Source organism: Oceanobacillus sp. FSL K6-0127 (genome assembly GCF_037983385.1).
In the GTDB taxonomy this organism is placed as follows: Bacteria; Bacillota; Bacilli; order Bacillales; family Amphibacillaceae; genus Oceanobacillus; species Oceanobacillus profundus.
Genome location: NZ_CP150287.1, coordinates 3,460,287 through 3,517,957 on the forward strand (window position 1 = coordinate 3,460,287; position 57,671 = coordinate 3,517,957).

Consider the following 57,671-nt stretch of genomic DNA (forward strand, 5'->3'; position numbering starts at 1 on the left):
CATAATGCATCATTATGCTCTTGATAGAAGTTAGAGATTTCAAGATGATAGGATGAGGTTTCTGGATTGTTAATCGAGCCACCTGCAAGAAATGCACCACGCAAATAAGATCTTCGACAGCATTCGCTTTCCAAATATTTCTTTGAAATTGTACGTACGACCTTATAAGGTTCATGGATAATATCTAAGTCTTCCAAAAAAGGTTCGACATCATTTTTCATTCGTACGATGTATACATTATTTTTTTTCAATTTCATTTTTTTACGAACCAGCAGTTCAACTGGCAGTGAGTAATTCTGCTTAATTAAAGTATATATTCTCCTTGCAATAGCTGCATTCTCTGTTTGTACATCAAGTGAATAACCATACCTTGATAATGAAACCGCTCCATTCATTCGAATTAAAGCCGCTAGCTCTGCAACTTGGCAACATTCTTCAACTTCTATCGTTGTCAATTCCTTTTTAATTTCCGAAGCAAAGGACATGATAGCCCCCCTTACCATTCCTCATATATATGAGTTATTCTTTTTGTAGTGGTGTTGTTCAAAAAGCACGGTTCTCCTTTTTGAACAAGTACTTATAAGATTGAATATAATAGCTTTGCAATTTTCGTATTATCATGCCTCACAGTAGCTTGTGAATGATCAATGATATCTCCTTCAATAATTTCAAGACCCATATCGATCAATCGTTCCGTGTCATAAATAACTGGTACTGCATTTTCTTCTGCATAAACTGCCTGAATCGACTTTTCAATTGGTTCATTATGTACGACTATTGCATCAATACACCCTTCTCCAATATGATCGGTAATTGCTCGCACATGATCAGAAGCAGCATATCCAGTTGTTTCACCGAATTGAGTCATGACATTACAAACATATACAACTTTTGCTTTCGTAGTCTTGAGAGATTCTTTTACCTGGGGAATGATCAAGTTAGGCATAATACTTGTATATAGACTCCCTGGTGAGATGACGACTAAATCCGCCGCGTCAATCGCTCTAACTGCATTCGGGAGTGGCTTAATTGGTTGTGGGCTTAAAAAAACACGTTTGATTCGTTTATTCAAAAGCGGAATATTTGATTCCCCAGAGACTATTGTTCCATCCACCATTTCTGCATGTAATGACATGTTGTCATTAGATATTGGATAAATCTTTCCTTTCACATTTAAAACGCGTGATATTTCTTTTATCCCTGTATTAAAATTACCTGTCACAGATGTCATTGCTGCAAGCAGAAGATTGCCTAATGAATGACCAGACAGACCATTCCCCTCTGCGAATCGATGTTGAAATAGTTCGAGAAGCATTGGTTCTGCGTCTGATAATGCGGCAATTACATTTCGAATATCACCTGGTGCTGGCATTGCCATTTCATTTCTTAACCGGCCACTACTGCCGCCATCATCAGCAACTGTTACGAGTGCAGTAAGCTCTATTGGCAAATCTTTTAGTCCTCTTAACAATACTGGCATGCCTGTTCCACCACCAATAGCAACAACTCGAGGGAATTTTTGATTATTCATTTTAATGTCCCTTTCTTTTATCAATATCCCGGTGGCTGACATGCGTAATATAGCCGGTTGAGAGCTCTTTTGCAAAAAACTCAGCTAATGCTACAGAACGATGCTGCCCTCCAGTACAACCAATTGCTACAACAAGCTGGGATTTCCCCTCTTTTTTGTATTGCGGAAGCATGAATTTTAACAGGTCTAGTACTTTATCATTAAATTTCTGTGTGTCCGACCATTTGAACACATATGAAGCTACATCTTGGTTCAATCCTGTTAGTGGTTGCAGGTTAGCAACATAATGAGGATTTGGTAAAAACCGTACATCAAACACTAAGTCCGCATCAATTGGAAGACCATACTTAAACCCAAAAGATAGGAAATGCACAGAAAAAATTTCTTGCTTTTCTTCCGAGTAGACTTTTAGAATTTTCTCACGAAGATTTCTTGGCTTTAAATTCGTTGTATCTATAATCCGCTGTGCCCGGCCACGAAGCTCATCCAAAATTTCACGTTCTTTTGTTATACCATTTAACGGAAGTCCTCCTGTGGCTAGTGGGTGTGATCGTCTCGTTTCCTTATATCGTGAAACAAGCGCTTCATCCTTTGCATCCAAAAATAGGATATGCTCATTTAGCCATTCCTCTTGCCCAAGAACATCTAATGCTTCAAATAACGAATCGAAAAATTCACGGCCTCTTAAATCCATTACTAATGCTACTTTACGAATATTGTTCGTGGAATCCTTCATGAGATCTAAAAACTTAGGCAACAATGCTGGTGGAAGGTTATCTACACAATAGTATCCTAAGTCTTCGAAACTTTGTATTGCTACTGTTTTACCAGCTCCAGACATACCTGTAATAATAACCATGTTTGTTTCCTGTTCGATATTCATTAAGTATCTCTCCTTCTTATACATAAAAGGATGTTTGGGTCTGCTAATTCCTTTTGTATTCCATCTATAACTAAGATATGCTGAGGCCAATATCTTACATTCATGATTAACTAACTATTATTTAAGTACTTACTTTCATTATACTATGAACGAAACCTTTCCAACAAGGATAGAAAAAAAGAGTATTTTTGACAAATATGGACAAACTTACACTCAAAAAAAAACACAGGTGATATACACCTGTGCAATAAACTAATTTATCTATTAAAAGGGGGTCAATTAGTTATTTATAGTGTACCCCATTTATGTTGCGAACGTATTACAACACCATTAAGAAGCAGTTACTAATAGTAAATTTTTTTACACATATATTATTTATTTGCTGTTTTCAACTTTTCTGCAAGGTCTTCAACATATTTAATCGCGGCTTCTGCTGCAATACTTCCATCACCAGTAGCTGTCACAATTTGTCGAAGTGTTTTTTCACGAATATCCCCCGCCGCAAAAATTCCCGGAAGCTTTGTTTCCATATTTTCATTCGTTGGAATATAGCCTTCACCATTTGTAATACCAAGTGATTTAAACGGCTCACTAAGTGGAACCATCCCAATATATACAAACACGCCGTCAGCCGCAAATTCCGATACTTCACCAGTGTTTTTATTTTCCAAGGTTACACTGCTTACTTTCCCTTCAGGACCATTAATTGTATTCACAACAGTATCCCAAATGAAATCAATTTTGTCATTATCGAATGCGCGTTCTTGAATAATTCTTTGAGCACGAAGCTCATCACGACGGTGTATAATCGTTACTTTATCAGCAAATCGAGTCAAGTAAATTCCTTCTTCAACTGCTGAGTCTCCTCCGCCAATTACGGCAATATTTTTCTGTTTAAAGAAAGCCCCATCACATACAGCACAATAAGACACACCGCGTCCTCCAAGTTCTTCTTCACCTTGGATACCTAATTTCTTGTATTGTGCTCCAGTTGCAATAATAATAGCTCGCGTTTGAAACTCTTTGTTACTAGTGACAATTGTTTTATAATCGCCATGGTCAATGACCTCTTTAATATCGCCATAAGCATATTCAGCACCGAATTTTTTGGCGTGCTCAAACATCTTATTCGATAAATCTGGCCCTAAAATATGATCATAACCGGGATAGTTTTCCACATCTTCTGTGTTCGCCATTTGTCCACCAGGGATACCACGCTCTAGCATTAACGTATCTAAATTTGCACGAGAAGCATAAACGGCAGCAGTCATTCCCGCTGGTCCAGCTCCTGCGATAATCACATCATACATTCGTTCTTCGGACATTAAAATCGCCCCTTCAATTCATATATATTTTTATCATATTCAGTGTATAAAATCCTGCAACGTCCGTCTATCTTTCTGCTCAAGGAGTCACTACTTAACTCCATGGTCCGTCTTCTTTTGAAAGCGTGGGATGCTTTTTGCAGCCTTCTTCCCACAGTGCTAGTGCTTTGCTTGGGTCTCCAGTTTGATATGCGGATACACTGTACCATTTATAATAAGACAGATGGTTTTTCACCTTTTCTTTCGTTAACGTACGAAAACGAGAGAAAGCTTCTTCATGATTTCCAGTTCTTGAAAATGTTACTGCGATTCGCAGCTTCTGCTGTTCATGAATGGGATATATATTTTTTAATACATGTATATGTTTTTCATAATTCTGTTTCTCATTCATTTCATAATAAAATAAAGCTAGATTAATGTGACTGTACAATGCATTCGGATCCTCATTTAACATATCTAACTCAAGCTGTACGGCTTCCTGTTGCTTACCAGTAAAAAACAATGCATGTGTATAATCATGCTGTGCCATTGTGTATTCTGGAAAAAGGATTTTCATCTCTTCAAGAAGAGGCATTGCTTTATCCCATTCCTTATTTTCCATATGATAAAACACTGTTTCCTGTAAAATTAACAGTTCATCTTCATCCTCAAAAAACCAGTCTTCATCTTCTTCATCGTCGTCGATATCAAGCACTTCAATTAAACTTTTTGCTTCCTCGCTAAAATCTCCATCTGGTTCTTTTTCCAAATAAGAGTTAGCATACTTTTTGGCATCATTTAAAAGTCCAAGATGTGCATAATTGTTCGCTATTAAATAATAACAATCAATATAGTCGCTGGATTGTAATACATTGGTAAGTAGTTGGTTCGCTGTATGATAAGCACCAGTTTCCGTATATATAATCGACATTTGACATTTATATAATGGTTCATTAGGATTTTGCTCAATCGCTTTATTCAGCCATTTTATCGCTACATCAAACTTTCTTTTTTGAAAAGCTTCTACACCTTTCGTAAAATAAAATTCACTTTCAGGGATAAAAGGGATGATCTTATTTGATTTCATTTCCTTATTCTTCTTCACGTGCATAGGTCTCCCCCTAAATTCGCAACATCCGACAAAATTATACCATAGATTGAGGGCTATTCCTATAAGATTGGAAGAAATCTGGAACTATATTCTCCGTTTTAAGAAAAATGTCGAATAAAACGTTGTTCTACTAACTGAAATGTCTAGGCATCAAGAAGAAAATCGCAAACTTTCTGTTAGTGACGTACGAAGCTGAGGGAAGTCCCGCTCCGGCTTTAGTGCTTTGTGAACGTGACTGCTAGCGTACCTTAAGTTATCCACAGCATTTAAATTTTATCATTTCCTATAATAAAAAAAGCCAACCAAGGTTGACTTTTTAATGATTATTGTACTGCTGTCACAGCTTCCGTGATCGCATCATCCAATTCTTTCGTATAGTCCGATTTTTGCTCTGCATTCCATGTAAAAGCTTTCGCCATATAGTCAATTACTGGTTGCTTGTGTAATTTAGCCCAATCGATATCAAAAAATAATGCCCCTGTACGTCTTACAAAAAAGTCTATCGGTTTGTAGGTCATTTCGTAATCCATTGCATAGATCAATTCCGCAAACACGATTGGATCGATACCCTCTTGCTCTGCCACTTCAATGTTGTTTTGATAGGTTTGAAAAAGAATATCTACATTGGATCCGTACCTCGCTATCAGCTTTTCAACTGCTTCCTTTTCAATTTCCAATTCCAATCCTTCCTCTAACTTATTCTTTTTAAATTGTTGGAATCCGCTTGATCCCCCTACATCTCCACCGGATATCGGAAGATGTTTCGTTTCACAAGCAGAGTAAAGCACATCATTTTCATTTTTAAATTGATCCGCAAGCAAATCCACAGCTTCTTTTGCCATTTTTCGATAACCTGTCAGTTTACCGCCCGCCATTGAAATTAATCCAGTTTCAGAAATAAATATTTCGTCCTTACGTGATATTTCACTTGGACTGTTCGCCCCTTCTTCTGCAATAAGCGGTCTGAGTCCTGCCCAGCTCGATTCAATTTGATCAGCCTTTATTTTCATAGATGGGAACATATATTCAATTGCATCTAGCAAATATTCCCGATCCGCTACTGTTACAAGCGGATGAGCAATTGTTCCACTGTATGTCGTATCAGTTGTACCAACATATGTCTTCTTATCACGTGGGATTGCAAAAATCATTCGACCGTCTGGAGCATCAAAATAAATAGCATTTTGCAGCGGAAAGTCCTGCTGCGAAAAGACGAGATGGACTCCTTTTGTTAAATGTAATGACTTTCCTTGCTTTGATCCATCCATTTCTCGAACTTCATCGACCCATGGACCCGCAGCACTAATTATTTTTTTAGCGAAAATTTTATACATTTTTCGATTTAATTGATCTTCCACTACAACACCGACTACTTTTGATTGCTCATAAATAAAATCAGTGACCTTTGCATAGTTTACTGCCTGTGCTCCGTGTTCAACTGCCTTTTTCATTACTTCCATCGTCAGTCTTGCGTCATCTGTTTTATATTCCACATAATAGCCGGCCCCTTTTAATCCTTCCTTTTTTAAAAGAGGTTCTTTCTGTAATGCCTGCTCTTGGTTTAACATTTTTCTTCGTTCCGTTTTTTTAACACTTGCTAGAAAATCATACACTCTTAATCCTATATTACTTGTGAACGGACCAAGCGTACTCCCTTTATGGAATGGGAGAAGCATCCACTCTGGTGTTGTCACATGCGGGCCATTTTCATACACTATTGCACGCTCTTTCCCTACATCTGCAACCATTTTTATTTCAAACTGCTGCAAATAGCGCAATCCACCATGGACAAGTTTCGTTGATCGGCTTGAAGTTCCAGCAGCAAAGTCCTGCATTTCCACTAAACCGGTTTTCATTCCCCTAGTAACTGCATCGAGAGCAATTCCAGCACCCGTAATACCACCACCAATTACAAGAACATCTAACGCTTCATTTTCTAATTTATTCAACGTAGCATCTCTTTTAAAACTTGAAAATAATGTCATGTTTACACGCTCCCTTAAAACTTCTGTTATTCTAGCTAGCTATACCCGTTTAACTCATCAATCATGTGATAAAGTGAAACTTCATTTAGTGGAATTCCTTCCACCCCTACTAAATGTTAGCACCATAATAGAGACCAGCAGGCCCTTGAACGGAATCAGGAATTTACGAGCAGTTTATAACACCTACACAATCTTTTGTTCTGTCACGCATAGATGTGGGGTACTTCAGCCCGTTAATGTGTGAAAAAATAAAAAAACCGCAAACATACTAATGCATCCATGCACTAGTCGTCTGCGGTTCTCCATTTCTCCGTCCAATACGTATTAACTTAATTACATCATAGCATATTCAAGCTGCCATGTACAGTAATTAGCTGTCTTTCTTAAAAAAAGTTAAAACGCTTTCTCGACAGCATCATAAACCTCTTTCAAACTTTTCCCCATTCCCGATTCCACAGCTCCCACATAGGATCCTTCTACCAATGGAGCTTCTGATAGTATTATCTCAATAGATTCTGCCATTTCAATCGCTATTTCAGCATTCATTTTTGCACTTCCGATATCATAAAAAAGCAATACACCCTTTCCATAATCAGCACGATGGATAGATTCCATAATCTTTTCAATGCTTGTTCCAATTTCATTTTCTTCTGTACCACCAGCAGTTTCAATTGGAACATCTGTGATCACTTGGGAAATAAGCTCCTTCAAGCCTTCAGCTATTTTGGAACTATGAGAGATTAACACAATACCAACACGTTCCATCTTAACCTTCCCCCTTGATTACTTCTGACAATGCTTCAAATATATAAAACGAAGATGCCGCACCAGGATCAATATGTCCAATCGATTTCTCTTTGAAATAAGACGCTCTTCCTTTCGTAGCCGTTATTTCTTTTGTTTGCTCCATTGCCTTTTTAGCGGTTTGAGCAACCTCGTCTGCTTGAACAATAGTCGTACCTTTAAAATAATCCACTACCGGAGACCATACATCAACCATTGTCTTTTCCCCTGTTGCTGCTTTACCGCGCTGTATAATGCCAGCAAGTGCGTCTTCCATTCCCTTTGTAAATGCATCCTGACTAATTGGATCTATTCCTTTCACTCTCATTGAAAAGCGTAGGAAAGCAGTACCAAACAACGGTCCGGAAGCCCCGCCGACTTTTGACATTAACGTCATTGCTGTATCCTTTAATACATCAGAAACTGTATCGTACGGTTTCGATTTCACTTGATTTACTACTTCTTGGAATCCTCGTGACATATTAATGCCATGGTCGCTATCTCCGATTGCTTGGTCTAAAGCTGTTAAATAATCTTTATTTTGCTGTATTTTTTCATTTGATTTTTCGAGCCACTGAATTGTATCCTCTACTTGAAGTTCCACCATATACCTCCTAATTACGAAATGCTGGTGCTTCTGATTTTGCATTTAGCAGTTCTTTTAATTCATCATCCAATTTCAATAACGTAACAGAGCAACCTGTCATCTCGAGTGCTGTCATATATTCACCAACAAAGGTTTTATAAATCTGTATACCCTTTTCAGTCAAAAGCTGGTTAACTTTTTTATTAATAATGTATAATTCCATTTCTGGAGTAGCTCCCAACCCATTAACCATAATTGCTACTTCCTCATTATTATTTAAATTCATATCCGCTAAAATCTTTTCTGTTAATTCTGAGGCGATTTCATCCGCTGTCGTTATCGGTTTTCTTTCAATTCCAGCTTCACCGTGAATTCCGATTCCAATTTCCATTTCATCTTCCGCAAGTTGGAAGCTCGGTTTACCCGCTGCCGGCACTGTACATGGTGTTAAAGCCATTCCAATCGAACGGATATTGCCTGCTGCTTTCTCAGCTACGGTTTTGACTTCTTCCAGTGTTGCACCATGCTCTGCCTTGGCGCCGACAATTTTATGAACTAAAACAGTTCCAGCAATCCCCCTTCTCCCTATAGTAAATGAACTATCTTCCACTGCCACATCATCATTGACAATGACCTTGTCCACTTGAATCCCATCAGCTTCAGCTAATTCCATTGCCATTTCAAAATTAAGTACATCTCCTGTGTAGTTCTTAATAATTAGGAATACACCGTTTCCACCATCAACAGCTTTTATAGCTTCATATATTTGATCCGGTGTAGGCGATGTAAATACTTCGCCAAGTACAGCAGCATCTAGCATTCCTTTTCCTACATAACCAGCATGGGCTGGTTCATGCCCACTGCCTCCTCCACTAACTAAACCTACTTTACCTTGTACTGGAGCTTCACTCCTCGTAATGGCAGTAGTTCCCGAAATTTGTTTTAATTCATTTGGATAAGCGGCAATCATCCCCTCTATCATGTCTTGCACTACCTGGTTCGGATCATTTATAATTTTTTTCATGTTTTCCTTACCTCCTCGTCCATGCATCTTAATTAATGGAGTATAAAGAGACCAGATTCCATGATAAGAACTGATCTCTTTATTCACTACCCTACCTATTATTTAAACGATCTCGTTGCTTCTACTGCCTTTTTCCAGCCAATGTACAGATCTTCTCTTCTTTCTTCATCCATGTTATTTTCAAACGTGCGATCATTTAACCATTGCTCTTTGATTTCATCCTTGTCTTTCCAGTATCCAACAGCCAGACCTGCAAGATAAGCCGCTCCTAAAGCCGTTGTTTCTTGGACAACAGGACGCTCTACAGAAACACCGAGCATATCACTTTGAAATTGCATTAAGAAATCATTTTTGACTGCCCCGCCATCAACCCGTAATGTTTTTAAATCAATATCAGAATCTGCTATCATAGCATCAAGCACATCCTTTGTTTGATATGCAAGTGATTCCAATGTTGCTCGAATAAAATGTTCTTTTGTCGTACCACGTGTAAGACCAAAAACTGCACCTCTCGCATCGCTGTCCCAATAAGGTGTGCCTAGTCCTACAAACGCTGGAACCATATAAACACCGTCTGTTGAGTCAACTCTTGTTGCAAATGCTTCACTATCCGGGCTTGATTCAATCAACTTCAGCCCGTCGCGAAGCCATTGAATAGCAGAACCAGCAACAAAAATACTACCTTCTAAGGCATACTCTACTTTACCATCAACACCCCAGGCTAAGGTTGTCAACAATCCATGCTCAGATTTTACAGCTTTTTCTCCAGTATTCATTAACATAAAACAACCAGTTCCATACGTATTTTTCGCCATTCCTTTATCAAAGCATGCCTGACCGAATAGCGCTGCCTGCTGATCACCAGCAATACCTGCAATTGGCACCTCCTGTCCAAAGAAATGATACCCAACCGTTGTAGCATAAACTTCTGATGACTCGTGGACTTCAGGAAGCATTGATTTAGGTACTGTCAAAATCTCCAGTAATTCATCATCCCATTTGAGATCATAAATATTGAATAATAATGTTCTGGATGCATTGGAGTAATCTGTAATATGCGCTTTACCACCTGAAAGCTTATACACTAGCCAACTATCAATTGTTCCAAATAATAGATTGCCAGCTTCTGCTTGTTCTCTTGCTCCTTCCACATTATCCAAAATCCATTTCACCTTAGTTCCAGAAAAATAAGGATCAATTAATAACCCTGTTTTATCTCGAATTAATTCCTCATGCCCTTGTTCTTTCAATTCTCTGCAGATAGCCTCTGTTTGACGTGATTGCCACACAATCGCCTTATAGATAGGTTTACCTGTCGTTTTGTCCCATACCACCGCTGTTTCCCGTTGGTTCGTAATCCCAATACCTGCAACTTGTTCTGGATTGATATCGGCTTTTCGCAATACATCAGCTATACATGCAAGCACTGATGTCCAAATCTCATTTGCATCATGTTCAACCCAGCCAGGCTTTGGAAAGAACTGCTCAAATTCCCTTTGAGCAGTTTCCACAATTTCTCCTTTTTGATTAAATAGAATCGCCCGCGAACTTGTTGTACCTTGATCTAATGATAAAATAAATTCTCCAGTCATTTTATATCCCCCTATACTATTTTTTTATTTAATTCATCTTCAGCTGAGTCATTTTTCTTCAATTCTATATTAGTTGCCCCAATTATAAGTATGACAACAAAACCACTCATTATCCAGAATAGTGCTGAAAAATTTCCAAGAAATATCGCTTGATAAAATACTGCACCATACACACCGCCAAGAATTGGTCCTGCTACAGGAATCCATGCATATCCCCAGTCTGAACTACCTTTTCCAGGTATCGGAAGAAGTGCATGTGCAATTCTCGGTCCAAGGTCACGAGCTGGATTAATCGCATAACCAGTTGCTCCACCTAAAGACATCCCAATCGCGACAATCAATGCTCCAACAATCAATGGATTTAATCCTTCCGTAAATTCATTGGCACCGATAAACATAAGACCAAGTAATAAAACAAACGTACCAATCATCTCACTTAGTAAATTGGAAAAAGGACTTCTGACTGCTGGATCTGTTGCAAATACAGCTAGCTTTGCACCTTGGTCTTTTGTTTCTCTCCAATGTGGCAGGTAATTCAGAAATACGATTACTCCGCCAATAAAGGCGCCAATCATTTGAGCGCTTACATACATCGGAACCTTTGCCCAAGGAAATTCTCCAGCAGCAGCAAAGCCAATCGTCACTGCAGGATTTATATGTGCACCTGTAAAGTTTCCAACTGCATATACCCCCATTGCAACAGCTAGCCCCCAACCAATAGTGATGAGTACCCACCCAGTTCCTTCAGCTTTTGATTTTTTTAAAACAACTCCTCCTACAACTCCGCCACCAAAGATAATCAGGATCATGGTACCAATCAGTTCAGCGACAAACTCAGACATAAGAACACCCCTTTTTATGTTTTTAATCTCATAGACAGGTTAATTCAGCGCACTAAAAAAACCCACACTTCAATAAACATACTTTTCTTTTAGAAAGGTACGATTGAAATGTAGGTCTCCTAGTCTCCACCACATCATTAACTTGTCTTCTTATATTAACCGATATTGGAAGCGTTGTCAACAGGATTATTTATGTTATAAAAATAAATAAGCTCATACCATTCGTTAATTCAACATTACTAGTTGAAATAAACTGTTAACTAATCTGCAATTATGGTTTGTGCGTGTAGAATGATGACTCCCGCGGGAACAACACTGTCTGAAGATCCCGGAAAGTGGTTTACTCGAGGAGGGCTGACGCCGTGCCCTGAGGTGTGCAACCGCCCGAAGCGCTCCCGGACGGTAAGATTTATTCATACCACAATAGGTAGTCCGTAGGTTATATCTTGTATAATGGTTCTAATAAAAACCAGCTTTATTTTTAAAATTGTCAAGCGAACATTTTAACTATAACCTCAAATCGATTTAGATAAACACTGCTATTTGTTCCAGAGGCTTGTTTTCGAAGTTGATACCGCAATTGCCCCCGCATCGAAAGCCGCTTGGACTTCCTCTTTTGTTGTAATCAAGCCTCCAGCAATAACTGGTAGCTTTGTTTGTTCATATATCTGATGAATGACACTTGGCATCAATCCTGGTAATACTTCAATACAATCTGGCTGAAATCGACTGATAAGCTTTAAGTTTTGATCCAGAGCCAAACTATCCAACAAAAACATGCGCTGAATCGCTAACAGCTTCTGTTTCTTTGCAAGCTGAATAATATTGCCCCTCGTCGATAGAACACCATCTGGCTTCACTTCTCGAATTAAGAACTCCATGCCATACTCATCCGATTTTAAGCCTTGTATCAAATCAAAATGAACCAATACCTGTTTATTTGCTCGCTTTGCGTAAGCAACAAGGCTCTTTAATTGAGCAAGTCGCGACTCGAGAATAACGATGGAATCTTGGTTCGTTTCTAGCGCTTTATCAAAATCTTTCATTTTTCGAACTGCCGGTAATATTCCCGTTGGTACATTCAAAATTGTCACCTGCTTTACCATTCATCTTGATTTCGGTTTTCCAATTCTTCTTTGGTATAAATTAACCGCATCGGATTTCCACCAACAAACGCTCCAGCAGGAACATCCTTATGCACAAGTGTCCCTGCCGAAATGATTGCATGATCACCAATCGCGACCCCTGGAAGAATCGTCGAATTGGCGCCGATCATTACTTCATCACCAATTTTCACGTCACCAATTCGATATTCTTTTATTAGATATTCATGTGCTAAAATCGTTGTATTATAGCCAATGATACTATTACGACCAACTGAAATTCTCTCTGGAAACATAATATCAGGCATAACCATTAACGCAAAGGAGGTCTGTTTCCCAACCTCCATTTTTAAAAACGTACGATAAAGCCAATTCTTCATGCTTAAAAATGGCGTGTATCTTGCAAGCTGAATAATAATGAAATTTTTAACAACCTTCCAAAATGGAACTGTCTTGTAGATTTGCCATAATGAATTTGAACTTTCTACTTTAAATCGTTCCGTTTTACGCATCGCTTACACTCCTACAATTTTTAGCAAATCGGTCATCTCGTCTAGCATATAGGTTGGTTCATATGTTATAAGCCTTTCTTTACCCTTAGCAGACCAAGCCACACCTGCTGTCATAACACCCGCATTTTTTCCCGATTCAATATCATGATGGTTATCCCCTACCATCAATGTTGTGTTTGCACTAGCTCCTAATGCTTCCATTGCTTTAAGCACTGGTTCTGGATGTGGCTTCGGGTTTGTAACATCGTCGAAAGTAATTACCGTTTTAAAAAAGCGATCTAAACCAGTCAATTTTAATCCCATATGCACGCCTTTGGACATTTTCGTCGATACAACACCAAGTTGGATCTTCTGCTTGTGTAATTGCTCTATTGTCTCCAACACTTGTGGAAATGCTGTTACATAATTATCATGTTCGGCCAAATTATGCTTTCTATAGGTTGTCAGCATACTGTCTGCTTTTATTGGATCGATCATTTGGAACGTTTCAATTAAAGGTGGACCGTTAAATTCCAGTATCTCCTCATGCGTAAATGTTAAATTATATTGCTCAAAAGTATGTAGGAAGGATGCATTAATTAACGCATTTGTATCAATTAATGTACCATCCAGATCAAAGAGTATTGTATGAATGTTCATGTGGTGTTTCCTTTCTATTCTTACTTTCTTTACTGTTCCAAATATAAGCGACAATCATTGTAAGAACAATTGCAGTTGTTAAGCGTATAACTAGGAGTGGCCAAACGGGTATGCCAAGAGGGATAAATACAAGCGTGTCCTCTACAACCGCATGACAAGAAACAAGGAAAATGAGCGCCAAATACATATCTTTTTTTGATACTCCATCCTCTTTTACTGCTTGAATCATTAACCCAGCACCAAAAGCTAATCCAACTGTAAGACCAGCAATCATTGTCATGGATGTGTTTTTGTTCATCCCTAGCAATTTCATAAATGGAGCAAGCATGTTAGACATTGCTGTAAGCAAGCCTTTCTCACGCATCACTTGGATAATAATCATTAATGGAATCACAATCAATGCTAACTGAAGTATAGCTAATAGTGCTGTTTGCATTCCATGCAACGCAATTTCAACCCAACCATTCAATACAACCTCAGATGATGAGACAAACCCATATTGCGCTAATTCTGCTCCACCATTCCATACAAGGTTAATAACAAATGCTGAAGCGAGTGCAAGACCTAGTCGCAGCCCTACTATTAACCACCAATTAACACCGACCTTCGTCGCCACAGCAGATTCGACAAATAAATTATGAGAAAAGGAAAGCATCATAGCCATTATAAATACTTCTTTTACTGTAAAATCAAATGAAATAATCGCTGCTATCCCAGCATATAAATTTAATGTATTTCCAAGCACTAAAGGAACTGCAGCTTCTCCTGGGAGACCAATCATTCCCATTGCCGGGGTTAATAATTGGATAACCCACGGCAAAACAGGTGTAAACTGCAGAATTGTAACTATTAATGTAATTGGAAATATCACCTTTCCCAGGGTCCACGTTGTTTTCAAGCCTTGTTGTAAACCCCGGTTTAACATTCCGGTCATTCTGTAACCCTCTCTTTCAAAATGGTGGAACTGTGTTATTTTTTCTTCTTTTTACGCGGCTTTTTCTTATGGGTATTCTTTTTGTCTGCAATTGGAACATCAAGATATCGAACCGTTGTTGTCTTGCGACGATAAATAATTAAAATAATCGATGCAACGATAATTACGATCGATATTGCCTGAGCTGTACGAAGTTCCCCGAAAACATATAAACTGTCTGTTCGCAGTCCTTCGATAAAGAACCTGCCGATCGAATAAAGAATTGCATAACTCAAGAAAATTTCACCACGTAATGGATTATATTTTCGCATTAAAATTAGAATCGTAAACACAACTATATTCCAAAATGATTCATATAGAAATGTCGGATGATACATAACTCCATTAATCGTCATCTGATTCATAATAAAGTCAGGTAAGTATTGGTGAAAGCTTTCATATGTAGCTTGGGAAATTGGTCCTCCATGTGCTTCCTGATTCATAAAGTTTCCCCAGCGGCCAATTGCCTGAGCAAGAATTAAGCTTGGAGCGATAATATCAGCTAACTGCCAAAAAGATATATTCCTTACTCTTGAGAATACAATTGCTGTTAACACGCCACCAATAATCGCACCATGGATAGCAATGCCACCTTCCCAAATGGCAAACACCTTCCACCATGGACCATTTACATAGTTCTCCCACTCAAATGTAACATAGTAGATTCTTGCAAAAATAATTGCGATTGGGACCGCAAACACGATGAAATCAATTATTAAATCCTTCTGTAATCCAAGACGATTTGCTTCTTTGGTTGCCAAATAAACTCCTAATATTGCACCAAAAGCGATAATAATTCCATACCAATAGATCGTAAATGGGCCTAATTCAAGAAATACCCTATCTAAGGGAACTGCTGTCAAAATCAACTCAATTCACTCCTATTCACCGAGATTTTTTTCGTTTTCAATCATCATCGTTAACCGCTCTGAAAATTCCTCAGCAGCATTTACGCCCATCCGCTTCAAACGAAAATTCATTGCTGCTACCTCGATAATTACAGCAAGATTTCGTCCTGGTCGAACAGGTATTGTTGCCTTCGGTAAATGGACATCCATGATTTTCATTGTATCCTCATCGAGACCGAGACGATCATATTGCTTCTTTTCATCCCAGTTTTCTAGGTTAATTACCATCGAGATCCTTTTATTGCTACGTACAGAACCAGCTCAGAAAAGGGTCATCACATTAATAATCCCTAATCCACGAATCTCAAGTAAGTGCTCAATAAGTGGTGGTGCGTTCCCAACTAAGCTCTCATAGTCTTCCTGGTGAATTTCTACATTATCATCTGCTACAAGACGATGTCCCCGCTTAATAAGCTCTAATGCGGTTTCACTTTTCCCTACCCCACTCTGTCCAATAATGAGAACACCGACACCATAAATATCGATTAACACACCATGGATTGCTGTTGAAGGGGCAAATTTTTCTTCTAAATAATTCGTAAGTCTGCTTATAACTCGAGTTGTTTTTCGCGGCGAGTGTAAAATCGGCACACCTGCTTTATTTGCTTCTTCCATTAACACTTGCGGGACAGTCATCCCTCTTGTAACAACAATTCCAGGAGTAATATCCGTGCATAGATTTTCTGCTCGGCTCCTTTTCTCATCATCCGATAATTCCAGAAAATACGTCATTTCAGTTTTTCCTATCAATTGTAGACGTTCCTTCGGATAGTATCTGAAATAACCTGTCATCTCTATACCAGGTCGAGATATATCACTTGTAATAATCTCTCTATTAATTCCATCCTCACCTGCTACAAGTGTTAGGTTAAAGTTGTCTAATAAGTCACTTGTACGAACAATCGCTGCCATAATCTAATGCTCCTCCAATCATTTGGACGCTAACTGATATACATTTTAGCATATGAAACGAAAAAAACGTAGGCTGAGACCTACGTTTTTATCTATTTAACGAATCTTTTACTAAACTATTTAATAGCATATTTAGCAATGAAATAATAATTGATGCTATCATTGCTGTTCCGAATCCTTCAATTACAAAAGAAGCCCCCATTAATGACTGCGTGATCATTAAGGTAATTGCATTTATGACAACCAAGAACAATCCAAATGTAATGATCGTGATTGGCAATGTTAAAATGATTAATAACGGCTTTATGAACACATTTAATATAGATAAAATGAAACTTGCAATTAACGCTGTTCCAAAACCATCTAATTGAAACGATTGAAATAACTCGGCAACAGCAATTAAAGCAACAGCATTAAGTATAAGAGATATAATCCAGCGTTTAAACATTAATAAATCTCCACATCTTTCGGTACAATCATCATAGCAACAAGATATGCCACTGCAAATGTCATAAAGCTTGGAATTAGTAACAATATAAAGGCTAACCTCAGAATTGTTGCATCAACATTAAAGTAGTCACCAATTCCACCAAGTACACCGCCAACCATGCGATTAGAAGTGGAGCGATATAATTTCTTCATAAATTATCATCCTTCCATATATAATCTTTACCCATTCCCATTCACCATCTAACATATATACGGTGCAGAAAGGAAAAAGGTTTCTTTTCTGCAGTTTAAACGCAATATTACCATTTATTTGTTGTTCATTTTGAAAACACCCTGCTATATATATATGCAAGGGTGTTTGTCTTCACGTTATTATTATTTACTTCGTTCCATCACTTTAAACGAAACCATCATTTCATATGTGCTGTAAATCTCTAATTAGTGAAATCCCAGCGATAAAAATGCTCTTTACTAAATCTTTTTTTAATATCTTCTTGTACTTCACTTTCTAAACTATCTACATGTTTAAACTGACCAAGAACTCCTGCTGCTTGCGAATCATGGCAAAAAATAGCTTCCATTTTTTTATCAAAGTAATTCGTAATATCATTGATTATATCAGGATTTCCAAGTACGTCCATATAGTTATTCGAGATTGCCTGAGCCCAGACTTCTGGTCGTTCAGACGGATCCATTAACTGTACAGCTTCAATTGCTGCAGCACCTAGTGCGTTATGATCTGGATGTACTGCATAATCAGGATAATGGGTAATCACGAGTGTTGGCTTGAGTTCCTCAAGAAGCTGTTTTAAATGTAATGCTACTTCTCTTCTATCCTCAAATTCCAGAGTTTTATCACGGTAACCAAGCATTTTGACTTCCATATCCAATACGCGGCAAGCATTAAGCAGCTCAACTTTTCGTATTTCGGGCAATGTTTCGCGATTCGCAAATGGTGGATTGCCCATGTTCCTTCCCATTTCTCCTAATGTACCACAGAGATAGGTTACTGGTACTCCCTGTTCTCGAAATTTTAAAATCGTTCCAGCCGCTCCAAACGATTCATCATCTGGATGCGGATAAATGACTACCACATGCTTTTCCATATTTATTCACCTGATTCCAATTATTATTTTTCATGCGTTAGTGTTGTTGATACTTGATCAAAAGATATAGGCTGCGAACTAACTTCTCTGCATTTTTCTACAAGAGTGTGCAATAATCGCCGCCCGGGATCGCTTCGGGCGGATGCGCACCTTAGGGCACGGCCTCAGCCTCTCCGGAAGAAAACCACTCCCTACGAGTCTTCAGACACGTGCTGTTCCAGCAGGAGTCACCGTCTCCGCTCACCCGGACTGGTCTGAGCAACGTTACTGTTTGATGAACTATTTTAGCAATAGACAGTGAGCCGATTCTAGTGGAGGAAATACACGTAGACTCCTGTGGTGTACGTGGCCAGAGTGAGACTCTGAAAAACGGGGTTCGAGGAGGCTCACTCTGGCCACGGAAAGCGAAGTGTATTTCCGGAGCGGGTTTACGCTCTTACCATAATTGCCCATTACATCGCAATTTCCTTCAACTACGAAGTTTAATAGCTAAAAGGCGTTTCACTGATTTGTAAGGAAACCATTAATCTACCTTCACGATCATGGCCGGCAAGTAATAGTTTCGTATCTTCATGCATGGTCCAATCAGTTAAACCTTCTGCATAAATCCAACCCGTATCCATTTTTAACCCGGCACGATACACACTTCCATCTCCAACAATCTTCGCTTGCTCAAATGTTACTTGCGCATTACGCATATATACACCTACATTATAGGCTGCTTTATTTATATGGTTTGCATACGCTCCATTCGTTGTCTCCAAATGAACATAAACTTTTTTATTTATAAACTGAGTTAGAATATGCTGTACATTATCAATCTCTATCGGCTTCATTATACAATCCTCCAATTCTCTATTACTACTGTACCGAAACCTTGATAACGCGTCAAATAGGGAGCCTGGAAGTCCGGATTTCAAGTAAAAAAATCACCCTATAGGGTAGACATTTTTTATGTATCTACTCTATTGGGTGCAGTTTTTTATTTCGTGCTTATTTTTTCTTTTTCCTCAAGCATGGCTTCCATTCGATTTCGATCACGTTCAAGGACCGTCTTCAAATATTTCCCTGTATAGGATATGTCCGCTTTGTCAGCAATTTCCTCTGGAGTCCCAGTTGCAATAACCTGTCCTCCGCGTGCTCCTCCCTCTGGACCAAGGTCAATTATATGGTCGGCAGTTTTTATGACATCCAGGTTATGCTCGATAATTAAAACAGAATCGCCATTTTCCACTAACCGTTGTAATACTACTAGGAGCCGCTTAATATCATCAGCATGTAACCCTGTTGTCGGTTCGTCCAGAATGTACATTGACTTTCCGTTTGAACGTTTATGAAGCTCACTTGCCAATTTGACTCGTTGCGCCTCTCCGCCTGACAGTGTTGTTGCCGGTTGTCCTAATGTAACATACCCTAAACCAACATCATAAATTGTTTCGAGCTTTCGCTTAATTTTTGGTATCGGTGCAAAAAATTCCACTGCTTCTTCGACCCGCATTTCAAGCACATCTGCTATACTTTTTCCTTTATATTTCACTTCCAACGTTTCACGGTTATATCGCTTTCCATGACACACCTCACATGGGACATAGACATCAGGAAGGAAGTGCATCTCAATTTTAATAATTCCATCACCGCGACATGCCTCACAGCGCCCGCCCTTCACATTAAAACTAAAACGGCCTTTTTTATAACCGCGAACCTTTGCCTCATTCGTTTGCGCATAAACATCCCGGATATCATCAAATACACCCGTATATGTTGCCGGATTTGAACGTGGCGTCCGTCCAATTGGCGATTGATCAATATCGATCACTTTATCAATATGCTCGATTCCTTTTATTTTACGATGTTTTCCAGGCTTATGTTTTGCTGCTTTATAAAGTGACTTTGATAGTGACTTATAGATAATTTCGTTAACAAGTGTACTTTTCCCCGATCCAGATACTCCTGTAACAACCGTCATTAATCCAATTGGTACACTGGCAGAAACATTCTTTAAGTTATTTTCTGTTGCTCCGATCACTTCAATCTTCCGCTTATCGGCTTTTCGACGTTCCATTGGTAATGGAATAAAATCTTTTCCGGATAAGTACCTGCCAGTTAGAGAATCTGGGTTTTTCATGACATTTTCTGGTGTGTTGCTTGCAACAATTTCACCACCATGCTCACCAGCACCCGGGCCAATATCAATCAGCCAATCTGCTGCAAGCATTGTATCCTCATCATGCTCAACAACTATCAGTGTATTATCCAAATCTCGCATTCTTTGCAACGTTTCAATTAAGCGATCATTATCTCGTTGATGCAGCCCAATCGATGGTTCGTCCAGGACATAGAGCACACCAGTAAGTGCTGAGCCAATCTGTGTTGCAAGTCGAATTCGTTGTGCTTCTCCACCAGAAAGTGTTCCAGCAGTACGAGAAAGAGTTAAATAATCCAAACCAACATTATTTAAAAACTCCAGTCTGTTATCAATCTCTTTTAAAATCATTTTTGCTATTTGCTGTTCCTTTTCAGTAAGGTCAATTTTTTTAAAGAATTTCATCGCTTCTACAATAGAAAACTTCGTAACCTCACTCACATGTAAACCATTAATCAAAACAGCTAACGCTTCTTGCTTAAGTCGGTGTCCTTTACATGTTGGACAGTTTTTTTGAGTCATGTATTTTTCGAGTGTTTCTCGAATAAAGTCAGAAGAAGTTTCTTTATAACGGCGCGCTACATTTTTCAACACTCCTTCAAAAAGAATATCCGTATCACGAATATTACCAAACTCATTTTTATAATAAAAATGGATTTTTTCTTTTCCACTACCATTTAAAATCTTATCCATTTTATCTTCTGGAATATCTTTAACCGGTATATCCATGTCAATATCGTAATGCGTACATACACTCTTCAATAGCTGCGGATAGTACTGTGAACTAATTGGCTCCCATGGTGCAATTGCGTTTTCATTTAACGTTTTATCCCAATCAGGTATGACTAAATCCAGATCAACCTCTAATTTTGTTCCTAATCCGTCACAGCTTGTACATGCACCAAACGGACTGTTAAAAGAAAACAGACGCGGCTCTAATTCTCCAATAGAAAAACCGCATATCGGGCATGCATGAAGCTCACTGAAAACAAGCTCCTCCCCATCGATAATATCAACAATAATTCTTCCTTCACCTAATCGAAGTGCAGCTTCAATGGAATCACTTAATCGTCCAGCTATACCTTCTTTTACCACAACCCGATCAATAACGACCTCAATCGAATGCTTTTTGTTTTTTTCAAGTTTGATTTCGTCTGTTACTTCTCGCATCTCTTTATCAACGCGAATTCGGACGTAACCTTCCTGCTTTAGCTTCTCTAATAATTTAACATGCTCCCCTTTTCGTCCAGAAACGACTGGAGCAAGGATTTGCAGCTTTGTTCGTTCTGGATATTCCAAAATCCGATCGACCATTTGCTGGACGGTTTGGGAACTAATTTCAATCCCATGCTTTGGACAGGTTGGTCTTCCAATTCTTGCATATAACAACCGCAAATAATCATATATTTCTGTGACCGTTCCTACGGTTGACCTTGGATTATTGCTCGTTGTTTTCTGATCAATGGAAATAGCTGGCGATAGTCCTTCAATCGAATCCACATCCGGTTTGTCCATCTGACCAAGAAATTGTCTAGCATATGCAGAAAGTGATTCCACATATCGTCTCTGTCCTTCTGCATAAATGGTGTCAAATGCTAAGGAAGACTTACCCGAACCAGATAAACCCGTTAAGACAACGAGCTTATTTTTGGGGATTTCGATATCAACGTTTTTTAAATTATGTGCACGAGCACCTTGAATTTTAATAGTTTTATTAAGCATGAACTGCTCATCCTTCCGCTTTAAGTTCAAAAATCACATCACGAAGCTCGGCTGCTTTTTCGAAATCGAGTGCCTTGGCAGCTTCTCTCATTTCTTTTTCCATTTGCTCGAGTACCTTCGATTTCTCTTTCTTCGTTAATTTCGTTAAGCCTTTTGTCGTTGATTCGTATTTTTCTTGGTCTTCTGCGGCAATTGTCGCTTTGATGACATCACGCACTTCTTTACGAATCGTTTTCGGTACGATGTTATGTTCTTTATTATATGCAATTTGTATGGTCCGCCTACGATTCGTTTCATCCATTGCAACTTGCATCGAATTTGTTATTTTGTCAGCATACATGATTACATGACCATTTTCATTACGTGCAGCCCTGCCCATTGTTTGAATTAAGGAGCGTTCTGATCTTAAGAAACCTTCTTTATCAGCATCAAGGATTGCCACAAGTGAAACCTCTGGAATATCCAACCCTTCACGTAATAAGTTGATCCCTATAAGTACATCATACTTTCCTACACGAAGATCTCGAATAACTTCAATACGTTCTAGCGTTTTAATCTCTGAATGTAAGTATGCCACTTTCATCCCAATCTCTTTCAGATAATCGGTAAGATCCTCTGACATTTTCTTTGTCAGTGTTGTTACGAGAACACGTTCGTTTCGCTCTGTACGTTTGTTAATCTCTTCGATTAAATCATCAATTTGACCTTCAATAGGCTTCACTTCAATTTCTGGGTCAAGCAAACCAGTTGGTCGAATAATTTGTTCTGTCATCACTGGATTATGCTCCAATTCATATGGACCAGGTGTTGCCGATACATAAACAAGTTGTTTTGTTTTCCCTTCAAACTCTTCAAATTTCAGTGGGCGGTTATCCAAAGCAGATGGAAGTCTGAATCCATGATCAACAAGGACTTGTTTTCTTGCTTGGTCACCATTATACATTCCCCGGATTTGCGGCAACGTTACGTGGGACTCATCGATGATGACAAGAAAGTCTTCTGGAAAGAAATCGAGCAATGTATATGGCGTTGCTCCGGCTTCACGTAATGTTAAATGACGCGAGTAATTTTCAATTCCAGAACAAAATCCCATTTCTCGCATCATTTCTAAATCATAATTTGTTCGTTGCTCTAAACGTTGTGCTTCAAGAAGTTTATTATTGTCACGCAACTCTTTTAGACGATCTTCTAATTCTTTTTCAATATTTTTAATCGCAATCTTCATTTTTTCTTCACCAGTTACGAAGTGGGAAGCCGGAAAGATTGCTACATGCTCTCGATCACCGATAATTTCACCCGTGAGCGCATCAACCTCACGAATCCGGTCAATTTCATCTCCGAAAAATTCTACTCGAATACAATGCTCTTCTCTGGAAGCTGGGATAATCTCAACCGAATCTCCTCGCACTCGGAATGTTCCACGTTGAAAGTCTATATCGTTACGCGCATATTGAATATCTACTAAATCACGAAGCAACTGGTCACGATCCTTCTCCATTCCCATTCGCAATGAAAGTACCTGGTTACGATATTCTTCCGGATTACCTAATCCATATATACAGGACACACTTGCAACAACTAGCACATCATTTCTTTCAAATAGAGCAGAGGTTGCAGAGTGACGTAATTTATCGATCTCATCATTAATACTTGCATCTTTTTCAATGAACGTATCTGTCGAGGGCACATATGCTTCTGGCTGGTAATAGTCATAATAGCTAACAAAATACTCGACCGCATTGTTTGGAAAAAACTCTTTAAATTCACTGTATAATTGTCCAGCTAATGTTTTATTATGTGCAATTACAAGCGTCGGGCGATTTATTTCTGTGACAACATTGGACATCGTAAATGTTTTTCCCGTTCCTGTTGCTCCAAGTAATGTTTGATGTCGTTGTCCGGAAAGAACCTTCTCCGTAATCTCATTAATTGCATTCGGCTGATCCCCAGCCGGTTTATAGCTCGATACAAGTTCAAATTTATCATCCACGGCTATTTCCTCCGATCCGTTCTATAACTCATTCTATCATATCTAATTATATATTTTAACACAAAAACGAACAAGTATTCGACTTTTTAGCTTTTTCATTAATAGTATACTACCCGTTCATTGATCTAGAAAATCATTTGTCTTGTTTTTATTATGGCTTGAAAAGAAAACGCGATGTAATTTAAGTAGACTTGGTGCGATTGCTGCTGGATTTTCGTAATAAACGGAGACAAAATTTAAAGCCGATATTCCCTATACCACTATAACGTGGTCATAAGAAATTTCGGCTCTTTACATAAATACATTTTTCCTATGGTCTGCGTATCGAAATCTTCAAGCCTTTCCGTTACTTGAAAATTACGAGCTTATTCGAGACTTCTTTTGTCTGTATGGCGCAGAAGCAAACAACAGCCCAAGTTCATGGTGATCTCCTTCATAAAACGCACCTTGAACAAAACGATTTTCTCCTCGATCATCAAGTATTTCCAGCTTAAAGAACGCTCCAGTGGATTGTAATGCTTTATAAAATTGTTCCTCTGTTGCGACTCTTTTGCCATTTACTTTTACAATGGTCTCACCTATGAATATATCTAATCGTGCTGCAGGTGTTGCTGGAATAATTCCGACAATCGTTAAACCATCTTGCAATTGTCCAAAGAATGGTCGTCGCAATCGATCACCTACACGGTATTTGTAATTCAAAAATTCCTTCCCTATTATAGCGAGAATCACTGCGACAATAGATAAGAATGGCAGAAATATACTACCTGCAGCAATCGCTAATATTCCAATTCCCAATAATGTATTGAATTTGGATATCTTTTGAACTGCATGTACCGGAAAATGGCCTTTCGCCAAATAATCAAAACCTATTAGAAAAGGGATAAGAATTACACTGTAGGTTTCTTCACCAATCGAAAAATATGGCCACCAAGGGGCAAACGGTGCAATTAATCCATTTGGGATCATGGCAAAAAACGGAATCAAACTTAATTTCTTAATCCGATGTTGACCAACCCACGCTCCACGATCACTTAACGCAATGCTTGGGAATGTTGCATTTCGTTTCACGTTATGAATTAAAATTGATTCCACCAAAATCATGATTCCCAAAAGCAATGCAATACCTGTAAAATCTATAGCTGAAAGCAACAATTCTGTATCCGTAATAATTGTTTGATTTTCCAATACTAGTGGTAAAATAAACAGGATTACAAATGTAAGTCCAATGGTATAACTTGGCGATAGCAATGAAAAGCGCATTGTAATCGATAAAATAATCGTTACAATAGCTAATAACAAAATCATTTCATAACTGAACACCATCCCAGTACCAATTGTAATAACAGATATAACGAGTCCGCTTATGAGTGATGTTCCCAGCGTGTTTTTCCACTCTGAAAACACATCAAATATTTTAACTCCATAGTCCATTCTCTCTTGCTTAATCCGTCTATGCCCTGCGATAAATAACAATAAAATAGTCCAGTATACCAGTGGATTGATAAAAAACCTACCGATTCCTTTTAATAACTCAATCAGCCATGCTTCTGCCAAATCTGCTCACCTTCTTCTATGTATTACCTTTCTTTACCTATTCGATAAATATCGACCAATCTCCTGCTTTTCTTGTTAATTGGTAGAGAACAATAGAGTGCATTGCCAGTAAAGGGAACACACTATCCTGCTATGATTGTACTAACTACCTTTAATATGAAAATCCACGAGCAACACTCGTGGACTTTTCATGCACTGTTATTAATATAATGCTTTCAACGCTTCCTCCATTTGGTTATCATCGTCACGATCCCTTATCTTCTCAATAACCTGCGCTTCGATTAGTCCAGCTGTATCTTGATCAACTTCACCAGTATCGGTTAAATCATTATCAGACTGGAATGAGGATACTGCTTCTTCTGTTTCTTCACTATAATAACCATCTGTTCGTCCTGTATCATAGCCTAATCCAGATAACATCACTTGCAGATTGGCAATTGCTTCATCGGTCTGATCAACCTTCAACGCATCTTCTTCTATTTGCACTGGATGTGTGTAATAATATTCAGGTTGTTTCACCTCAATTGTTGGCTCAACCCCTTTTTCATTAATCCACTCTCCATGTGGTGATAACCATTTAAATGTCGTTAATTTAATCGAGCTTCCATCTCCTAATGGCACTGCCTGTTGAACAGTTCCTTTTCCATAACTCGTTTCTCCAACGACATCATAGTCTAATTCTTTTAATGCAACAGCTAATATCTCAGAAGCTGACGCACTGCCCTCATTTATCAAAATGCTTATTGGGTAACCTTTTTTCTCCGTTAATTGTGAATGATAGCCTTCTCGTTCACCATCACCGTTTTCAATTTGAATATACGGAATATCTTTAGGGACAAAGAGTGATAGAATGTCCTCCGCTACATCAAGAAGACCGCCTGGATTTCCTCTAACATCTATAACTAGCCCTTCAATATTTTCCTTCTCCAAAGCTGCTAATTGTTCTTCGAATTCCTTAGCAGTATTCTCCGAGAAATTTGTTATTTCGATGATGCCAGTTAATTTTCCATCCACCATTTCTGAACTGCTATATACCGTTTCGACCGGAATCTCATCACGAACAATTGTAACCGGGAATGGATCGGAAACACCTGCACGCTGAATTTCTAATTCAACCTCTGAACCCTTTTCACCACGAATCTTAGCAACCGCTTCATTCAAGTTTAATCCTTCTAGACTTTCTCCATCTACGGTTAATACTTGATCATTCGGTCGCAAGCCCGCCTTTTCAGCTGGTGAATCCTTGATTGGCGCTACAATGGTAACAAGTCCGTTAACCATACTCACTTCTGCACCAATTCCCTCAAAAGAGGATTCAATTTGATCGGTAAATTGATTTACTGTTTCAATATCCATATAAGATGTATGCGGATCTTCTAAGGTGGAAAGCATTCCTTCGATCGCACCTTCAATTAACTGTGTATCTTCTACTTCTTCCAGGTAATTTTGTTTGATCAACGAATAGGCCTGGTTAATTTTATTTAAATCAGCAGAAGAATCTGGTGCTTCCGTATCCTCATTTGTAGAACCGTTATTCGTAATTTGATTCGCACCTTGTTTCATTCCTGAATCTTTAGATTGTGCAAACTCCACACCTGCATAAGCACCTGCGAATCCAAGAAATAAGGCAGCGACGAAAATCAATATAATTTGAGACTTTTTCAATTTCATTTTTCCACCTCTAATTTAAAATTGATGCTGTATATTAGTATATGGATCTGCCGAAAGATATACGAATAGTAATAGCATAACATTTTATTTTATGATTGACTATGGATTTAACCATCACCCAAATATGCAAACGTTCCATGGATAGTAAAAAAGCATACCTGACTTGGTATGCTTTTAAAAAGTTAATTAAGGTAATTCATTGGATTCACTGGATTTTTGTACCCGCCTGGGTGAACTTCAAAGTGAAGATGTACACCAGTAGATCCACCAGTTGTTCCCATAACACCAATCTGCTGTCCTTGACTAACCGTTTGTCCAGAGGAAACTGAGATACTATTTAAATGCGCATATACTGTAGTATATGTTTGACCATTAATAACATGAGTTATCATAACCGTGTTCCCAAAGCTCCCCAATGCTCCAGCAGTTGAAACAACACCATCTGCAGCTGCTACAATCCGAGCATCCGCTGAACTTCTCTTACCAAAATCAGTCCCGTTATGCGGTCTTATCTCGTTGTGAATCGGGTGCATTCGATTTGGATTAAATGAAGAAGTTACTGGACCGCTTGTCGGTCTGATAAACATTCCATTTCCACTAGGTGTCGGAGCTGGTGTGGAAGCAACTGTATTTGAACTTCCTGATGAACCTGAACTACTTTGTGAAGCTTTTTCTTGAGCAGCTTGTCGAGCTGCTTCCTCTTTAGCAAGCTGTTCCAATTTTCCTTTTTCTTGCTCATATTGTTGTTTTGCTAGTTTAATAGCTTTTTCTTGATCATTCAGGACTTGCTGCTCGTCTTCAATACTCAATTTGTATTCTTCTAAATCTTGATGCTCTTCTTCAAGTTGTGCCATCAGCGTTTCTTTTTCTTGCATTTGATCTTTTAGTTGACCTTCTAACGCTACTAGCTCTTCTTTTTGGTTTTCAAGTGATTTTTTCTTATCTTCAACTGCTACTTTCTTCACTTCTACTTCTTCTTTATTCGCTTCTACTTCTTTTTTATTTTCCTGAAGTACTTTTTTATCTGCAGCCTGTGCTTCCATAATCGTTTTATCAGAATCCATAATTGTATTCACTGCCGATGTTCTGCTAATAAAGTCTCCAAAACTGCTTGCACCGAAAATAACTTCCATATATTTCATATCCCCACCATTTTGCTGAATGGTACGAAGACGTTCCTTCAATAGTGCGTCGCGTTTTTCGATTCGATCTTCTAATATCTTAATCTCTTCTTTTAATTCTTCAATTCTCTCTGTCAATTCATTAATTTTAGATGTTAATGTTTCGATTTCATTATTTGTTTCAGTTATCTCATTTTCTTTATTGCTAATATTATTTTGTGTAGAGGTTAACTCTTCATCAATTGAATTAATGTCCTGTTCGACAGTGCTCTGCTTTGATTTATTTTTATTTAATTTTTCTTCCGTATCTCTTTTATTACCTTCTAGATTATTTTTTTCATCATTCAATCCAGACTGTTCTTTATCTAAATCGTTAATTTTCTTTTCTAAATCACCAACCGATTCTGCAGAAACATGAAACCCACTAGTTGGTATAGTCATTAAAATCAGCCCTGCGATAAGTATACTTGAAGCTACTTTTTTCACTCGTATTTCTCCTTCACCTAATATATTGCAAGTTCCTTCTTGCTTTTTCTGTTCACTCTTGTTGTCTAGGCATGCTTCATAGACGATGTTATGTTGCTTGTTATGTAAAAGCTCGCTCCGGCTGGATGTACCTCAAGAGCCGTTACGAGCAAGTCGGCTTAGACTTTTAGGAATTTACGTACACTCATGACACTTCCCCATACACCAATAATTGCACCAATTGCAAGTATCATTAATGATAGCTGCCAAGCAAATGGACTAAATGGTAGCATTTCTACAAAACTAAATGTAATTTGGTCATTGAAGTTGGTGTACAAGTAGTAGTAGCCGCCTAAGATTACTGCGATCGGAACGATGGAGCCTAGAACTCCAAGTAGTAACCCTTCAACAAAGAATGGCCAGCGAATAAATCCGTTTGTCGCTCCTACAAGTTTCTGAATACTAATTTCTGTGCTTCGTGCCATAATCGTAATTTTAATGGTGTTAGAAATCAGGAAAATTGCTGTGAATACTAGAGCGATAATTAAAGCAAGTCCAATTGTCCTTGCATATTTATTAAACTCAAATAATTGTTCAACAACATCTCTACCGTAGTTTACTTGGTCAACATAATTGAACGAAGCAATTTCAGAAGCAATGCGATCTGTATCTTCAGGAACTAGCGCTCTTACGATATAAACATGGTTTAAAGGGTTGTCCTGTTCAAATAAATGCCAAGCTTCACCCTCTTCGCCCATACTTTGAATTAGTTTTTGGAGTTCATCATCATTGGAAGAGAATGATACTGTGTCCACACCTTCAATCTGTTCAATCTCCTCACCTAATTCGATAATCTCATCCTCTGTTGCTGTCAGATCTATCATCGTGTTAATTTGTACATCATCTTCAATACTCTTTGCCATCTCATTTAAGTTAAGTACTAATGCTAAGAAAACTGCCACTAAAATTAATGTTGTTGTAACGGCACCTACAGAAGCAATAGTCATCCAACCATTACGAAAAATATTTTTAAAGCCTTCACGTACATGCCGCATAAAAGTTCTAAATCTCATAGCCATATTCCCCTCTTTGCTCATCTCTAACGATCATACCGCCTTCGATAGCAATTACTCGTTTTTTAATTGTGTTTACAATTTCCTTACTGTGAGTGGCCATGATAATTGTTGTTCCTCTAGCATTAATTTCTTCAAATGTTTTCATAATCCCCCATGATGTATCAGGGTCCAGGTTTCCAGTTGGCTCATCAGCAATTACAATCTTAGGATGATTAACAATAGCTCGAGCTATAGAAACACGCTGCTGCTCTCCCCCGGATAACTCACTCGGCAGGGAGCGGGCTTTATTCTTCAATCCCACTACTTCCAGTACTTCCATTACTTGCTTACGAATACTTTTTGGTGATTCCTCAATTACTTCAAGCGCAAATGCCACATTTTCATAAACGGACATTTTGGGTAAAAGCTTGAAATCTTGGAATACGACACCAATGTCCCGACGTATGTAAGGAACTTTTCGCTCTTTAATGTCTCCTAAATCTGTATCTCCAATAATAATCGAACCTTTAGTTGGTTTCTCTTCTCTATATATTAATTTAATAAATGTCGATTTCCCTGCACCGCTCGGGCCAACAATATATACGAACTCACCTTGCTCTATATCTACGTTGACACCATTTAATGCGGTGACACCATTGTCATATGTCTTATATACATCTTTCATTAATATCATCTAAATATCACCTTTTTTTTATAATTGTTGTTCCTAGTTGTCAATCTATGAATCTATATTTATTTCCGAATAAACCTCGAACATTTCCTACCTATTATAACATCTTTCTACAGCATTTTTAGACATAAAATTATTACAATTATATTTCAATGCGTAAAGAATGTAATGTTTTTCTAAAAAACAAAAAAGCCCAATATAGGCGACTATTTCTACCTATATTGGGCTCGTTCTGTTTTAAAATAAAGTTATTGTTTTTCAGATAGCCAGCTCGTTAAAGCATCAAGATCCTCACCAGCTACATTAAGTGCTGGCATACTGCCTTTACCATTTTTCACAATATCAGCAATTTCATCTGCCGAGTATTTAGATCCTACTTGCGCTAAGGATGGACCTGCACCACCAGAGAGGTCGGCACCATGACATGAAGCACAATTTGATTGGTAAACTTCTTCACCTGCGGAGGTTTCTACTGCACCATCGTTGGAATCATCCGTACCCGCATCATCTGATGCATTGTCATCACCAGCTCCACAGGCACCTAGTGCAAGCACTGCTAAAAACAAAACTGCTACTAACCATTTTTTCATTTTAAAAATCCCCTTTACACTTTATATAAAGATCACACCCCTATTATAACCCTTTTCATTTAGATTAAAACCGCTGTTACAACCGTTTACATCTCTAACATCACTCATAACATTGCTAAATCAATAACTTTAGCGGTTTATGGCAAATTTATGAAACAATAGCAATATATTCTGCTCCACATCAAAAGGGGGCTCATTCTTATAGAATGAGCCCCCTTTTGATGTATTAGTTTATTTGTGATCTTAAGTAAGCATCAATGAAAATGCCAAGATCTCCATCCATTACAGCTTGTGTGTTCCCTGTTTCCATATTTGTTCGATGATCCTTTACCATGGAATAAGGATGAAAAACATAAGAACGAATTTGACTTCCCCAGCCAATCTCCTTCTGTTCTCCACGAATATCATCTAGCTCTTGTTGTTGACGTTCTATTTCTAATTGGTAAAGCTTTGATTTTAACATTTTCATTGCTGCTTCACGGTTTTTAATTTGAGAGCGCTCATTTTGACATGTAACAATTGTATTTGTCGGCAGGTGCGTTATACGAACAGCTGAGTCAGTTGTATTAACATGCTGCCCACCAGCTCCACTTGCTCGGTACGTATCAACCTTAATATCTTCTGATCGGATTTCAATATCTACATCATCTGTCATTTCTGGTGTCACATCACATGAAACGAATGAAGTATGACGGCGACCAGATGAATCAAATGGAGAGATACGTACAAGGCGGTGGACACCTTTTTCTGCTTTCAAGTAACCATACGCATTATGACCTTTTATCAGCAGGGTTACACTTTTAACACCAGCTTCATCACCTGGCTGATAATCCAATGTCTCAACCTTGAAGTCTTTATCCTCTGCAAAGCGTTGATACATTCGTAACAACATACTAGCCCAATCCTGTGATTCCGTACCACCAGCACCAGGGTGCAGCTCAAGAATTGCGTTATTTGCATCATAAGGTTCACTCAATAGCATTTGCAGCTCAAACTCATTGACATCCGAAATAAATCCTGCTAATTCTTCCTGCAGATCGTCAAATAACTCTTGATCATTCTCTTCTTTTACAAGCTCATAGGAAACCTCCATGTTTTCCCATCGCTCTTCAATTTCTTCAAAGCTATTCACATAACTCTTGAGGCCATTCGCTTCATTAATTGTTTTTTGGGCATTATCTTGATCATTCCAAAAATTAGGATCTGCCATTTGCATTTCTAATTCTGCTATCCGAGCTTTCTTAGCCTCTAAGTCAAAGAGACCCCCTAAAATCTTCAATTCGTGAAGCTATTTTGTCTAACTCGTGTTTAATTTCTACTAATTCCATACTTCCACCTCTTATTCAAAATTCATGTAAAGAGACTGGGACAAAAGTATTTTTATGAAGTGAAAACCGAACATGATTGATGCAAATAACTCGCTCTGGAAATATACTCCGCTAAGTTTGTACATCGTTCGTCTTTAACATTAAGTACTTTAGTTATGTTCCAGCCTCTTTGTTAGCAGATATTATTTTCTGTCTGCATCAAAACAATTCCAAACCTTCTAACTGCTAATTCCCCAGATACAGTCTCCGCCAGTAAAATTCAGCTGTCTGTGCATAGAGAAGTATTACTGACCGTGACAGTTTTTATACTTTTTACCACTCCCGCATGGACATGGATCATTTCGACCAACGGTTTGTTTTTTCACAATCGGTTTACGTACTTTCTTTTTCTCATCCTGTCCACCAGCTACTGCTTGTGTGTTTTTCACTACTTCTTGACGTTGTAGGTTCTCTCGAATTTGAGCTTTCATAATATATTTTGAAACCTCTTCTTCGATACTCGCAACCATTGCTTCAAACATTGCGAAACCTTCCATCTGATATTCCCTTAATGGATCGTTTTGTCCATACGCACGTAAATGAATCCCTTGTCGGAGCTGATCCATTTGATCAATATGATCCATCCATTTCGAATCGACTGCTCGAAGAACAATAACCTTCTCGAATTCGCGGAACTGTTCAGGTGTAAGCTCCTCTTCTTTTTGATCGTAACGTTTGCGCACTTTTTCCATAATTAGTGCAGAAATTTCTTCAGCTTCTTTTTCCTTCAAATCTGCTTCGGATAGATCTTCAGGATCCAGCAGATTACCATGCACATACTCAACAATGGCTTTTAGATCCCAATTTTCTTCATCATTATCCTGTGTATGGGTACCTACAACTCGATCAATCGATGATTGCAGCATGTTTTCAATAATTTCTCGAATGTTTGCATCTGCATCAATAACCTCGAAACGTTGTTTATAAATAATTTCACGTTGTTCACGAAGTACATCATCATAGGATAAAACTGTTTTACGAGCATCAAAGTTATTTCCTTCCACTCGTTTCTGAGCAGATTCAACAGCTTTGGATACCATTTTACTTTCGATTGGCTGCGTATCATCCATGCCAAGTCTTTCCATCATGTTTCTTAGGTTGTCTGAACCAAAACGGCGCATCAATTCATCTTCCATCGATAAGTAAAATTGCGTTATACCAGGATCGCCTTGACGTCCGGAACGTCCTCGAAGCTGGTTGTCAATTCGGCGTGATTCATGACGCTCTGTACCAACAACTGCGAGTCCTCCCAGATCTTTTACTCCTTCACCAAGCTTAATATCAGTACCACGACCGGCCATATTTGTCGCAATTGTAACAGAACCCTTTTGTCCGGCCGTTTCGATAATTTCAGCTTCCCGATAATGGTTTTTCGCATTTAGCACTTCATGCTTAATGCCAGCCTTTTTCAATAACTTGGAAATAAGCTCTGAAGTTTCTACCGCAACTGTACCAACTAGTACAGGCTGTCCAGCTGCATGTCTTTCCTTGATGTTCTCCACAACAGCGCGGAATTTCCCTTCCATTGATTTATAAATTAAATCTGCACGATCATCACGAGCAATTGGCATATTCGTCGGGATTGCAATAACATCCATATTATAGATATTTCTGAACTCTTCTTCTTCCGTTTTCGCAGTACCTGTCATACCCGATAGCTTATTGTACATCCGGAAGAAATTCTGGAATGTAATGGAAGCAAGTGTCATGCTTTCGTTTTGAATTTGCAGACCTTCCTTTGCTTCAATCGCCTGATGGAGACCGTCACTATACCGACGACCTTTCATTTTCCGTCCGGTAAACTGGTCAATAATAACGACTTCTCCATCTTCCACCATATAATCATCATCACGATGCATAGAGGCGTGTGCTTTCAATGCTTGGTTAATATGATGGGTTAAGGATACATTATTTAAATCAAATAAATTCTCAATGGAGAAGTATTTTTCCGCCTTATTAATTCCCTCTTCAGTTAATTGAACACCTTTTGTTTTTTCATCGTACGTATAATCTGTTTCCTTGGAGAGGGTAGCTACAAACCCATCTGCTTGTTGGTAAAGTGTAGCTGATTTCTTTGCAGACCCGGAAATAATTAGCGGCGTTCTCGCCTCATCAATTAAAATTGAGTCAACCTCATCAATAATAGAAAAATTCAAAGGACGCTGTACCATTTGATTTTTATATAGAACCATATTGTCCCGGAGATAATCGAAACCAAATTCATTATTCGTTCCATAAGTTATATCGCTTGCATAAGCTTCCCTTTTTTCTTCCTTCGATAAACCATTTCCATTTAAACCAACGGTCAATCCAAGAAAATTATAAAGTTTCCCCATCTCGGTTGCATCACGTTCCGCCAAATATTCATTGACAGTAATGATGTGAACACCTTTATCAGACAATGCATTTAAGTATGCTGGCATCGTGGAAGCGAGCGTTTTACCCTCACCTGTTTTCATTTCAGCAATATTACCTTCATGCAGGGCCACTGCCCCAATGAGCTGAGAAGCAAAAGGCCGCATACCAAGCACACGTTTAGAAGCCTCACGGACAACTGCATATGCCTCCACTAGTAAATCATCAAGTGTCTCCCCATTTGCAATCCGTTCTTTAAATACCTTCGTTTTATTTTGTAAATCTGTATCAGAGAGTTTTTCAATCTCTGCTTCCATTGCTTCTATTTGATCTACTTTTTTTTGTATTCGATTCAATTGCTTTTGATTACCGTCACCAAAAATCTTCGTTAAAAAACCAGCCATATGTTAAACGCTCCTTTAGAAAACTCGACATTCGTTAAAGGGATTCGTACGAAAGCGTTCTTTGCTTTCTTAGAAGCCCTTATACTTTGGAGTGCTTTGCCTCCTAAGCGAATGTCTTAGTTGCACTTATGCAAATAGGAAAGTTTAATACTTTCCTATTTGACAAAAATCAATACTATAATCCACTACTTATCATAACACTTTCCAATAATGTATGACAACTGACTAGGCATTATATAGCCCTATATTCTAAAAAAGAAAGCAGACTGGGGATAGTCTGCTTTCTTTAAGGAAGGAAAAAATCGGGGAGAGTATTGCTCAGGATTCATTGCCTATTTTTCTTGACCTGAGAAAAACTCGGTAACTTTTCGGTTCGTAGCTGCAAGAATTTCAAGCAGCTGGGTAATTGTAGCTTCATGTTGTTGTACTTGTGTTACCAATGCAAGAAATCTTCGTTCATCCTCTTCATTCACACAAATACCTCCTAGTTCGTTTGATTCATTTATAACATCTATATGGGTCAAAAGACTAATCGCCATTTTTAAATTTCAGACTTGTATTCGACAAAAAACAGTGACAAAAAGAGAGTTTTAGCATAATAAATAAATTCTTTTCCCTTATTTTCAGACAAAAATTAACACTAAAATACAAAATCAGCATTTCGTTCTACATTTTTCGACATTGTATCATATAGGTTAGCTAAAAGCCTGCATAACCGGGATTATTTCAGAAATAAAAACGACCCCAAATTTGGAGTCGTCTTTATTTCTCTAACTTTATTTAAAATACATTTGGTTCAATTAATCCATACTTGCCATCTCTACGTCGATATACAACGTTTGTATCACCAGATTGGTCATTTGTAAAAACAAAGAACTCATGACCAAGCATATCCATTTGAAGAATTGCTTCTTCTGAATCCATTGGTTTTAAATTAAATCGTTTTGTTCTTACGATTTCGATTTCATCACTTTCTTCTTCAACAGCATTTGCACTTTTTTCCATTTCAGCAAAAGCATATTTAGGTGCACCATTCTGTCTGGTTTTTCGATTTATTTTAGTTTTATATTTACGAATCTGTCTTTCTAGTTTATCAACTACAAGATCTACAGCAGCGTATAAATCTATGTGTTGAACTTCACCGCGTAATAATAGATTTGTCATTGGGATTGTAACTTCAATTCGTTGTTCATCATTATAGACACTTAAATTTACATGTACATCGGACGTTGGAGCATCATCGAAGTATCTTTCTAGCTTGCTGATCTTTTTTTCAACGTATTCTTTAATTGCTCCAGTCACCTCGAGATTTTCACCACGAATGTTAAATTTCATAAAAGTGTCCTCCTTTATTCTTTATAGTTTTATTATACTACGTTACCACCAACTTTTCCTGTTTAAACCTTCCGGAAAATTTGCTGTTTTTTGTAAAATCATCTGTAAACCGCATGATATCAAGCATTAGGAGATTTACATTTTATTAATATAATTTACAAAAAAATATTAAAGTTAATATATAAATAAAAAATGACGTGTACATTGTACACGCCATCACCCATTATTTTTTGCTATCCATAAACATTCCGTCCATTGTTTGGACATTTTTATAAGGATTCGTATAGGACTGGTTTGATTTTTTCTGCATTTTGACCTGCTTCATTTCTTTTTTTAAATCCAAAAATAGCATCTGCATTTTCGATTGAATTTCCTCATTAACTTGCATAAGTTCTTTACCAAGTTGCTTTTCTGCTTCAGTATATGGTGGATTTAATGCTTTCATAGCAATTCCGCGTTGTGTAATTAATGCTGTCAACTGTTCAATTATCGACTCTCTTGTTTTACCTGTAATCTCCTGATTTAAGAGTTGTTTCATTTGCATTGTCAACTCATAAACTGGCTCCGCTCTGTTCATTATACCGGTTCGCCTTTGGCAAATTGCTGCTGACGATTTTTTAGAATAACTTGTTTCCATGTGTCACGGAATTCTGTTACAAATTCCAAAACTTCTTCCAACTTCTTCACGTCATTTTTAATATTTGCTTCTTTCAACTGAAATTGCATGAACTCGTACAGAGGCATGATTTGCTTTGATATTTCCATTTTCGGATCTAGTGTAATCATTAGTTCCTGAATAATGTTTTGTGCCTTCTGGATATTTTTATTTTTTGCTTCATAGTTGTTGTCATTCACGTCTTTCATTGCCTGTTTAATGAATTTCATGCATCCATTATAGAGCATTAAGGTTAGCTCTCCACCAGATGCCGTATTTACAGCGTTATTTTGATAGGCTTGATACGCTTTATTTGCTCCCATTAGCCGTTCACTCCTTCCTTAATGAGCTACATCGTTCCTCCGCCAAAAGCATTCATGAGCATTGCGGATTGATTATTCATCCTGGAAATCGCTTGCTCCATTGCTGAAAACTGTCTCCAGTATCGGTCTTCAATTCTTGTAAGTTTGTCTTCAAATGCAGAGATTCGACCATCGAGATCATCCATACGTCTACCGATTGTATACATTTCAGATGTATAGGAACCTTTACCAGCATGCTTTTCAATTCGGCCGATTGTATTTTCAAGAGAATCCTCAAGGCGATTTAATAGTCCACGACCTTCGCCTTCTACATTATTTAACAGTAGCTTTTGGACACTTTCCGGATCATTTGTGAGTGCGGTTCTCAAATCCCCTTCATTGATCTCGAGTTTACCACCATCTAAATAATCCTTCGTTGTTGACAGACCAATATCAGTTAATAGTTTAAATTGACTACCATTTTCAACCGTTTGATACCAACCTTGGCGTACATCAAATAAAGAAGATGTAATAATAGATTCTCCCTTAAGAAGTCCACTTTTTGCCTTTTCTTCCCAAAGTTCAATTTCATTTTCAGACATTTCTTCGCGCTGTGCATTTGTTAATGGTGGGAAATCCCGATATCTCTGCTCTTGCTGTGAAGAGTTTAACGATTCCACTAATTCATTATATTTTGTAACGAGTTTTGTTATATTCTCGACAGCAGTGTCCACGTCATTTGAAACTGTAAGTTTGGCGCTTTGAGGATTATCTACTGTTCCTGTTGTATCTTTGAATTCAAAGGTAATACCGTTTAATGTGTATCTGTTTTCTTTTGATTCCAACTCCAAGACACCATTATATGTGAATTTGGCGTTTGTACCGCCTTGTTCTTCTCCTAGATCCATTTTTAATACATTAGTAAAGAAGGAATCGTCATCAAATCCGATTTCCTTACCGCCATATTTATTAGAATCTGTATTATAATCCCCGGACCTCTTCGTTTCCAATACAACTTGCTGTGTCTGCTCATCATAAAAAGCACGTACATTTTTATCTGCACTTTCTATTTTTTTTAACACATCTTTTAATGTATCACCTTCATTAATTGTAAAGGTTCGCGCTTGCATTCCCTCAGCTACCTCAGTACCATCTTCTGTTGTATATGCTTCACCATACGTATAGAATGTTATTTCCTCATCAACATAATTAGATAGATCAACATCTTTCCCCACTTTACCAGTACTCACATTAATCGCATTCTTAGCCAACTGAGTTACTGCAATCTCATACGAACCATTGGTAGCAGACGAAGAACCTGTAGCAGTTACTGCATTTCCCATTGTAGAACTGATTGTTTTGGCATTAATCATACTACTATTTAATCTCATGTCGGTAATCATTTTTTCAATTTCAGCTACTTGCTTATTAATATCTCGAAAAGCATCTCGCTTCCATTCAAATTTTATTTTATCCTGTTCCATTTTATCCAAAGGCATTCGTTCAGCTTTCATCAGATCTTTAATAATCGTATCTGTATCAATACCACTGGCTAATCCACCAATTCGCATACTCTTGATCCTCTCCCTTAAATCTTCCTATCAATTAAAATCCCCATAAAATCTGCCATTTCTGCATACATATCAAGCATTTTTTTCGGCGGGATTTCTTTAATCACTTCATTCGTATTCGAGTCAACGACTGTAACGTAGTACTTATCCAATTTGTCATGCAGTTCAAATTTAAGGTTCCTTCTAATAGGCTCCATAAATTCATTTAGCTTTTGAACGACCATGTCAACTTCATTTTTATCTATCTTGTCTTCAACCTTATAATGCGTGTCTGCCCCTATTCCCTTACTCCCAATTTCTGTTATTAATTTCGTGTTGTATTCGTTATTTAGCAGAGATTGAGGTGCTGACATTACTTTATCTAACGCCATGTCAATGCACTCCTAAACTTTTTCTTTTTATATCGGTTACACCCTATACTTTCTAAAGCTTTAAATAAAAATACTTCATTATTCTTTTGTTTCTTTAAGCATCTCAAATAGGTCTAGAGATACACCTGCTGCTTCATTATTTTGCTGTTTGATGTCCAAGTATATTTCTTTACGATAAATATCAACAGATTGTGGTGCAGCTATACCAAGTTTAATTTGATCCCCTTCAATTGCTAGTACCTTAATCTCAATATCTTCGCCAATTTGAATTGCTTCATTTCGTTTTCTTGTTAAAACCAACATTTTTTTACCCCTCTCTCTCAACTGACTGAGGTGTAATTGGTGCTTTTGAAGAATATGCTTCTGTATTTAAAATATATTGTTTCCCTTGTCCTAGACTTGTGTTGATAACAATCGGTGCCTTAAGGTTTAATGTACTTAAATGAAAAGGTTGTTTCAACGTTACAATAGCTACAACTGCAACTTCCTTTACCTCCTTGATTTGCAGGCTCTCGATAAGATTATCATCTAGTTCAATTGAATAATCTGGGTATATTTGATATGGATTTGAAACGATAAATGCTACTGTTGGCGTTTTAATAGACTGTAAAACCTGAAAAATTGGTGTGTCAGGCAAGTCCATTAATACAAACTCCTTTTCGTTAGGAAACCCAGGAATACCAGTTAAAAAATGAATTATTTTACGTTCATCTATTGCAATTTCCCCTAGATATTTTGTTTGTATATTCATTTCGAGTCGTCCTTTCCTATACATATAAATTAGTAAAACTGATTTTTAGATACTGCCTTTGTTTCAAACCTGTTGTGACATTACCAGCCTCATAGGTAAATTCCGGACTTCGAGGTGTTGCATTTATAATTGGTTTCTTGGTTTGAACATCGATATGTACTTCAGCTGGCTGATAGCTTGTTTTCACTGAAAAATGAGAAGGTATGAACTTAATTCCAAGAGACTTCATTGGATCTGAACTATTTTGAATCGCTTGATTAATTAATGGATCTCCACCATTTTCAATTTTCATCAACTCATCACCTTGTCGAGCACGTCTCGCAATCCCATGCATGAGTGAATTTTTTCCTTCTCTTGCAAAACGTTCATTTCGCTCGGTGATATGCATTAAGTTTAAGTCTGCCCATGCTTGGGTTTGATCAATACGAAGCTTCCCTGGAGTAGTTCGTATCGATAATTCTGCTTGTGGCTGTTGAATGTTTAGTTCTGCTTGCGGTTGAGAAATTTCTAGTTTTGCATCTGTATTTTGAATTTCAATTTGTGCCTGTTGTGATTGCATCCGTATTTGTGGAATTTGCATATGCAGCGCACTCCTTCTATCTAAGACCATATTTTACTGAAAATAGTTTAAACGCAACATAAACCCTGAACCCTATAACGGGCCAGGGCTTATGTTTTACGTCCGTCCAGCTTAGCATCCAACGACATACAGGACATTGCGTACTGAGCCTGCAAGGACAATTATGCTTTTGTTATCATCTTAAGAAATCTACTAAAGATGGCTGGATAATTCTTGCTCCTGCTGATAACGCTGCACGGTGCAGGCTTTCTTGGGTAATTAATTCTGTAATTGCTTTTGCGTAATCAATGTCTTCATTTTGTGACATGGTCTGTGTTGCAATAACTTCCTGTTCGCTTAAACGATTTTCGACCAGCTCCAAGCGATTCATGCGTGCTCCAAGCTCTGCACGGGCATTGACGATGTTATTTATACCAATATCCAATTCAGCGATACTAGCATCAATAGCCTCATTATCTAAATCACTATCACCAGTCGCTTCAAGCTTTTCAATAAATGTATCAATCGCATCAAAAATACTTGGTTCACCACCAAAAACTTCATTTCCGTCAACATTTGCTTTTAATGCTGTTCCACTGGAAACTTCAATTAATACAGGGGAATTGTCAAAATCAACTGCACCAGTTTCTTGATTTATTGGAGCTGTATCCGTTTTTGTACCATTAAAGATATATTTATCATTTACATTTGTATTTGCAATCTCAATCATATGTTCTTTTAATTGCTTTACTTCTTCACTGATATTAACAAGCTCTTCTTTATCGTATGTCCCGTTACTTGCCTGTACAGCGAGCTCTCGTATACGCTGCATTGCAGAAGTAGCTTTATCAAGTGCTGTATCGGTATTATCCATCCAATTATGCACTTCATTTGTATTCCGAATATATTGTTCTACTCTTACAAGCTCTGTGCGGTAGCTCATGCCTTTCATCGCAATAACTGGGTCATCAGAAGGACGGTTAATCTTTTTACCGGTGCTCAACTGGTGCAAATACGTATCCATTTTCCCATAACTATTCGTTAAGTTACGGAGCATATTATTCGAAATCATTCCCTGTGTCACACGCATTCAAATCTCCTACCTTCCTACTAATCCCATACTATTTATAATTCGATCCAGCATTTCATCCATTGCTGTCATGCTTCTTGCAGCAGCACTATATGCATGTTGAAATTTAATCATATTCGACATTTCTTCATCCAACGAAACTGAGCTTACAGCCAGACGCTGGTTCTGCACTTGTCCTAACAGTGTGTTTGTATTTTCTGTCATTCTGTTTGCATGCTCAGCTGTTACGCCAAGGTCTCCAATCACAGATTCATAGTACTTTTTAATACTCGCACCATCTAATGTAGCATCACTCTTGTTGAAAACATCTGCTAACATCGATGCGTTATCCCCATTACCAGAATCGCCGGTTGTACTCGTTGCTATTTGACTTCCATCTTCAAGCAATACCGAAATTGCCCCAGCTGCACCAATATAAGCATCTTCTTCCGTGCCAAATTCAGTAAAGAATGCAGCTCCATTTTCATCACCAATTTTACCTGCCTGATGCTGTGCATTAAATGCAGTTGCAAACGCATATGCCATTTTATCCAGGTTACGCAGCATCTCAGGATAATCCCCAACAACTTCACCGGATTCATCCATATAGCCAAATGCATCTATCAGACCTTTGAGTGAACCTTCTGTAGCCAAAATATCAACTTCTGTACCACCAATTGTAAGGTTAGTAACAGCAAGTAATCCTTCTGCTGTTTCATAGTTAGGTTCGTCAAATGCTTGAGCAACTCCAGATACTCCGTCAATTAACGGCGTATCCATAATTGACGTTCCTGCTTCATTTACAAGATTAATCGTTGCAACACCATCACCTTGTTTATTCGGCGGAAGATGACTTTTATCGTATGAAACATCAATGCTTACGATTTCAGAAAGATTGTCTATTAACATATCTCTGCGGTCATATAAATCATTGGCACTATAGCCGTGTGTTTCCAAATGCTTAATCTGTTTATTTAACTCGTTGATTCCATCAATCAATGTGTTCGCATCTTTCACGGTTACATCAATCTGCTTTTGCAAATCCGTGCGTATATTGGTCAGCGACTCTGACATATAATTAAATGTATCTGCTACTGCATGGGCACGCTCGAGCACGACAGATCTTGCACCTGAATTTTCCGGGTTAACTGCAAGATCTTGTAAGGATTGCCAAAACTGATCCATTGTTTTAGATAGACCAGCATCGGAAGGTTCGTTTAATAAAGACTCCATACGGCTTAATGCCTCTGCTCTTGTTGACCAGTATCCCGAAGTACTATTTTCACCACGGAATTGATTATCTAAAAACTGATTGCGAATACGCTGAACCGATCCAGCTTCTACTCCAGTTCCCATTTGCCCTGGTATTTGCGGACGATTACGTGATGCAGCTGGGAAAGCTGATAGTGTTTCAAAATTAACGCGTTGTCTTGAGTAGCCTTCTGTATTTGCATTCGCTATATTATGACCCGTTGTATATAGTGCTGCTTGTTGTGTGGCAAGGGCTTGCCTTGCCATCTCCAAGCCATGAAATGTGCTCATTAGCTTTACTCCTTTATGCCTTCGAGTCAAAAACGGACCGATTCGATACATCGGTTTCATTTTTGACTCCGTAATTCATGCTTTTTAATGTTGGACTCATCAAATCAAGTGACACTTGGACAAACTGCATTGACTGACTAATTAAAACTTGGTTCAACTGCTCTTGCTGTTTTAGCTTCGTAATCAGTTCTGTAAGCTTTGTTGCTGCATTTTCAAGTTTGACTTGCTCCTTTTCAAGCGTGATGTGCTTTAAAATATTTGTAATCGTAGCATCCTCTGCTTGAATATGATTCAATGTACACCAGTTACTTACAGCTTGCTGCCTCTTATTCTCTGCTTGTTCCAATAGTCGTAATTGTTTTCGTTCTTCCACTAGAAGCTTTTGCAGATTTTCAATGGCGCCTTCCTTTACGATACGTGTCTTGTCTTCAGAAACAGCTAATAAATCTGTATGAATTTGAACTAACTTTTCCAATGACTCTCTTATTGTGTCTGCGGACAATCTCCAGTCCTCCTTACGCTATTATTTCGACCAGAATTGCAGCATCTTTTGCGCTGCTTTCTCCGGGTTCACTTTATATTCTCCAGAATCAACTGCCTGTTTAATTTCTTGAACGTAAGCTGCTCGTTTTTCATTCGTTTTTCCACTTTCTTGCAGCTGCTTTGCTTCGTTGGAAATTTCGATGCGATCTTTTTGCTTCGTCCCTTTTGTTAGTTCAGATTGTTTTTGTATTTGCTGCTTATAAGGATTAAAATTTGTTTGATTTGGACCATTTATCTTCATCCTGAACTTCACCCCGTTTTGTTTTAAATATTTATTTCAACGATCATCATTTCTCTCTATTTATTTATCGGCAGCTTAGTCAACTTATTAAATACTTTTAGTTTGATTTATCGCCAGTACTGAAACAGCAAAGTCATATTTATTTTTTATGCTTATCGATTGCATAATACGTATCAATATTAGATGAACTTTTTTTACGTGCTTCTTCCATAACCTTTTCTGTTTTTTCATATGCCGTTAAATCATTTTTTAATTCTTCCGTGCATGAAATGCATAGCTTTCCAGAAGTAATTTCATTTCCGCATTTTTCACATGGATAAGCAAGCTTTGGAAAATCAGACGGGAGAAGTCGTTTTTCCTTTATAAATTTGATAATCAACGATTCTTCTACTCCAGTAGCTTCGATGATTTCAATTAATGTTGCCTCTCTGTTTTTTCTTTCTCTTAAAAAACGATAGACTGTTTGAAATGCTTCCTCTTCTTTTCTATAACAGTTCTGGCAAATATCACGCAACCCTTTTACAAAAACCGTATTACACCGGACACAATTAGCTAACTCAGCCATATTTATTCCCACTTTCCATAATTATAGCACACCTAAAAGCTATCCTCGAATCAGTGTAAATGCATACACAGTCGGACATCCATGCTGCTTTAATAATTGAGCTGCATGACGTAAAGTTGTACCTGTTGTATATATATCATCGACAAGTACGACAGCTTTGTTAATAGGTTGTTTTATAAAAAATGGGTTTTCTGAAGTAATTCGTTCGTGTCTCGTTTTCTTTGACTGCTTTTCTCCATGAATGCGCGAGAGGATGCCTGCGTGCTCAATTGGTAAGAACTCGCACAATTGGAGTGCTTGATTAAACCCCCGCTCCAAAATTCGTTCTCCACTTAATGGAATTGGGACTGCTAGGGACTCTTTTCCCAAAAAAGAAAACCTTTCTCGAAAAGCTTTGGAGACATAATCTCGGAATATTTCTCCTAGCACATAATCTCCCCGATACTTCCAGGTTGCAACAATTGCCTTCATTTTTTCATTGTAGGAAAATATGGAGTGATTAAATTCAATAGTGTTCATTTCTTCTTGCTGCTCCCACCACAGACAATCTGAACAAATTTTCTCTATCGACGGACGACTACACTTTTTACATTGCTTTCCTCCTAACAGATTTAAACCTGCTGCACATTCATCACAAATAGGGCGAGGCAGAGACAACTGAAATAAATTAGCCCAGGTAATCTGCATAATTATCTCACTTTGACAAGCTATACAATCCATTCTTAAAATCCTCCTCTCTTATTCATTTCTTTTATAGAAGTAATGGCTTCATGTATAGCTTCTGTCTTCCCTTGATGGAATAAGATTACTTCCCCCGTCGGATCATCCGGGCTCCTTCCTGCTCTTCCAGCAATTTGTACAAGTGCCGCTTCATCAAAGACATCATGCCCCGCATCCAATATGACAACATCGACAGAAGGGAATGTTACCCCACGTTCCAAAATGGTTGTCGTAATCAAAGCAACTATTTCCTTTTCTCTGAAAGCTTGAACTTTTATTCCCCTATCAGGATCTTGGGCATGGACAGATTGCAGCTGCTTAGCTGAATGTAGTAATCCAGTTTGCAGCAGGAGAATTTCAAATGGTTTTTGCAATTTTTCAGCAAGCATAATTGTTGGAGTGAATATCAATAGCTGTCTGCCTGGGTTTTTCCGGTTTTTCAACCAGTTTATAATTGTTTTTGGAATTGTTAAGTTTTGGAGATCACGTTTTAAACTAAAGCACATTTTAGCTTTGGGGACAGGTAAAGGTTTGCCGTGAAAGCGAAGTGGGACGAATATGTGTGGTAATTGATTACGTTGGATTCGTTTGCGCTGTTTACTGCGTGGCGTAGCCGTTAAATAAACCGTAGCACTTTCGGACTTTTTGGCTCGATTTGCAGCATATGGCAAGGACGGGTCTGCGTGAAATGGAAACGCATCGATTTCATCAATGATTATGACGTCAAATGCTTCCTGATAACGAAGTAATTGATGTGTTGTAGCGATAATCAGCTGAGCTGTTCCAGCTTTATCTAAACTACCACCATACAATGCTTGGATCGTTACTGCTCGAAATGCCTGTTGCAGTCTGGGGTATAATTCTTTCACCACATCAGCTCGTGGTGTGGCTAAGCAAACGCGCTTCCCGCATATTAACGCCTCTGTAATGCCTGGAAATAGCATCTCTGTTTTACCAGCCCCACATACAGCCCAAATAAGCGTTTCCTTTTCATTTATACGGATAGCACTAACAATACGATCAGCAGCTTTTTGTTGCGCAGCTGTAAGACTTCCCTCCCATGTACAAGGACTTTCATGCCGCGGCCAAATCGGCTTTTCGCCTGTCCACAAATAAAGTTTTTCACATTCACTAACTCTCCCCATCTCAATACATTTACGACAGTAAACATGGGTAGATTCACATTGAGTACACGGAAACTTTCCAAAAAGAGAGGACTTTTCATTGCCACATCGCTCGCAATGAAGATGGAAGTTTTTTTCTTTGATGGGTTTTAGCGGAGTAAATTGTTTCGTTGCAAGTAACTGTTTGAAGGCTGTATCATCTAGAGGTATTTCTCTTCTTAATAATAATTTTCCAGCGAAATGCAAGTGGTATTCATCCTGTTTTATCGTAATTTTGTTTGCCATGAATTCACTCTCTTTCTCATGATTTCGTCATTCCCAGACTCACGGCTGGAAATGACGATTATTTTTTATATTGGTCAGCTGACTATTTCACATACCAACCAACACCGATAGCCCCTTCGCCTAGGTGGGTGCCAATAACAGGTCCAAAATAGCTAATTGTCGCTTCCATCGAAGGATACTTTTGTAAAAATGCATCTCGTAGTTCCAGTGCAGATGCTTCATCATTACCATGGATGAAAACAACAGAAAGGTCTTTTCCTTTATTGGCATCTTCCTCAAGCATCCCAATAATTCGGTTGATCGCCTTTTTACGTGTACGAATTTTTTCAAATGGTACGATAAGTTTTTCAGAGAAATGGAGGATTGGCTTTACTTGCAAGAGACTTCCAACCAATGCCTGGGCACCTGAAAGACGGCCACCACGTTGCAAGTTAGTTAGATCGTCTACCATAAAATAAGCTTTCATGGTTTCTTTCATCTCATCTAATCGTTGAATAATCTCCCCAACTGCCTTCCCTTGTTCAGCCATTTTTGCTGCTTCCAATGCATAGAAACCCTGTACCATACAACTCATTTCGGAATCATATGCATAAACATCAATCCCATCTATCATTTCTCCAGCACTAATAACTGTTTGATACGTCCCGCTGATGCCACTGGATAGATGGACGGACACAACTGCATCATAATCTTTTTTTAGCTCTTCTAATTTGGTCGTTACATATCCGATGGAAGGTTGTGAGGTTTTTGGTAATTGCTTTGTTTCTCTTACTTTTTGATAGAATTCCTCTGTTGTAATATCTATTTCTTCCTCATAGGATTTATCTCCAAAGACAACGCTAAGCGGAACCATATGAACATTGGCTATTTCTCTTATTTCAGCAGGTATATATGCTGTGCTATCTGTCATTACAGCAACTTTCATAACCTATCTTCACCTCTAATACGATTTATGTCATTTTTTATTTTACCTCAACTTTTTCTAAAAAGCACTTGTTATTCAGTTTCTTCTCATGTATGTTTTGAGATTGGTAGAAAACCTATCTAGGAGCGCAATTTTGTTGATGATGCATGCAAAGAGGTATTTCTTTTTATCGAAAATTCGCGGATTAGTCGTTCAATCATAATTACCCTATAGATACACACGAAAAAATACCCTGATGATCAGTGCCATCAGGGTATTTTAAGAACAATGCAGCTAGATGACCTCAACCCAACCTTTACGGATAGCTGAAACTACTGCCTGTGTACGATCGTTTACATTCATTTTTTGTAAAATATTACTTACATGGTTCTTTACTGTCTTTTCACTGATGTATAAGGTTTCAGCTACTGCACGGTTACTTTTGCCATCGGCCAGTAACTGCAATACCTGACATTCACGCTTTGTAAGCAAGTGTAATGGTTTGCGGTATTCAATACCTTTATCAGCGATACTTGAACTGTTTTCTCTAGCGAGACGTCGATATTCTTTCACTAGATTATGTGTAATTTTCGGATGTAAGTAAGAACCGCCATCACTGACCACTTTAATCGCTTCAATTAATGAATCGGAATCCATTTCTTTCAATAAGTAGCCTTGTGCTCCAGTTTTCAATGCATGTGTCACATAGCTTTCATCATCATGAATAGATAGAATAATTACTTTCGTATTTGGAAAGTATCTTACTAAATCAGCAGTCGCCTGCACTCCATTTATTTCCGGCATATTTATATCCATTAAGACAACATCCGGATTGTTCTCTTTAACCAGTTTAGACGCTACTGCACCATTATCACCTTCAGCTACTACTTCAAAAGATGGCTCAAAATCTAGTATTCTTTTTACACCTTCACGAAATAATTTGTGATCATCTATTAATACAATGCTAATTTTTTTCTCTGTATTCATTGCCTTTATTCCTCCCACATACTAAATACTAGTTCTTTTACGCCCTATTATGATTATGACAGATCATTTTTCTTTCTCTATATATGAATTTTCTTTTATGAGATTAATGATGCATGTTTCATTCATTTTATTTGCATCAATAATTCTATATAACCTATTATATACGTAACCTGATTAATAGGGAACTTTTATGATAATCGCTGTCCCCTTACCTGGGGAGGACTGAATATGTAACTCTCCTTCTAACATTTCCACCCTTTCTCGCATCCCAATTAAACCGAAAGATTTATCCTTTTTCAAGCTAACATCAAAGCCTTTTCCATTATCTTTAATAACCATTGTTAAGCTGTTTCTACGTATTTCTAACTTCACTTGAATTTGACTAGCTTCACTATGTTTTATTGCATTTTGAATGGATTCTTGCATTAATCTAAAAAATGCAACCTCATATTTTGAATTAAGTCGCTTTTCTTCTCCAAAGACTGAAAACTCTATCGGTACTTTGCTGTAGTCTGAAATACTGTCAACGTATTTTTTCATGGTAGGCACAAGTCCAAGATCGTCTAATGCCATTGGTCTAAGGTCGTAAATGATTCTTCTTACCTCATACAATGAGGAACGTACCATTTTTCGAACACTTTTAATTTCTTCTATCGCATCGTCCATCGAACCATTACGAATAGTTCGTTCAACAATCTCAGACCGAAGTAAAATGTTCGCAAGCATTTGTGCTGGTCCATCATGAATTTCTCTGGATATTTTTCGTCGTTCATCTTCTTGCGCTTCAATTATCTTAAGACCAAATTCCTGTTTTTCCTTAGCATTTTCAATCATTTCATTTACTTGTCTAAAATCATCCTGCAAATAATTAAGAATAACAGAAATTTTCCCAGCCAAACCCTCTGCTCGATTGATCGTATGAGTTAACGTAATTAACCTTCTTTCTAATTCGTCTCGTTTATCACGTAAAGCTTTTTCTTCCTGACGTAAAATAGCCAAATTGGTTTGCATGAGATGGGTATTTTCATACACTTCGCGAATATCTTCCTCAGAATAGCGCTCGAAGTATTTACTAACCTCTGCTAACCGCTTCCTTGAAAATCGTACGCGTTCTTCTAACTTATCCCCATTTTCAATATGCTGCAGCACTTTTTCTTTCGTTTCTTTCAGTTCCAAAACAAGGTGGTCGTGCTCCTTGCGTGCTTCTTCACTAATATTAAAAATCTCATCTTTACTATTTTCCACAACTTCGACCATATCATCAATAACATGATCCAAAGCCTTCTCAGTTATTTTTACACTCATCATTCCCCACCAACCTGTGTTATAATTATACGTACATCGTTTTATTTTTTAAAGGGTCTTTTCCCTTTTAACCGTAAATTTCATCTGGTAATTGATATTTTTTTATTTTTTTAACGTTTAGAAAGACGATACATCTACTATCATGTTCGTTTGAGGTGAGAAAATCAAGATGCTAAAAAGCTATTTAACTGTTAAAAAGAATGGAAATGATGAATTAATCATTCAAAAATCGCGGTTTATTGGTTATGTGCGTAGAGTAGAAACTGAAGAGGCTGCCCATGAATTTATACAAGAAATTAAGAAAAAGCATGCAGATGCTACACATAACTGTTCAGCATATATTATCGGCGAGCATGACCAAATTCAAAAGGCAAATGACGATGGGGAGCCAAGCGGAACAGCTGGAGTGCCGATGTTAGAGGTTCTGAAGAAACAACAGTTGAAGGATACTGCTGTTGTCGTCACAAGATACTTCGGTGGCATTAAGCTAGGAGCAGGCGGATTAATTCGTGCATATGGTGGTACAACCTCTCAGGCGATTAAAGCAACCGGCATTGTAAGAAGAAAACTGATGCAAGGTTTTTCTATTACAGTCGATTATACTTTACTTGGCAAAACAGAAAATGAACTCCGAAATTCCGAGCATCTTCTTGAAACAATAAATTATGTGGAAAATGTTGAATTTATTGTGTACGTGAAACAAGATGAGGCAGAAGCATTTCAAAATTGGATGATTGATTTAACAAACGGGCAAGCAGAATTAAAAACAATCGATCAAAAATACATTGAAATTGATGTTACATCGAACGAAACAGAAGCTGAATAAAAAAACTGCGTTCTCAAGCATGAGGATGCAGTTTTTTTATTTTGCTATAACTTGGGAATGTGTATATTTTGATAAACGCTCACTACGAGAAAGCTCACTAATTAGCTTTTTAATTAAATCTTCTGAACTAATTATTTTTTTCTTCTCTGTTTCATCGATCATCTTGCTTAGCATTTCTTTATACTTTTCTTGCTCTTTCATCAAATTCCCGCCTTTTACTTGTTTTCTAGGTTATGTTTTTACATTTAATGAGAACTGTAGCATAATTTTACATAGAACGGTGTCGAAGTGTGTCGAAAATAAAAAAATAAAATTCCGTTCATCATATCTTTCGTCAAAATTTAACATTTCTGTCTGTTCTTCTGTTTTTCCTCCAACACAATGCAATTACAAGTACTGCAAGCAACGCACCTAAACTATCTAATCCAACATCGCCAATATAAGCGGTACGATTCGGCGTCAACCCCTGATGCATCTCATCTGATATAGCGTATAGAACTGTCAGCAGATAAGAGTAAACGAGACAATGCCAACGCTTTGTATTCTCAATAGTTTTTCGAAAAGCAAGGTAAAAAAACAAAACTAATAAAAAGTATACCGTCACATGAGTACCCTTACGTATAAAGAACTCGACAAAGCCATTTATACCAAGTGTATCCACACTTATAACCGATTTATTAAACGTAAAAGATATCCAACCCACTATACTTTCTAAAAAACTTAAATCTACCATATTATTCAGGAATGGTTTAATGTCCTGCTTCTCATATGGAGTTGCTGAAGAAAAAAATATAATACACATCCAACTGATTGGGAGAACCCAATAGTAGTACTTTGTCATCATTAATCTACCAAACCTCCCAAAAAAATACAATCCCCGCGAAAATTTATTATAAGGTAATTATAATGTAAACCCGCACAATTTATATAGTTTTTTAACAATAACGCTTTATATAGCTTTTTTTTTATAAAAACACATTATTTCTCTTCATTGTAAGTTGAATATGCAAGCGAACTTTGTCGAGAATCAACTATACTCATATAGACATTAAGATTAGTTACCTTTATAATTAATAATCTATGAACATATTATATTAACACCTATTGACATATAACAAGTAAATAATATACGCAAACGTATTCTGTTAAGGAGTCGAAAGTAATGAATAATAAAGCTGTAATTTTAGGAAATAACTACTATTTAGGACTGAGCACTATTCGCTGTTTGGGAAAGTATGGCATACACACTGTTGCAGTGGACTATTCAGAAGAGAATAGATATGCAGCTGAATCAAAATATGTTTCGGAAAAGCTAATTGTCCCTCACTATCAAAATGAAACAAAAGAATTTATTGATGCTTTAATTGATTATGCAAAGTCACAGGACGTGAAACCAGTTCTTATACCTTGTCACGATTCATATGTGGAAGCTATTGACGCTTATTTAGATGAGATTCGTGAATATTACCTAATCCCGCAAACCGAACAAGGGCTATATACAACGGTAATGGATAAAGGCAAACTACATCAGTTAGCAGAGGAAAAAGGTATGAAAGTTCCTGAAACACTAACGATTGACACAGAAAACTTTCATGAAAAGGTCGAAAGTATTATTAAGTTTCCGTGTTTAGTTAAGCCAGTAGACTCCCCTAACTTTGTAAAGAAGTTTAGAAGAAAATTATTTAAAGTGCACTCAATGGAAGAGCTGGAAGAAAAAATAGAGCTAGCAAAAAATGCTGATCTTGAAGTTATCATCCAACGAATCATCCCTGGTTTTGATGATCATATGTATACCTTTGATGCATATCTTAATCAAGATGCTAAAGTAACCCATTGGACTACATGTAGAAAACTTCGTCAATATCCAATTAATTTTGGGGCTTCTGTCTATACCGTTCAAAAACATGTACCGGAGCTATATGAATTAGGGGCTAACTTTTTAGAAGCAATAAAATTTAAAGGCTTTGCCGAAATCGAATTTAAAAAAGATGCAGAAACAGGTGATTATTACCTAATTGAAATTAATGCTAGGATTACAAACCTGAATAGTTTACTGTACAAAGTCGGATTAAACTTCCCATACATTACGTATATGGAACTTACTGGACAACCTCTTGAACCAAAAGCTGTAAATCATAATACAAATACAGCATTTTGGTATTTTTATGAAGATATGTTAGCAGTTAAAGATTATATTAAGACTGGTCAACTGTCAGCGATGACGGTTCTTAAATCTTTATTTAGACCAAAAGCATATGCAATCTGGGACTGGAACGATCCGAAGCCTGCATTTTCATTTGCTGCAAATTTGTTCGGAAAAGTATTTCATAAAGTTACAAAACGATAGGTAATAAAAGGAGCGCTCAATTATGTTATTAACATCCATTATACAGGGCATGCAGTTTGATATAGTTCAAGGTGATTTAAATAAAGATATTAAAGCAATTGCCTACGATTCTAGAAACGTTACAAAGGATGGTATATTCGTTGCGATTTCTGGTTTTCAATTTGATGGACATGCTTTTATTCATAATGCAATTAAACAGGGGGCTTCGGTTATCATCTCTGAAAAAGCGATAACAGTTGATAAAGGGATAACCGTTTTAAAAGTAGCTAATTCAAGAAATGCGTTAGCAAATGTCTCCAGTAATTTTTATAATAATCCTACAGAAAACCTAAATTTGATTGGTATAACAGGGACAAATGGGAAGACATCAACTACTTATTTTGTTAAATCTATTTATGAAGAAGCAAGAAAGTCCATTGCGCTTATTGGTACACTAGGAACCGTGATGAATAATAAAGTAGTTAAAAATAAAAACACAACGCCTATGTCATTAGATCTTCAATATTTCTTCTCAGAAATGGTCACGGAAAAGATCGATAATTGTATTATGGAAGCATCATCCCATGCAATAAGCCTACAGCGTGTAGCATATAGTAAGTTCAATACGGCAATTTTTACAAATCTATCACCTGACCATTTAGAACTCCATAAAAATATGGAGGAGTATTTTGGGGAAAAAGCAAAGTTGTTCAAAATGACCAGCGATTACAACATTATAAATGCCGATGATTACTATGGACAACAATTGATTGAAATGGTTAAGAACGATAATCCAAAGTTAATCACGTATGGTATTCATAGTAAAGCAGATATCTGTGCAACGGATATCCATTATGCTTTCGATCATACTCTATATACAGTTAATACCCCGACTGGCAGTGTAAGAATTAAAGTAAATTTACCTGGGGATATTTATGTGCTCAATAGCCTAGCAGCTATTGCATGTGCTTATAGTAATGGTATTCCATTGGAAGTAATACAATCGGGTATAAACAATATCAAAACAATTCAAGGACGATTTGAAGTTATCTATGAAAAAGATGATTTCAAAGTTATTGTCGATTTTGCACACACGGAAGACGCACTCCAAAAAACATTAAGTATTATGAGACCCTTCGTTAAAGGAAAAATCATATTAGTGTTTGGCGTATACGCTGATACAAGTGAGAATGGAACAGAAAAACGACAAGGTATGGGTAGGGTTGCAGCTGAATTTGCTGACTTTTCTATTGTGACACTTGATAATCCAAAACAACATAATCCATCCATTATGATAAATGAAACAACAGAAGCTATCATTCGTAACAATGGTGACTTTGAAGCAATACCAGACCGAGAAAAAGCAATCCAGCATGCAATCCGTATTAGCAAAGACAATGATATGATCGTAATTGCTGGTAAGGGGCATGAGACAACACAAATTATAGGAGATACAGAAATTCCTTTTAATGAAAAAGAAATTATTTTAGATGCCTTAGCTGAAAAAGTTTCACTCTAATAAATATTTTAATAACCGGTGGTGGTATAATGACAGACAAAAAGCTAGGTGTGATTGGCGGAATGGGTTCTTTAGCCACAAAAGTTTTTTTTGAGAAAATAATAGAAAATACGGTTGCATCCAAAGACCAAGATCATATCGATATGATTATTCTTAACCATGCTACATTGCCAGATAGAACCAAGGCTATTTTAGAAGGTAAAGAATTGTCTTTCTTAAATGCAGTCAAACCAGATATTGAACTTCTGGAAAAGGCAGGAGTAGAAAATATAGCTATCCCTTGTAATACATCGCATTATTTTTATGAACAAATGCAAAATATGACAAAAGTAAACATTATTAATATGGTCCGTGAAACTGCAGCGTTTATTAACAAGAGATATGGAGAGAATAGTAAAGTTGGTATCTTAGCTACAGATGGCACAATTGCTACTGGTATATATGAAAGAGAATGCTTGAATTTTAACCTTAGGCCGTATCACCCGAGTGAATTCGATCAACAAAGAATTATGCGTACGATCTACAACATCAAAGCAGATGTTAATTATCAGCCTTATGAGTTGGAGGATATGATTCAACATCTGATTACAAATGAAAATTGTTCATCTGTAATTTTAGGTTGTACAGAATTATCTTCTGTCTACTTAGATCCTGAGATTAAAAAATATTGTGTAGACCCGATGGAAGTCCTTGTAGAAAATTCAATTATCTTATCTGGAAAATCACTTAAGAGCTCCATTTTAAATCGTCACCACACCATTAGTAATCCGTAATTTAGGGGGAATTAAATTGTGTTGAAATTAAGCCAGAATGTAACGTTCGAATCTTTCATTAGAGACTCCTTCAAGGATGGTACGTACCATAGAGAATTAAGGTTAACTGATAGTGAAGTTGAAAATGTCAAAAAGATTTTTCCAAACGCCAGCATGAAAGCCATAGCGGAAACTGAATCATTGGATAAGAAATGGTATGAAGTAAATCTTAAGAATCCGCACATGTAAATTCTCCAAGACAAGTCAAACGAAAAGGCTATGATACAATATCATAGCCTTTTTCATTATACCTATAATCTATAAGCTGATACCTTTACAGTTCAAATGGAAACAATCTATTCCTCACCTGTATTCAAGATAATTATTTCCACTCTTCTGTTTTCCCGCATGTTCGCTTCTGTATCATTCGGTACTCTCGGTCTTGTCTCACCATATCCAGCTATTGAAAAGCGAGATTCATCAATATTAAACTCCTCAATCAAATACCGTACGACACTACTTGCTCGCCCACCAGATAGTTCCCAGTTTGATGGATAACGAAAACTGCTCATCGGTCGGCTGTCCGTGTGCCCTTCAACCTTTACTTCATTAGGGATTTCCATAAGCAGATAGCCGATTTCTTGCAAAAAGGGCTCCCCTTCTTCTAGAATGTCTGCTTCACCAGATTCGAAAAAAATGCTGTCCTGTAACACTAATACAATGCCTCGTTCTGTTCTATTAGCGGTAATAACCTCATTTAAATCATTTTCATTCAAATAGGATTCGATATCTTCTAATAAACCATTTAATGGATCTTCCTTTTCTGCCTCTTCTTGATTCATCACCTCTTTATCCTGTGATGGAAATTCAAATTCATTCGGCATTTCCCCCAAATCATCATCTTGGTTAATTTGCTCTGTTGGATTATCCATCGGCACAGCTGATGAAGAAAAATCAAGTATCATTCTATCTTGAAAAGATTGCGATATCGCTTTAAATTTATTCAAATCAATTTGTGACATGGAGAATAATAAAATGAAGAAAACGAGAATTAGGGTAACCATATCTGAGTATGTAACCATCCATTTCGGTGTACCTCTCTCATTCCGTTTCCTAGTTTCTCTACGTTTCATTAATGCTTTCCTCCGTAAAAAATCTAGATTAATCGTTTATCAAAATACGCTTCAAGCTATAAAGTTCAATTTCTATAACCGTTTGTACACCTTTGCTATATATTATTTATATCGGCAATAATCTTACAAAGTTAATATGGAGTCCAATCTTTAAAGATTTCAATATATATCTTATGCGTTTTCTTCATTGGGTATTTAATGGTTACTTAAGCTTCTTATTTCACAAGAGCAGGGAACGTGTATTACGTTGCACATCAAAAAACCGTAAAGCACGGTGCTAAACGGTTAGGTGACCTATTTATCTTGTTCTTGTCGCCATTTATTAAATTCAAGATATTCCTTAAATTGTTCTTTAGAAACTCCAGACTCCATTGCCTCTTTTACTATTTTCATCCATTCACTATCTAACTCTGTTTCAACTATCGAATTACTATCATTTATCAAATCGTTCACAGAAACGCCTAACACTTGACTGATTTTCTCGATAAACTGGATCGATGGGTTTGACTGAAGGTTTCGCTCAATCGAGCTTAAATAGGACTTCGCTACTCCCGCTTTTTCAGCAAGCTCTGAAATCGTCATCCGCTTTTCTTTTCGTAATTGTTTGATTTTTTCACCGATCAAGTTCTTCACCTACTTTCTCTGCGAATTATATCATAATTACGGTGAAGAGTTCTATTGTTAGCAAAAATTAAATCAAACTTATATCTTTTTACTTGCACTATTCAGAAACTGCCGAACTTCCTCTAACGATATACCTAGTTTTTTCGCACTTTTTATTAATGTAATCCATTCTTGATCAAACGCAACAATTTCAATTACCTTATCCACAATTCCGCCTCCATCACTAATCCAGATAATTTAGTTATTACCAGTAAGGCTTTTGACTAAAAATCCTGCCTCAACCTCAA

General features: G+C 37.5%; 58 protein-coding genes and 1 pseudogene (1 of these 59 only partly in view). 4 read left to right on the forward strand and 55 right to left on the reverse strand.

Annotated elements, in window-relative coordinates; all coding sequences use genetic code 11:
• From whiA to MHH64_RS17355, 50 genes and pseudogenes are all read right to left on the reverse strand, one after another.
• Positions 1 to 485: the 5' portion of a DNA-binding protein WhiA gene (gene whiA / locus MHH64_RS17110; RefSeq protein ID WP_095311209.1), read on the reverse strand. 466 nt of this gene lie to the left of the window's left edge; the window shows 485 of its 951 coding nt (coding positions 1-485); it begins with the start codon at positions 483 to 485; its stop codon lies off the left edge, out of view.
• A 92-nt stretch (positions 486 to 577) separates the two neighbouring features.
• Positions 578 to 1,531, reverse strand: a complete 954-nt coding sequence (locus MHH64_RS17115) for a YvcK family protein (RefSeq protein WP_095311207.1) — start codon at positions 1,529 to 1,531, stop codon at positions 578 to 580.
• A 1-nt stretch (position 1,532) separates the two neighbouring features.
• Entirely contained in the window at positions 1,533 to 2,414 is an 882-nt protein-coding gene (gene rapZ / locus MHH64_RS17120) for an RNase adapter RapZ (protein ID WP_095311206.1), read from the reverse strand.
• A 371-nt stretch (positions 2,415 to 2,785) separates the two neighbouring features.
• Positions 2,786 to 3,739 carry a thioredoxin-disulfide reductase gene (trxB, locus tag MHH64_RS17125; RefSeq protein ID WP_095311204.1) on the reverse strand — a complete coding sequence of 318 codons (954 nt, stop codon included), beginning with the start codon at positions 3,737 to 3,739 and terminating at the stop codon, positions 2,786 to 2,788.
• A gap of 94 nt (positions 3,740 to 3,833) precedes the next feature.
• Positions 3,834 to 4,829: a hypothetical protein gene (locus MHH64_RS17130; RefSeq protein ID WP_118889672.1), complete on the reverse strand. Its 996-nt coding sequence runs from the start codon at positions 4,827 to 4,829 to the stop codon at positions 3,834 to 3,836.
• Positions 4,830 to 5,152: 323 nt separating this feature from the next.
• Positions 5,153 to 6,814, reverse strand: coding sequence for a glycerol-3-phosphate dehydrogenase/oxidase (locus MHH64_RS17135; RefSeq protein WP_340002095.1), 1,662 nt, complete (start codon positions 6,812 to 6,814; stop codon positions 5,153 to 5,155).
• A gap of 393 nt (positions 6,815 to 7,207) precedes the next feature.
• Positions 7,208 to 7,579 (reverse strand): dihydroxyacetone kinase phosphoryl donor subunit DhaM, encoded by a 372-nt coding sequence (gene dhaM, locus MHH64_RS17140; protein WP_095311198.1) that lies wholly within the window; start codon positions 7,577 to 7,579, stop codon positions 7,208 to 7,210.
• A gap of 1 nt (position 7,580) precedes the next feature.
• Positions 7,581 to 8,201, reverse strand: a complete 621-nt coding sequence (gene dhaL / locus MHH64_RS17145; protein ID WP_340002097.1) for a dihydroxyacetone kinase subunit DhaL — start codon at positions 8,199 to 8,201, stop codon at positions 7,581 to 7,583.
• 10 nt (positions 8,202 to 8,211) lie between these two features.
• Complete coding sequence (gene dhaK, locus MHH64_RS17150) at positions 8,212 to 9,207, reverse strand: dihydroxyacetone kinase subunit DhaK (protein WP_095311195.1); 996 nt, start codon at positions 9,205 to 9,207, stop codon at positions 8,212 to 8,214.
• Between the two features lie 98 nt (positions 9,208 to 9,305).
• Positions 9,306 to 10,799: a glycerol kinase GlpK gene (gene glpK, locus MHH64_RS17155; RefSeq protein ID WP_095311193.1), complete on the reverse strand. Its 1,494-nt coding sequence runs from the start codon at positions 10,797 to 10,799 to the stop codon at positions 9,306 to 9,308.
• Positions 10,800 to 10,810: 11 nt separating this feature from the next.
• The gene (locus MHH64_RS17160) at positions 10,811 to 11,641 is read right to left on the reverse strand and encodes an MIP/aquaporin family protein (protein WP_095311191.1); all 831 of its coding nucleotides are present in this window, start codon (positions 11,639 to 11,641) and stop codon (positions 10,811 to 10,813) included.
• 539 nt (positions 11,642 to 12,180) lie between these two features.
• On the reverse strand, positions 12,181 to 12,726 hold the full coding sequence (locus MHH64_RS17165) for a glycerol-3-phosphate responsive antiterminator (RefSeq protein ID WP_340002098.1): 546 nt from the start codon (positions 12,724 to 12,726) through the stop codon (positions 12,181 to 12,183).
• A gap of 14 nt (positions 12,727 to 12,740) precedes the next feature.
• On the reverse strand, positions 12,741 to 13,256 hold the full coding sequence (locus MHH64_RS17170; protein ID WP_095311190.1) for an acyltransferase: 516 nt from the start codon (positions 13,254 to 13,256) through the stop codon (positions 12,741 to 12,743).
• A gap of 3 nt (positions 13,257 to 13,259) precedes the next feature.
• Positions 13,260 to 13,895 (reverse strand): pyrophosphatase PpaX, encoded by a 636-nt coding sequence (ppaX, locus tag MHH64_RS17175; RefSeq protein ID WP_095311188.1) that lies wholly within the window; start codon positions 13,893 to 13,895, stop codon positions 13,260 to 13,262.
• Positions 13,870 to 14,829 carry a nucleoside recognition domain-containing protein gene (locus tag MHH64_RS17180; RefSeq protein ID WP_095311186.1) on the reverse strand — a complete coding sequence of 320 codons (960 nt, stop codon included), beginning with the start codon at positions 14,827 to 14,829 and terminating at the stop codon, positions 13,870 to 13,872. The genes ppaX and MHH64_RS17180 overlap by 26 nt, the downstream gene beginning before the upstream one ends.
• 35 nt (positions 14,830 to 14,864) lie before the next feature.
• A complete protein-coding gene (lgt, locus tag MHH64_RS17185; RefSeq protein WP_118889669.1) occupies positions 14,865 to 15,737 on the reverse strand; it encodes a prolipoprotein diacylglyceryl transferase in 873 nt (290 codons plus the stop codon).
• A gap of 12 nt (positions 15,738 to 15,749) precedes the next feature.
• Positions 15,750 to 16,688, reverse strand: a pseudogene (hprK, locus tag MHH64_RS17190) (HPr(Ser) kinase/phosphatase).
• Between the two features lie 88 nt (positions 16,689 to 16,776).
• Complete coding sequence (locus tag MHH64_RS17195; protein ID WP_095311180.1) at positions 16,777 to 17,136, reverse strand: phage holin family protein; 360 nt, start codon at positions 17,134 to 17,136, stop codon at positions 16,777 to 16,779.
• Positions 17,136 to 17,330 (reverse strand): PspC domain-containing protein, encoded by a 195-nt coding sequence (locus MHH64_RS17200; RefSeq protein WP_095311178.1) that lies wholly within the window; start codon positions 17,328 to 17,330, stop codon positions 17,136 to 17,138. Before MHH64_RS17200 ends, MHH64_RS17195 begins: the two co-directional genes overlap by 1 nt.
• 242 nt (positions 17,331 to 17,572) lie before the next feature.
• Positions 17,573 to 18,244 (reverse strand): bacillithiol biosynthesis deacetylase BshB2, encoded by a 672-nt coding sequence (gene bshB2, locus MHH64_RS17205; protein WP_095311176.1) that lies wholly within the window; start codon positions 18,242 to 18,244, stop codon positions 17,573 to 17,575.
• A gap of 482 nt (positions 18,245 to 18,726) precedes the next feature.
• Positions 18,727 to 19,080 (reverse strand): YojF family protein, encoded by a 354-nt coding sequence (locus tag MHH64_RS17210; RefSeq protein ID WP_095311174.1) that lies wholly within the window; start codon positions 19,078 to 19,080, stop codon positions 18,727 to 18,729.
• Between the two features lie 146 nt (positions 19,081 to 19,226).
• A complete protein-coding gene (gene uvrA / locus MHH64_RS17215; protein ID WP_095311172.1) occupies positions 19,227 to 22,109 on the reverse strand; it encodes an excinuclease ABC subunit UvrA in 2,883 nt (960 codons plus the stop codon).
• 7 nt (positions 22,110 to 22,116) lie between these two features.
• A complete protein-coding gene (gene uvrB / locus MHH64_RS17220; protein ID WP_095311170.1) occupies positions 22,117 to 24,099 on the reverse strand; it encodes an excinuclease ABC subunit UvrB in 1,983 nt (660 codons plus the stop codon).
• 357 nt (positions 24,100 to 24,456) lie between these two features.
• On the reverse strand, positions 24,457 to 25,656 hold the full coding sequence (locus MHH64_RS17225; protein WP_340002099.1) for a PDZ domain-containing protein: 1,200 nt from the start codon (positions 25,654 to 25,656) through the stop codon (positions 24,457 to 24,459).
• 201 nt (positions 25,657 to 25,857) lie between these two features.
• Entirely contained in the window at positions 25,858 to 27,327 is a 1,470-nt protein-coding gene (locus MHH64_RS17230) for a S41 family peptidase (protein WP_340002100.1), read from the reverse strand.
• Between the two features lie 182 nt (positions 27,328 to 27,509).
• The gene (locus MHH64_RS17235) at positions 27,510 to 28,934 is read right to left on the reverse strand and encodes a peptidoglycan DD-metalloendopeptidase family protein (RefSeq protein WP_303448172.1); all 1,425 of its coding nucleotides are present in this window, start codon (positions 28,932 to 28,934) and stop codon (positions 27,510 to 27,512) included.
• 158 nt (positions 28,935 to 29,092) lie between these two features.
• The gene (gene ftsX, locus MHH64_RS17240) at positions 29,093 to 29,986 is read right to left on the reverse strand and encodes a permease-like cell division protein FtsX (RefSeq protein ID WP_095311163.1); all 894 of its coding nucleotides are present in this window, start codon (positions 29,984 to 29,986) and stop codon (positions 29,093 to 29,095) included.
• Positions 29,976 to 30,662: a cell division ATP-binding protein FtsE gene (gene ftsE / locus MHH64_RS17245; protein WP_095311162.1), complete on the reverse strand. Its 687-nt coding sequence runs from the start codon at positions 30,660 to 30,662 to the stop codon at positions 29,976 to 29,978. Before ftsE ends, ftsX begins: the two co-directional genes overlap by 11 nt.
• A 245-nt stretch (positions 30,663 to 30,907) precedes the next feature.
• Positions 30,908 to 31,249, reverse strand: a complete 342-nt coding sequence (cccB, locus tag MHH64_RS17250; protein ID WP_095311160.1) for a cytochrome c551 — start codon at positions 31,247 to 31,249, stop codon at positions 30,908 to 30,910.
• A gap of 226 nt (positions 31,250 to 31,475) precedes the next feature.
• Positions 31,476 to 32,577, reverse strand: a protein-coding gene (gene prfB / locus MHH64_RS17255) for a peptide chain release factor 2 (RefSeq protein ID WP_144029201.1) whose coding sequence is annotated in 2 segments (ribosomal slippage) — positions 31,476 to 32,504 and positions 32,506 to 32,577 — 1,101 coding nt in all. Because the reading frame shifts where the segments join, the coding sequence is not laid out codon by codon here.
• 284 nt (positions 32,578 to 32,861) lie between these two features.
• Positions 32,862 to 35,375 carry a preprotein translocase subunit SecA gene (gene secA / locus MHH64_RS17260; protein WP_095311158.1) on the reverse strand — a complete coding sequence of 838 codons (2,514 nt, stop codon included), beginning with the start codon at positions 35,373 to 35,375 and terminating at the stop codon, positions 32,862 to 32,864.
• A 332-nt stretch (positions 35,376 to 35,707) separates the two neighbouring features.
• Entirely contained in the window at positions 35,708 to 35,848 is a 141-nt protein-coding gene (locus tag MHH64_RS17265; RefSeq protein WP_158586268.1) for a hypothetical protein, read from the reverse strand.
• Positions 35,849 to 36,155: 307 nt separating this feature from the next.
• A complete protein-coding gene (gene raiA, locus MHH64_RS17270) occupies positions 36,156 to 36,710 on the reverse strand; it encodes a ribosome-associated translation inhibitor RaiA (RefSeq protein WP_095311157.1) in 555 nt (184 codons plus the stop codon).
• A gap of 223 nt (positions 36,711 to 36,933) precedes the next feature.
• Positions 36,934 to 37,287 carry a flagellar protein FliT gene (locus MHH64_RS17275; RefSeq protein ID WP_095311155.1) on the reverse strand — a complete coding sequence of 118 codons (354 nt, stop codon included), beginning with the start codon at positions 37,285 to 37,287 and terminating at the stop codon, positions 36,934 to 36,936.
• Positions 37,287 to 37,688 (reverse strand): flagellar export chaperone FliS, encoded by a 402-nt coding sequence (gene fliS, locus MHH64_RS17280; RefSeq protein WP_095311153.1) that lies wholly within the window; start codon positions 37,686 to 37,688, stop codon positions 37,287 to 37,289. Before fliS ends, MHH64_RS17275 begins: the two co-directional genes overlap by 1 nt.
• 26 nt (positions 37,689 to 37,714) lie before the next feature.
• Positions 37,715 to 39,238: a flagellar hook-associated protein 2 gene (locus MHH64_RS17285; protein WP_303448173.1), complete on the reverse strand. Its 1,524-nt coding sequence runs from the start codon at positions 39,236 to 39,238 to the stop codon at positions 37,715 to 37,717.
• Positions 39,239 to 39,255: 17 nt separating this feature from the next.
• Complete coding sequence (gene flaG / locus MHH64_RS17290; RefSeq protein WP_095311150.1) at positions 39,256 to 39,609, reverse strand: flagellar protein FlaG; 354 nt, start codon at positions 39,607 to 39,609, stop codon at positions 39,256 to 39,258.
• A 78-nt stretch (positions 39,610 to 39,687) separates the two neighbouring features.
• Positions 39,688 to 39,912, reverse strand: coding sequence for a carbon storage regulator CsrA (gene csrA / locus MHH64_RS17295; RefSeq protein ID WP_095311148.1), 225 nt, complete (start codon positions 39,910 to 39,912; stop codon positions 39,688 to 39,690).
• Between the two features lie 4 nt (positions 39,913 to 39,916).
• Positions 39,917 to 40,360 carry a flagellar assembly protein FliW gene (fliW, locus tag MHH64_RS17300; protein ID WP_095311146.1) on the reverse strand — a complete coding sequence of 148 codons (444 nt, stop codon included), beginning with the start codon at positions 40,358 to 40,360 and terminating at the stop codon, positions 39,917 to 39,919.
• Positions 40,361 to 40,376: 16 nt separating this feature from the next.
• Positions 40,377 to 40,940, reverse strand: coding sequence for a DUF6470 family protein (locus MHH64_RS17305; RefSeq protein WP_340002101.1), 564 nt, complete (start codon positions 40,938 to 40,940; stop codon positions 40,377 to 40,379).
• 175 nt (positions 40,941 to 41,115) lie between these two features.
• Positions 41,116 to 42,009, reverse strand: a complete 894-nt coding sequence (gene flgL, locus MHH64_RS17310) for a flagellar hook-associated protein FlgL (RefSeq protein WP_340002102.1) — start codon at positions 42,007 to 42,009, stop codon at positions 41,116 to 41,118.
• Positions 42,010 to 42,018: 9 nt separating this feature from the next.
• Positions 42,019 to 43,530, reverse strand: a complete 1,512-nt coding sequence (gene flgK / locus MHH64_RS17315) for a flagellar hook-associated protein FlgK (RefSeq protein ID WP_340002103.1) — start codon at positions 43,528 to 43,530, stop codon at positions 42,019 to 42,021.
• Positions 43,531 to 43,543: 13 nt separating this feature from the next.
• Positions 43,544 to 44,032 (reverse strand): flagellar protein FlgN, encoded by a 489-nt coding sequence (locus MHH64_RS17320; RefSeq protein ID WP_340002104.1) that lies wholly within the window; start codon positions 44,030 to 44,032, stop codon positions 43,544 to 43,546.
• Positions 44,033 to 44,053: 21 nt separating this feature from the next.
• On the reverse strand, positions 44,054 to 44,314 hold the full coding sequence (gene flgM / locus MHH64_RS17325; protein ID WP_095311138.1) for a flagellar biosynthesis anti-sigma factor FlgM: 261 nt from the start codon (positions 44,312 to 44,314) through the stop codon (positions 44,054 to 44,056).
• A gap of 139 nt (positions 44,315 to 44,453) precedes the next feature.
• Positions 44,454 to 44,879 (reverse strand): TIGR03826 family flagellar region protein, encoded by a 426-nt coding sequence (locus MHH64_RS17330; protein WP_095311136.1) that lies wholly within the window; start codon positions 44,877 to 44,879, stop codon positions 44,454 to 44,456.
• A gap of 39 nt (positions 44,880 to 44,918) precedes the next feature.
• Positions 44,919 to 45,599, reverse strand: coding sequence for a ComF family protein (locus MHH64_RS17335; RefSeq protein ID WP_303448176.1), 681 nt, complete (start codon positions 45,597 to 45,599; stop codon positions 44,919 to 44,921).
• Positions 45,600 to 45,601: 2 nt separating this feature from the next.
• The gene (locus MHH64_RS17340) at positions 45,602 to 47,008 is read right to left on the reverse strand and encodes a DEAD/DEAH box helicase (RefSeq protein WP_340002105.1); all 1,407 of its coding nucleotides are present in this window, start codon (positions 47,006 to 47,008) and stop codon (positions 45,602 to 45,604) included.
• Between the two features lie 82 nt (positions 47,009 to 47,090).
• On the reverse strand, positions 47,091 to 47,933 hold the full coding sequence (locus MHH64_RS17345) for a DegV family protein (RefSeq protein WP_118889656.1): 843 nt from the start codon (positions 47,931 to 47,933) through the stop codon (positions 47,091 to 47,093).
• A 273-nt stretch (positions 47,934 to 48,206) separates the two neighbouring features.
• Positions 48,207 to 48,899, reverse strand: a complete 693-nt coding sequence (locus MHH64_RS17350; RefSeq protein WP_095311127.1) for a response regulator transcription factor — start codon at positions 48,897 to 48,899, stop codon at positions 48,207 to 48,209.
• A gap of 174 nt (positions 48,900 to 49,073) precedes the next feature.
• Positions 49,074 to 50,204, reverse strand: a complete 1,131-nt coding sequence (locus MHH64_RS17355; protein WP_095311125.1) for a sensor histidine kinase — start codon at positions 50,202 to 50,204, stop codon at positions 49,074 to 49,076.
• Between the two features lie 169 nt (positions 50,205 to 50,373).
• On the opposite strand from MHH64_RS17355, the gene MHH64_RS17360 reads away from it, so the two are divergent.
• Entirely contained in the window at positions 50,374 to 51,030 is a 657-nt protein-coding gene (locus tag MHH64_RS17360; RefSeq protein WP_118889655.1) for a YigZ family protein, read from the forward strand.
• 36 nt (positions 51,031 to 51,066) lie between these two features.
• Here MHH64_RS17360 and MHH64_RS17365 read toward each other — a convergent pair whose 3' ends face one another.
• Positions 51,067 to 51,231, reverse strand: a complete 165-nt coding sequence (locus MHH64_RS17365; RefSeq protein ID WP_158586267.1) for a hypothetical protein — start codon at positions 51,229 to 51,231, stop codon at positions 51,067 to 51,069.
• A 133-nt stretch (positions 51,232 to 51,364) separates the two neighbouring features.
• On the reverse strand, positions 51,365 to 51,874 hold the full coding sequence (locus MHH64_RS17370) for a VanZ family protein (RefSeq protein ID WP_340002106.1): 510 nt from the start codon (positions 51,872 to 51,874) through the stop codon (positions 51,365 to 51,367).
• Between the two features lie 318 nt (positions 51,875 to 52,192).
• On the opposite strand from MHH64_RS17370, the gene MHH64_RS17375 reads away from it, so the two are divergent.
• From MHH64_RS17375 to MHH64_RS17385, 3 genes are read left to right on the forward strand one after another with little or no spacing between them, the layout of a single operon-like run.
• Complete coding sequence (locus MHH64_RS17375; RefSeq protein WP_095311121.1) at positions 52,193 to 53,377, forward strand: carboxylate--amine ligase; 1,185 nt, start codon at positions 52,193 to 52,195, stop codon at positions 53,375 to 53,377.
• 22 nt (positions 53,378 to 53,399) lie between these two features.
• The gene (locus tag MHH64_RS17380) at positions 53,400 to 54,875 is read left to right on the forward strand and encodes a UDP-N-acetylmuramoyl-L-alanyl-D-glutamate--2,6-diaminopimelate ligase (RefSeq protein ID WP_303448180.1); all 1,476 of its coding nucleotides are present in this window, start codon (positions 53,400 to 53,402) and stop codon (positions 54,873 to 54,875) included.
• 29 nt (positions 54,876 to 54,904) lie between these two features.
• Entirely contained in the window at positions 54,905 to 55,648 is a 744-nt protein-coding gene (locus tag MHH64_RS17385; RefSeq protein ID WP_095311118.1) for an amino acid racemase, read from the forward strand.
• 335 nt (positions 55,649 to 55,983) lie between these two features.
• Here the strand turns inward: MHH64_RS17385 and motS are convergent, their stop codons facing one another.
• The 3 genes from motS to MHH64_RS17400 all read right to left on the reverse strand — a co-directional run bounded on the left by motS (position 55,984) and on the right by MHH64_RS17400 (position 57,591).
• Complete coding sequence (gene motS / locus MHH64_RS17390) at positions 55,984 to 56,760, reverse strand: flagellar motor protein MotS (RefSeq protein ID WP_095311114.1); 777 nt, start codon at positions 56,758 to 56,760, stop codon at positions 55,984 to 55,986.
• Positions 56,761 to 57,054: 294 nt separating this feature from the next.
• Positions 57,055 to 57,384, reverse strand: a complete 330-nt coding sequence (locus MHH64_RS17395) for a helix-turn-helix domain-containing protein (protein WP_095311112.1) — start codon at positions 57,382 to 57,384, stop codon at positions 57,055 to 57,057.
• A gap of 78 nt (positions 57,385 to 57,462) precedes the next feature.
• Positions 57,463 to 57,591, reverse strand: a complete 129-nt coding sequence (locus MHH64_RS17400) for an anti-repressor SinI family protein (protein ID WP_251659211.1) — start codon at positions 57,589 to 57,591, stop codon at positions 57,463 to 57,465.
• Positions 57,592 to 57,671: the final 80 nt, after the last annotated feature.

Excerpts from the sequence above, each read along its gene's own strand:
- secA (WP_095311158.1), bottom strand. The coding sequence starts at position 35,375 with ATGGCTGGTTTTTTAACGAAGATTTTTGGTGACGGTAATCAAAAGCAA.
- fliW (WP_095311146.1), bottom strand. The coding sequence starts at position 40,360 with ATGAATATACAAACAAAATATCTAGGGGAAATTGCAATAGATGAACGT.
- MHH64_RS17180 (WP_095311186.1), bottom strand. The coding sequence starts at position 14,829 with ATGACCGGAATGTTAAACCGGGGTTTACAACAAGGCTTGAAAACAACG.
- MHH64_RS17345 (WP_118889656.1), bottom strand. The coding sequence starts at position 47,933 with ATGAAAGTTGCTGTAATGACAGATAGCACAGCATATATACCTGCTGAA.
- MHH64_RS17170 (WP_095311190.1), bottom strand. The coding sequence starts at position 13,256 with ATGCGTAAAACGGAACGATTTAAAGTAGAAAGTTCAAATTCATTATGG.
- ftsX (WP_095311163.1), bottom strand. The coding sequence starts at position 29,986 with ATGAGATTTAGAACTTTTATGCGGCATGTACGTGAAGGCTTTAAAAAT.
- MHH64_RS17115 (WP_095311207.1), bottom strand. The coding sequence starts at position 1,531 with ATGAATAATCAAAAATTCCCTCGAGTTGTTGCTATTGGTGGTGGAACA.
- uvrA (WP_095311172.1), bottom strand. The coding sequence starts at position 22,109 with ATGCTTAATAAAACTATTAAAATTCAAGGTGCTCGTGCACATAATTTA.
- dhaM (WP_095311198.1), bottom strand. The coding sequence starts at position 7,579 with ATGGAACGTGTTGGTATTGTGTTAATCTCTCATAGTTCCAAAATAGCT.
- MHH64_RS17350 (WP_095311127.1), bottom strand. The coding sequence starts at position 48,899 with ATGAATACAGAGAAAAAAATTAGCATTGTATTAATAGATGATCACAAA.
- MHH64_RS17285 (WP_303448173.1), bottom strand. The coding sequence starts at position 39,238 with ATGCGAATTGGTGGATTAGCCAGTGGTATTGATACAGATACGATTATT.
- MHH64_RS17360 (WP_118889655.1), top strand. The coding sequence starts at position 50,374 with ATGCTAAAAAGCTATTTAACTGTTAAAAAGAATGGAAATGATGAATTA.
- motS (WP_095311114.1), bottom strand. The coding sequence starts at position 56,760 with ATGAAACGTAGAGAAACTAGGAAACGGAATGAGAGAGGTACACCGAAA.
- ftsE (WP_095311162.1), bottom strand. The coding sequence starts at position 30,662 with ATGATATTAATGAAAGATGTATATAAGACATATGACAATGGTGTCACC.
- MHH64_RS17370 (WP_340002106.1), bottom strand. The coding sequence starts at position 51,874 with ATGATGACAAAGTACTACTATTGGGTTCTCCCAATCAGTTGGATGTGT.
- bshB2 (WP_095311176.1), bottom strand. The coding sequence starts at position 18,244 with ATGGAAAAGCATGTGGTAGTCATTTATCCGCATCCAGATGATGAATCG.
- trxB (WP_095311204.1), bottom strand. The coding sequence starts at position 3,739 with ATGTCCGAAGAACGAATGTATGATGTGATTATCGCAGGAGCTGGACCA.
- rapZ (WP_095311206.1), bottom strand. The coding sequence starts at position 2,414 with ATGAATATCGAACAGGAAACAAACATGGTTATTATTACAGGTATGTCT.
- dhaK (WP_095311195.1), bottom strand. The coding sequence starts at position 9,207 with ATGAAAAAAATTATAAATGATCCGAACCAGGTAGTGCAAGACATGATA.
- flgM (WP_095311138.1), bottom strand. The coding sequence starts at position 44,314 with ATGAAGATAAATGGTCCAAATCAAACAAATTTTAATCCTTATAAGCAG.
- MHH64_RS17200 (WP_095311178.1), bottom strand. The coding sequence starts at position 17,330 with ATGAAGAAATTATATCGCTCCACTTCTAATCGCATGGTTGGCGGTGTA.
- fliS (WP_095311153.1), bottom strand. The coding sequence starts at position 37,688 with ATGGGAGCAAATAAAGCGTATCAAGCCTATCAAAATAACGCTGTAAAT.
- MHH64_RS17305 (WP_340002101.1), bottom strand. The coding sequence starts at position 40,940 with ATGCAAATTCCACAAATACGGATGCAATCACAACAGGCACAAATTGAA.
- MHH64_RS17275 (WP_095311155.1), bottom strand. The coding sequence starts at position 37,287 with ATGAACAGAGCGGAGCCAGTTTATGAGTTGACAATGCAAATGAAACAA.
- flgK (WP_340002103.1), bottom strand. The coding sequence starts at position 43,530 with ATGAGCACATTTCATGGCTTGGAGATGGCAAGGCAAGCCCTTGCCACA.
- cccB (WP_095311160.1), bottom strand. The coding sequence starts at position 31,249 with ATGAAAAAATGGTTAGTAGCAGTTTTGTTTTTAGCAGTGCTTGCACTA.
- csrA (WP_095311148.1), bottom strand. The coding sequence starts at position 39,912 with ATGTTGGTTTTAACAAGAAAACGAAATGAAGCAATTCAAATTGGCGAA.
- MHH64_RS17330 (WP_095311136.1), bottom strand. The coding sequence starts at position 44,879 with ATGGCTGAGTTAGCTAATTGTGTCCGGTGTAATACGGTTTTTGTAAAA.
- MHH64_RS17160 (WP_095311191.1), bottom strand. The coding sequence starts at position 11,641 with ATGTCTGAGTTTGTCGCTGAACTGATTGGTACCATGATCCTGATTATC.
- glpK (WP_095311193.1), bottom strand. The coding sequence starts at position 10,799 with ATGACTGGAGAATTTATTTTATCATTAGATCAAGGTACAACAAGTTCG.
- MHH64_RS17365 (WP_158586267.1), bottom strand. The coding sequence starts at position 51,231 with ATGAAAGAGCAAGAAAAGTATAAAGAAATGCTAAGCAAGATGATCGAT.
- ppaX (WP_095311188.1), bottom strand. The coding sequence starts at position 13,895 with ATGAACATTCATACAATACTCTTTGATCTGGATGGTACATTAATTGAT.
- MHH64_RS17355 (WP_095311125.1), bottom strand. The coding sequence starts at position 50,204 with ATGAGTGTAAAAATAACTGAGAAGGCTTTGGATCATGTTATTGATGAT.
- flgL (WP_340002102.1), bottom strand. The coding sequence starts at position 42,009 with ATGCGTGTGACACAGGGAATGATTTCGAATAATATGCTCCGTAACTTA.
- MHH64_RS17375 (WP_095311121.1), top strand. The coding sequence starts at position 52,193 with ATGAATAATAAAGCTGTAATTTTAGGAAATAACTACTATTTAGGACTG.
- MHH64_RS17210 (WP_095311174.1), bottom strand. The coding sequence starts at position 19,080 with ATGAAGCCGATAGAGATTGATAATGTACAGCATATTCTAACTCAGTTT.
- MHH64_RS17385 (WP_095311118.1), top strand. The coding sequence starts at position 54,905 with ATGACAGACAAAAAGCTAGGTGTGATTGGCGGAATGGGTTCTTTAGCC.
- raiA (WP_095311157.1), bottom strand. The coding sequence starts at position 36,710 with ATGAAATTTAACATTCGTGGTGAAAATCTCGAGGTGACTGGAGCAATT.
- MHH64_RS17230 (WP_340002100.1), bottom strand. The coding sequence starts at position 27,327 with ATGAAATTGAAAAAGTCTCAAATTATATTGATTTTCGTCGCTGCCTTA.
- MHH64_RS17335 (WP_303448176.1), bottom strand. The coding sequence starts at position 45,599 with ATGGATTGTATAGCTTGTCAAAGTGAGATAATTATGCAGATTACCTGG.
- MHH64_RS17135 (WP_340002095.1), bottom strand. The coding sequence starts at position 6,814 with ATGACATTATTTTCAAGTTTTAAAAGAGATGCTACGTTGAATAAATTA.
- MHH64_RS17340 (WP_340002105.1), bottom strand. The coding sequence starts at position 47,008 with ATGGCAAACAAAATTACGATAAAACAGGATGAATACCACTTGCATTTC.
- MHH64_RS17195 (WP_095311180.1), bottom strand. The coding sequence starts at position 17,136 with ATGTTTAAACGCTGGATTATATCTCTTATACTTAATGCTGTTGCTTTA.
- MHH64_RS17380 (WP_303448180.1), top strand. The coding sequence starts at position 53,400 with ATGTTATTAACATCCATTATACAGGGCATGCAGTTTGATATAGTTCAA.
- flaG (WP_095311150.1), bottom strand. The coding sequence starts at position 39,609 with ATGGCGTTAGATAAAGTAATGTCAGCACCTCAATCTCTGCTAAATAAC.
- MHH64_RS17130 (WP_118889672.1), bottom strand. The coding sequence starts at position 4,829 with ATGCACGTGAAGAAGAATAAGGAAATGAAATCAAATAAGATCATCCCT.